The following is a 57,455-nucleotide window of genomic DNA, read 5'->3' as shown; positions in this document are numbered from 1 at the left end:
CGGTTTCCTGACCTGCGCGTTTCTCGATGACAGCCCGGTTCTGCGCGGTGCGACCTTGGACGGGGTTCCGGTTCTCGGCCACGTGACGCGCGAGGCACTGATCCGCAAGTTCAACGTCGATCGCGTCGTTCTCGCCGACCCGCTCCTGCCCACGCCGCGCAAGGCCGCGCTGGCGCGAGACCTCTCGGCCCTCGGACTGCGCTGCGAGGCATTGCCGGATTTCGCGCTTCTGGTCGGTGGCGCCGATCTCGCCGCGCGGCTGCAGCCGGTGCGCTCCGAACGGTGGCTTGGTCGCTCAGAGATCACGGAAGACGATCCGCCCGACGCGGAGTTCTACCGCGGCAAAACCATGCTCATCTCGGGGGCGGGCGGTTCCATCGGGGCGGAGCTTTGCCACCAGATACTCGCCTGTCGTCCGGCGAAACTGGTCCTTCTCGAGCTATCGGAAACGGCGCTCTTCACAATTCTCTCCGACCTGAGCCCGCTGGCGGAGCGCGCGGGCACCGAACTTGTCACGCGGCTCGGTTCTGCAGCGGATGCGGCGCTGGTGCATGAGATATTCGCGCGCGAAACGATCGACGTCGTATTCCACGCCGCCGCCTACAAACATGTCGTTCTGGTCGAGCAGAATCCCTTCTCGGGATGCGCGAATAACGTCGCCGCCACGGTCTGTCTCGCGCGCGCCGCCCGCGCCGCGAAAGTTGCGCGTTTCGTGCTGATTTCGAGCGACAAGGCGATCGCGCCCCGCTCGGTCATGGGGGCGTCTAAACGAATGGCCGAATTGGTCGTGCAGGATCTTGCGCGCCGTGCGGGCGCGACCGTCTTCTCCATCGTGCGCTTCGGGAATGTGCTCGGCTCATCCGGGTCGGTCGTGCCGATATTCGAGCGACAGATCGCGCAGGGCGGGCCGATCACGCTCACCGATCCCGACGCCACGCGCTACTTCATGACGATCGCCGAGGCCGCGCGGCTTGTGCTGATCGCAGGGCGTTGGGACGGCGCAGGACGGGTCTATGCACTCGACATGGGCGCGCCGATCCGGATCGGCGATCTCGCCCGGCAGATGGTCGAAGCGCGCGGGTTGCGCCTTCGCGGACCGGACTGTCCAGAAGGCGATATCGAGCTTTTGCCTATCGGCCTGCGCCCGGGCGAGAAATTGCATGAAGCTCCGGTGACCGGCGCGCGTAGCCAAGCGACCGCACATCCGAAGATTCGAGATGTCCCCGTCCCCCATCTCTCGAGACGCGAGACCGCCATGTTTCTGCGCTATCTCGACGCTGCCTTGGGGCAGCGTTGCGCGGCGCGGCTGGATGAGATCATCTCGCGTCTGCAACGGTTGGAGGGCGACGACCCTGCTTCGCCTGTCGTTCAGGTGCCCGGAGGGCCTGACGCTGATATTCAAAAAGCGCAGAATTTCGAGATCACGCCTCGCAGGCGAAGCGGAGCAATGGCAAGCCAGGTCACGCGCGCGATGAAGGAAAGTCGGAGCTTCGCCCCGACGGAAAAGCGCAAGACCTCGCTTCCAACTCAGCTGCCGATGCCGCGCGCCCCGGCCGGGGGCCAGACCGTGTCAGCCGAAGGGATCGCTTGGATAGCCGACGGCGCTTAGATAGAGGCCCTGCGGCGGACAGACCGGACCGCATGCGGCGCGGTCGCGGGCGGCGAGCGCTTCGGCGACGCGCTCGGCCGGCCAGGAGCCAGCACCGACCCGCTCCAGCGTGCCGACGATCGAACGGACCTGATTGTGCAGGAAGCTGCGAGCGCGCAAATGAAACCGCACCTCGCGCCCATGCAGAATGTCATGTTCTTCGATCCGGATCTCGTCGAGCGTTTTGACCGGCGATTTCGATTGGCACATGGTCGAACGAAACGTCGTGAAATCATGGTGCCCGATCAGATGCGACGCGCCTTCGCGCATCGCCTCCACGTCCAGCGGGTTCTGCACGCGCCAGACCAGACCGCGGTCATGGGTCGTCGGCGCACGACGTTGCACGAGCCGGAACAGGTAGCGCCGCTCCTGCGCCGAGAACCGGGCGTGGAACTCGTCGTCGACCCGGGCACAGGCGAGTATCGCCACCGGCGCGGGGCGGAGATGATAATTCAGCGCTTCCGAAAGTCGGAACGGGTCCCAGTCCTTCTTCAGATCGGCATGGGCCACCTGCCCGGTCGCATGTACGCCCGCATCGGTGCGTCCCGCCGCGGCGATCGTGTGGGGGCCGGGTTCGAGCTTCGCCAAAGCGTCCTCGATCGCGCCTTGTACCGAAGGCTGATCGGCCTGACGTTGCCACCCGGCAAAGGGGCCCCCGTCATATTCGATTTTCAAGGCGTATCTGGGCATGGATCGCCCATAGCCCGAGTGCGCTGCGTTCCGCAATCCCTTCGCGCGCCCCTTCTTGCAACCTGGGAGTTCGGCGGACGGCACCGCTTTCCAGACCCGCGGCGGGGTTGCCGCCTTGGGACGAAGTTTCCGATTCACTGTATCATTCGGTCGCATTCCTCGCATGTCGGTTGACTCGAGAGCGCCGTAGCCCCTTCCCCAGTTTCTTCGTGCGCCCCGCGCGGAGAGAAGCCGTTGCGGCGAGGCCAGACATCTCAGCACGGTGCGAGGCCGCTTGCCCTTGTCGTGGCCCGGAGCTACCGATTGTCGGTCGGGCAGGGAAGGGCGCGGAAATGAGTTTGACGATCATGGCGGCGGTGCTGGGCGCGGCCTTTCTGCACGCCCTGTGGAACGCGCTGATCCGGCTTGGTGGCTCGAAAATCCGTGCGATGGTGATGCTGTCGATTGCCGAGGCGGTGATCGGCCTGGCGGTCGCCCTGTCGCGACCGCTGCCGGACAGTGCCGCGCTGGGCTGGATCCTCGCCGCGGGCGTCATCCATTTCGGCTACAAGTTCTTCCTCGCCCATGCCTATGAGCAGGGCGACTTGAGCCGGGTCTATCCGATTGCGCGTGGAACCGCGCCGATGATGGTGGCGGTCGTCTCCGCCGCCTTGGCGATCGACGCGATGAGCGGGCTCGAATATGCCGGGATCGCGGTGCTGGGCCTCGGCATCGCCTTGATGGCGCGCGGCGTGTTCACCGATGGCGAGAGTCGCCGTCTGCTGCCCTACGCGATGGGCTCGGCACTCGCGACCGCGACCTACACGCTGGTCGACGGGATGGGCGCGCGCATATCGGGCGAGCCGGTGGGCTACGTCGGGTGGATCATGGTGTTGGGTGGCGTGCTCTTCGCCTCAGGTATGCTGGCGCAGCGCGGCACCGCGATGCTGCGCGCCGTGCCGCGCGAATGGGGAATCGCGACGCTCGGGGCTGCGGCGTCTTACGGGGCTTACGCGATCTCGATCTGGGCGATGACCCGCGCGCCGATCGCGCTGGTCGCGACCCTGCGCGAGACCTCGATCCTGTTCGCGGTGCTGATCGGTTGGCTCGTATTCGGCGAGAAGATGCGGGTTACGAAGGCGCTTGCCGCGCTGCTGATCGTCTCGGGCGTGGTGCTGACGCGGGTCTGAGTGCTTAGAACCGCGGCCGACCGTCGGCGTCGCAGCTTGCGGGCATGGCCTCGTCCGAAGATCGCGCCACGAGGTGCCCGTCCGTGATCTGCAGCGGCGTGAAGGGCGGCTCCTGGATCGCGGGTTGAATCTGGCGCACCACGTAACAGCCCCCGAAGCTCTCGGTCTTTCCGTCACGCGTCCGGGCGGTCACCGTCACCGCGAGAGTCGTGTAGATAGAGCCGGCCGCGCCTTCCGACGTCATGGGGCCGACCGTGACCGAGGCCTCCGCCGTGTCGGCGTAGCCTCTCGCGAAATCCGCATAATCGCCATCCTCTTCCGGATCGGCGTAATAGCCCCAGGCGCGGGCGTATTGATGCAGCGAGATCGCGTTATAGAGCGAGCGGACCAGCGCAGCGGGGGTGGAACGGTCGTCGAGATAGCGCGGCGCGGCGATGGCCGACTGCGCCGAGAACACGACGGCAATGAGCGCGAAAGTGTGACGCATGAGGCCTCCTGAAAACTGTTGCCGCGGACCGCCGGAGCGGCCGTCGCAGGTCAACGCCGTTCAGGGACGATTTGTTGCACGATGCCGACGAGCAGCAGGTAGAACGAGGTCACGACCAGCCCCCAATGCGCCCAGCTCGCCGGGTCGAAATCGACCCATGCGGCCCAGCCCGCGAAGAAGGTCCACAGAAGCGCCACAGGCAGAGAGACAACGCGCCAGCGCTTCGTGCGCACGGGGTGGATGAATTTCAGCGGCAGGAACATCGCGATGGCAAGCGCCACGACCACCACGAGGATCGTCCAATAGCCGGGCTTCAGCGCGAACAGCACCAGCACCAGCATGTTCCACGCGCCCGGAAAACCCTGAAACGAGTTGTCCTTCGTCTTCATCCGGGTGTCGGAGAAATAGACCACGCTGCCATAGGTGATCGCGATGATCGCGAGCCAGCCGGTCCATCCCGGCAGCAGGCTCGACTGGAACAGCGCGAAGGCAGGGATGAAGACATAGGTCAGGTAGTCGATGATCAGGTCCATCAGGACGCCGTCATAGAGCGGAAAATTCGCCTTCACATCGTAGCGCCGCGCGAGCGGACCATCGATCCCGTCGACGAAGAACGCGGTGACGAGCCAAAGGAACATCATCGACCATTGGCCTTCCGCGGCCGCGAGAAGCGCGAGCATCGACAACACCGCACCGGTGGCGGTCAGAAGGTGGACGAAAAGGGCTTTGATGCGGATATCCATTTGTCCGTGATGCCGGATTTGCGACGCAGGGGCAAGCGAACTTCAGGCGCGCGGATGGCTCTTGTCGTAGATTTCCATAAGTCGCGCCGCGTCGACGGCAGTGTAGATCTGGGTGGTGCCGAGGCTCGCATGGCCCAGCAGTTCCTGAATGGCGCGCAGATCGCCGCCAGCGGCCAGCAAATGCGTGGCAAAGCTGTGGCGCATCGCATGCGGCGTCGCGGTCGAAGGCAGGCCAAGCGACATGCGCGCCCGCTCCATCGCCTTGGAAATCATCCGCGGATTGAGCGGCTTTCCGCGTGCGCCGTAGAACAAGGGGGCGTCCGGCTCGGCCGGGTAGGGGCACAGGCGTATGTATTCGGCCACCGCCTCGCGGGCGGCGGGGACGACCGGGACCAGCCGTTCTTTGTCGCCCTTGCCCCGGATGCGCAGCACCTCGGGCAGCGGGTGGGCGTCGGCGCGCAGCGCGAGCGCCTCGGATATCCGCAGCCCGCAGCCATAAAGCAGCGTCAGCACGGCGGCATCGCGCGCGGCGATCCACGGCTCCATCGCTTGCGTGTCGACCTGTTCGATCATCTCGGCGGCGGCGTCTTCGTTCAGCGGTCGCGGCAGCTTGCGTTGATATTTCGGGCTGCGGGTCGAGAGGATATGGCTCGCGTCGAACCCGTCGCGATCGGCGAGCCAGCGGATGAAGCTTTTGACCGAGGACAGAGCGCGGGCGAGCGAGCGCGACGAGACCTCGCGCGACCGCTCATGCGCCATCCATGCCCGCATGTCGGAAGGGCCGAGCTGCGCGATCCGGGCGGTGCCGAGGCTCTCGCCATGATGATTTTGCACAAATCCCAGGAAGCCCGCCACGTCGCGCCGATAGGCGGTGATCGTATGCTCGGACGCGTCGCGTAAACCGCGCAGATGGCTCAGCCACTCGGCGAGCGCGTCTTGCAGCCCTGCGGACGGCTCCGCCATCAATCCAGCCAGCGGCGCATCGTGCGTTCGAATACGCCTGCGAAGAAGGCCAGAAGATCGGTGCCCTGCGAGGGTTTGAACTGATGCGGATCCTCGGCGGCCATGACCAGCATGCCCGGCAGCCGGCCCTCGCCCAGATCGAGCTGCATCAGCGCCTCGGAGCGCACCCAGTTCGCGGCCTCGCCGAAGATCGCCTCGGAGCCGGGAACGGTCTGGCGCAGCACGACCTGTCGAGGCTGTCCGCCGCGCCCGCCGCGCATGTATTCGGTGATGAAGCCGGGTTCGGCGACGCAAAGCACCTCGCCCAGCTGGCGAAGCGCCGGGTCGTCCTCGTTCTGGTGGCTCTCGAGCACCAGACGCACCGCATCGACGCGCAGGATCTCGGCCACTTCGGAAGCCAAATTCGACAGGAAGGACTGAAAGTCATGCGGGTCGAGCATCCGCAGAACCGCGCGGTGAATCTGGTTGGTACCTGCGAGGTTCTCATAGGCGGCGGCGATGACAGACCGGTGGGTGTCTTCCAGCCGGTCGAGCCGCGCCTCCAGCCGGGACATGGCCGCGCCGCGCAGATCGACGATATTGCCGCCCATCGCCGCTTCGTTCGCGGCGATCAGCGCCCGCATCAGGTCGCGGTCCTCGAGAATCACGTCAGGGTCGGAAATGATCTTGTCGCGGAGTTGCTCCACGAGGGCCGGTTCGGTCATGCCTGTCTCGTCGCTCATCGATGCGTCATTTTTTCCGAGCATACACGATGCGCATCGCGACGCAGTCCAAAAATCGGCCCCCGCGACGAAAAAGGCCCGCCGGATAGGCGGGCCTGTGCCGTTTCGGACTCACGCCGGAAGATCAGATCTTCTGGCCGGTCGCTTCCCAATCCTTGAGGAACTGGGCCAGACCCTTGTCGGTCAGCGGATGGTTCGCCATCGACTTGATAACCGCCGGCGGGGCGGTGATCACGTCGGCGCCGATGCGCGCGGCGTCGCTGATGTGGTTCACCGAGCGGATCGAGGCGGCGAGGATCTGGGTCGAGAAATCGTAGTTGTCATAGACCGTGCGGATGTCTTCGATCAGATCCATCCCGTCGAGGTTGATGTCGTCGAGGCGGCCGATGAAGGGCGAGATGAAGGTCGCGCCCGCCTTCGCGGCGAGGATCGCCTGCGCGGTCGAGAAGCACAGCGTGACATTGACCATGTGGCCTTCGGATGCGAAAGCCTTGCAAGCGGTCAGGCCGTCCCAGGTCAGCGGCACCTTGATCGCGATATTGGGGGCGATCTTGGCGAGCTTCATACCTTCTTCGATCATGTCCTTGGCTTCGGTGGCCACGACTTCGGCCGAGACCGGCCCGTGGACCATGTCGCAGATTTCCTTGGTGACTTCGAGAATGTTGCGGCCCGATTTCAGGATCAGCGACGGGTTGGTGGTCACGCCATCGACCATACCCAGATCGTTGAGTTCCTTGATCGCGGCGGTGTCAGCGGTATCGACGAAGAATTTCATGGCAGCTCTCCTTGGCGGCAGTCGCGAGCGTGTTAGCGCAAAAGCGGCGAGGGTGAAAGAGGTCGCAACGCCAGAGGGGCTCAGCCCCGCGGCTTCGCCGCTCCCGGGAATATTTAGTGCAGTTGGAAGGCATGGCGATGTCTGAACCCGGTTGGTTCGAAGAGGGCGCGCGGGTCGCGGTGCTGACAGCGGAGCCGATCGGGCGGCCGCTCGATTACCGCGCGCCGGAGGGCGGCTGCTACAACGGCGCTTTCGTCGAGGTGCCGCTGGGGCCGCGCAAGGTGCTGGGTGTGGTCTGGGGGCCAGGAGAGGGCGGCTTCGACGCGGCCAAGCTGCGCGCGGTGAACCGGGTCTTCGACGTGCCGCCGATGCGCGACGAACTGCGCGTCTTTCTGGAGCGGATGGCGGAGTACACGATGACGCCCCTGCCGCAGGTTTTGCGCCTCGCGACGCGGGCGCCGGGCTTGGGCGATCCGCCGGGGATGCGCAAAATCTACCGCTTGGGCGATCGTGAGCCGTCGCGGATGACCGATGCGCGGGCGCGGGTGCTCGAGGTGCTGGAAGAGCATGGCGGCGCGGGGTTTTACCTGAGCGAGTTGGCGCATCTGGCGGGGGTGACGACGCAGGTGGTGAAAGGGCTGGTGAAGACCGGTGCGCTGATCGAGGCGGAGGTCCCGCGCGATCAGCCCTTCCCGCGGCTCGATCCGGCGCGGCCCGGCAAGGCGCTGTCGGAGGCGCAGGCCGCCGCGGCGGAGGCGTTGCGGGCAGGCTCCGGGGCATATTCGACGACGCTGCTTAAGGGCGTGACCGGATCGGGCAAGACGGAGGTCTATCTCGAGGCCGTCGCGGAATGTCTGCGCAAGGGGCGGCAGGCCTTGGTGCTGTTGCCCGAGATCGCTCTGAGTTCCGAGTTCCTTTCGCGGGTCGAGGCGCGGTTCGGCGCGCGCCCCGGCGAGTGGCATTCCGGCGTCACGCAGAGCGAGCGGCGCAGGCTGTGGAAGGCCTGCGGCGCGGGCGAGGTGCAGCTTGTCGTCGGCGCGCGCTCGGCGCTGTTCCTGCCGTTTCGCGATCTGGGGCTGATCGTCGTCGATGAGGAGCATGACAGCTCCTACAAGCAGGAGGAGGGCGTTCTCTATAATGCGCGCGACATGGCGGTGCTGCGCGCCTCGGGTTGTTCGGCGCAGGTGGTGCTGGCCTCGGCGACGCCTAGTCTCGAGACATGGGCGAACGCGGAGGCGGGGAAGTATCAGCGGCTTGATCTGGGCGCACGGTTCGGCACGGCGGAACTGCCCGAGATGGGCACGATCGACATGCGTGACGAGGCGATCGAGAGCGCGCATTGGATCGGGCCGACGCTGGTGAAGGAGGTGCTGGCGCGGGTGGCCGAGGGGCAGCAGGCGATGCTGTTTCTCAACCGTCGCGGCTATGCGCCGGTCACGATCTGTCGGGCCTGCGGGCATCAGATTGGCTGCGATCATTGCGACGCGCGGATGGTCGAGCACCGTTTCCTGAAGCGCCTCGTCTGCCACCAATGCGGCGAGACGAAGCCGATCCCGGTGAAATGCCCGAGCTGCGAAGTGGAAGGGAAGCTCGCGCCGGTCGGGCCGGGGGTCGAGCGGCTGGCCGAGGAGGTTGCGGAGCGCTTCCCCGACGCGCGCCTGGCGGTGCTGTCTTCTGACCTGTTCGGTTCAGCCCGCGCGCTGAAGGAGAAGATCGCCGAGATCGCACAGGGCGAGGCGGATATCATCATCGGCACCCAGATCGTGGCGAAGGGGCATAACTTCCCACGGCTGACCTTGGTGGGCGTGATCGACGCCGATCTGGGCCTGCAGGGCTCGGACCTGCGCGCGGCGGAGAAGACATTCCAACTGATGCGGCAGGTGGCGGGCCGGGCGGGCCGCGCCGAGGAGAAGGGCGCGGCGCTGTTGCAGACCTATCAGCCCGAGCACCCGGTGATCCGGGCGATTCTGGGCGGCGACGAGGAGGCGTTCTGGGCGCAGGAGGCGGCCGCGCGGCAGGCCCAGGGCGTACCGCCTTACGGGCGGATGGCCGGGATCATCCTGTCGGGGCCGGATCTGCAGCCGCTTTTCGAGATCGGCAATCACCTGGCGCGCAACGACGCCGCGCTGCGCCGGATCGGCGCGCAGGTCTTCGGGCCCGCGCCTGCGCCGATCGCGCGGGTGCGCGGGCGGCATCGGGTGCGGATGCTGGTGAAGGCAGAGAAAAGCGCGCCGCTGCAGGGCGCCCTCAAGGCTTGGCTCAAGGGGCTGAAGCTGCCGACGAATGCGCGGCTCGCAGTCGATATCGATCCGCAGAGCTTCCTTTGAGAGCGCCTAGCGGCTGCCTCTGCCCTTCGCCGGTGGTTTCTGGAAGCTCCGTCACTGACTTCGTTAGCGGTTCGCTCCGGGAACCCATAACACATCATCCTTGCCATCGTCATTCGCGATCCGGGCTGCGACGAAGAACCAGTCGGACAGGCGGTTTAGATATTTCACTGCCCATTCGTTGACGCCTTCGATCGCGGCGAGGGACACGGCTTCGCGCTCGGCACGACGCGCGACGGTGCGCGACATGTGAAGGTGCGCCGCGAGCGCTGTGCCGCCCGGCAGGATGAAGCTGCGCAGCGGCTCGAGCTTCTTGTTCATCGCGTCGATCTCGGTCTCGAGCCGGGTCACCTGGGACTCGACCATGCGCAGGACCGGGTAGCCCGCCTCGTCGTCATGTTCCATGTCCGGGCGCGCCAGATCGGCGCCAAGATCGAAGAGGTCGTTCTGGATCACGGAAAGCTGCTTTTGCAGCGCCTTGTCGGCATGCAGGCGCGCGATACCCACGGTCGCGTTCAGCTCGTCCACCGTGCCATAGGCGGTCACGCGCGCGGAATGTTTGGCAACGCGCACCCCGTTCGAGAGCGCGGTTTCCCCGGCGTCGCCGGTGCGCGTGTAGATGCGATTGAGAACGACCATCAGCCACCCTTTCTGAGATAAACGAACAACAGGATCAGCGCGATCGCGACCGCCTGGGCGGCAATGCGCAACCGCATAAGCTTGTTGGCATGTTTTTTGTTGAAATCGCCCCCGCGTCCGAAGCCCGCGATGCCGATCATCAAGATCACCAGAACCGCCAGACTTGCCACGGCGACGATGTAGAATAACGGGTCGTTGCGCATGTAGTCTCTCTCCCTCTGGGCTCAAGACATAGCTGGAGATCACGAAAATGCGAAAGGATTTTCAGCCCTTGGCCAGCACCCAGTCGAGCATCCGGTCCGGCAGGAAGCGGCGCACGACACTGATCGTCTTCGTGGGCGTGGTGATCTTGTAGCGCGGCTTCGGGTTTGGGGCCTCGAGCGCCTTGAGGATCGCCTTCGTCACCTCGGAGGGCGGCAGTTCGAACGTGTCGGGCTTTCCGCGGCCTTGGTAGAGACGCTTTAGCAAGCTGCCCTCGTATTGCGCGCGGCGGGCGGAGTTCTCCCAATCCACCCATTTCTCGAAAGGCGGGATCGAATTGACCCGGATTTTCGAGGTGATAGGGCCCGGCTGGATCAGCACGATCTTGATGTCCGTATCTGCCATCTCGAGCCGCATCACGTCGGTCAGCCCTTCCAGCGCGAATTTCGTCGAGGCGTAGGCTGCGCGCCATTTCAGACCGACGAAGCCCAGCACCGAGGAGCATTGCAGGATGCGTCCTTCGCCGTTGTCGCCCTGTGCGCGCATCACCTTGATCGCGCGGGTCGTCAGGTCGTGCAGGCCAAACAGGTTGGTCTCGAAAATCTCGCGCAGCGCGCCGGGCGGAATGTCCTCGGCAGCGCCGGGGCAGGCGAAGGCGGCGTTGTTGTAGAGCGCATCAAGCCGGCCATGCCCGCGCGCGAGCGCCTCGTTGAAGCCAGCCTCGATGCTTTCGGGATCGGCCACGTCGAGTTGGAACGAGACCAAGCCCTCGGAGCGAAGACGTTCGCAATCCTCTTCGCGGCGGCAGGTGGCGAAGACTTTCCAGCCCGCGGCCTTCAGCCCGTGGGCCGCGTCGTAGCCGATGCCCGAGGAGCATCCGGTGATCAGAATCGTCTTGGCCATGCGCGCGCCTTCCCTCTGATCCGGCGAGGCAAAGAAAAACCCGCCGGAGATATGCCTCCGGCGGGAATATTTTGACCCGGGTGGAAAAACAAGAATTTAGCGGTGCACCGCCTGTGAAAGCTCAGTTCGCCGGGCGCAGATATTTCTTCGAGACCCAGCCTTCGGTGCCGCCGCCTTCGATCTTCACATGCGCCCAACCGCCGCTCTCGGCCACAACGAGCACTTGATCGCCTTTGCGGACGCTGTCGATCGCGGCATTGCTGGTCGAGGGGCCCGAGCGCACGTTGAGGGCATTGGCCGAGACGCTCCAGAGCGTGCCGCCGTCGACTTCCGGCGCAGCGGTCTTGCGATGTTCCGGCGAGGGTTTGAGCTCAGGGCCCGGCATCCGCGTGTTCGGCGTGATGCGCGTGATCAGCGACGCCTTCTCGACTCTCGGCGTATCGGTCGGCGATGTGGCGGCCGCCTTCGCGACAATTTGAGGCGCTTCGCTGGCCGAAAGTTCTTGACTGTCGGTCGCGGCGCGTGACACCTGTACCGTGTCATTTGACGTAGCCGCAGAGGCCTGTTCGACGTCCCCGGGGACGTCGCGACCGGCGATGGCCATAACGGCGTAAATACCCGCCAAAGTGGTCAGCAACAACTTACCCATGTTCAACCCCCTGATTCCGAATTGGCAGCTGGGGAATCATTGAAATGTTAACACGATTCCGCCTGCTCTACGTCGGTGAAATTCCGCCGACGGGGGAAAAGTTCCTTGGAAATTCTTATTCCTGCTTTTCCCGCTGGACCGGGATCGGGCTCGGCTTTAGTAAATCGGCATGAGCAGTGACGAAGAAAATCCCCTCTCCACCAGTTCCGAACCGCTGAGCCGCGCGATTGGCGAGCGCTATCTGACCTATGCGCTCTCGACGATCATGCACCGGGCGCTGCCCGATGCGCGCGACGGGTTGAAGCCGGTGCATCGGCGCATCCTCTTCGCGATGCGCGAACTGAAGCTGTCGCCCACCGGCGGCTTTCGGAAATCCGCGAAGATCTCGGGTGACGTGATGGGGAACTACCACCCCCATGGCGACGCCGCGATCTACGACGCGATGGCGCGTCTCGCGCAGGATTTCGCGATGCGCTACAAGCTCGTCGACGGGCAGGGCAACTTCGGCAATATCGACGGCGATAACCCGGCAGCCTCGCGTTACACCGAGGCACGTCTGGCCTCACCGTCCGAGTCGCTTCTGGAAGGTCTGGCCGAGAACGCGGTCGATTACCGCCCGAACTACGACGGCACGCTGACCGAGCCGGTCGTGCTGCCCGCCGCCTTTCCGAACCTGCTGGCCAATGGCGCGAGCGGCATCGCGGTCGGCATGGCGACGAACATCCCCCCGCATAACCTCGGCGAGTTGGTCGAGGCGCTCTTGGAGATGATCAAGCGCCCCGCCATCACTGATGACGAGCTGGTCGAGCATATCCCCGGCCCCGACTTCCCGACCGGCGGCGTGCTGGTCGAGCCGCCCGAGAATATCCGCGACGCCTATCGCACCGGGCGCGGTGCGTTCCGTCTGCGGGCGCGCTGGGAGAAAGAGGATCTCGGCCGCGGTCAGTGGCAGATCGTCGTCACCGAGATTCCGTATCAGGTGCAGAAATCGAAGCTGATCGAGCGTCTGGCCGAGGTCATCCAGACCCGCAAAGTGCCCGCGCTGGCCGATGTGCGCGACGAGAGCGCCGACGATATCCGCATCGTGCTGGAGCCGAAATCGCGCACCGTCGAGCCCGAGATGCTGATGGGGATGCTGTTCAAGAACTCCGATCTGGAGGTCCGCTTCTCGCTCAACATGAACGTGCTGATCGACGGGCGGGTGCCGAAGGTCTGCTCGCTCAAGGAGGTGCTGCGCGCCTTCCTCGATCACCGGCGCGAGGTGCTGCTGCGCCGTTCGCAGCATCGGATGGACAAGATCGACGCGCGTCTGGAAGTGCTCGAAGGCTACATTATCGCCTTCCTGAACCTCGACCGGGTGATCGAGATCATTCGCTACGAGGACGAACCCAAAGCGATGCTGATGGCCGAGTTCGAACTGTCGGACGTGCAGGCCGAAGCGATCCTAAACATGCGTCTGCGCAGTCTGCGCAAGCTCGAGGAGATGGAGCTCAAGCGCGAGCGTGATGCACTGATCGAAGAGCGCTCGGGACTGGAAGACCTTCTCGCCTCCGAAAAGCTGCAATGGAAGACGATCGGCGGTGAGCTGAAAGAGATCGACAAGAAATTCGGCCGCAACGCCGAGGGCGGCGCGCGACGCACCGGCTTCGCCGAGGCTGGTGAGGTCGAGGAAGTGCCGATCGAGGCGATGATCGAACGCGAACCGATTACCGTGATCCTGTCGAAGATGGGCTGGATCCGGGCGATGAAGGGCCACAACGCGCTCGACGCCGAGGTGAAGTTCAAGGATGGCGACGGGCCGATGTTCGCCATGCATGCCGAGACCACGGACCGGATCGTCGCGATGGGCTCCAACGGGCGCGCCTATACGGTGCTCGGGGCGAATCTGCCCGGCGGGCGCGGCATGGGGGAGCCACTGCGGCTGATGGTCGACCTGCCCAACGAGGCGGAGGTGACGCATCTGCTGCTGCCGAAGGCGGGCGAGAAATACCTGCTGGCTTCCTCGGATGGCGACGGGTTCGTCTGCCCGGGCGAAGAGCTCGTGGCGCAGACCAAATCGGGCAAGCAGGTTCTGAACATGAAGGGGGCGGCGAAAACCACCGTCTGTTCGAAGATCGATGGCGACACGGTCGCCTGCGTCGGTCAGAACCGCAAGCTGCTGGTATTCCCGCTGGAAGAGCTGCCCGAGATGGCGCGCGGCAAAGGCGTCCGTTTGCAGAAATACAAGGATGGTGGGCTGAGCGACGCGAAGACCTTCACCTTGGCCGATGGTCTGAGCTGGAAGGATCCGGCGGGCCGCACGCGGACCGAGACCGACCTCGCCGAATGGACCGGCAAGCGCGCCTCGGCGGGCCGCATGGCGCCGCGAGGCTTCCCGCGGGACAACAGGTTCACCTGAGGCATTGCCTGAGGGATCGTCCGGGCAGTCCCGGGCGATCCGGCAGGGGGCGCCGCCCCCTCTTGCCCTGTCGGGCAATTCACCCCCGGGAAATTTTCGCCAAGGCGAAGCATGAGTGTTCGCTCTCGCCTGTCACGCGCGCTTTACCGTCAGCCAGATGCCGCCCTTTGGGCGTGTCGTCAGGATCATCTCCGGTACAGGCTCGCGCCCCGGAACGGCGGTGAAGCGGAACCGGGCGAGGAGCGTGGCGAGGATGATCTGTGCTTCCTGCATCGCGAAGCCCGCGCCGATGCAAATGCGTGGCCCGGCCCCGAAGGGGAGGAAGGCGAAGCGGTCATGCGTCGGATCGGCGAAACGATCCGGGCGGAAGGCATGCGGGTCGTCCCAGAGCGCGTGGTGACGGTGGAGCGCGTAGATCGGCAGCATCACCGTGTCGCCTGCGCGCACCTCGCGCCCCAGAAGCGTGTCGGGTTTGCGCGCCGTGCGCGACAGGAAGCCCGCAGGCGGGTAGAGGCGCAGGCTTTCGTTCACGATCTGCGCGATGAGGGGCATTTTCGGCAGGTCATCGACGGTCGCCGCATGCGCGCCGAGCGCGACCTGCGCCTCGCTGCGGACGGCCTCCTGCACCGCCGGGTCGAAGGCGCAGAGGTAGAGCGCCCAGGCGAGCGTCAGGGCGGTCGTCTCGTGGCCTGCGACAATGAAGGTCAGCAGGTTGTCGCGTAGCTCGGCCGGGCTCATCTCGCGGCCGGTTTCGGGGTCCTGCGCGCCGTCGAGCAGGTCCAGAAGGTCGGGCACCGCCTTCGCCTCGCTCGCGCGCCGGGCCTCGATCGCGCTGTCCGCATGGCGCTTGAGGTCGCGCACGACGCCCGAGGAGATCACCCGATGCGGGCGCGGCACCCAGGCGGGCAGGGCGAAAAGATCCAGAAGCGAGACCTTTGCCGTCTGCGCGATATAGGCGTCGATCGCCCGATGGATCGCGGCGCGGTCGAAGCCCTCGTCGCCCGAGAAGGTCACGTCCGAGATCACCTCGAAGGTCGCGGCCACCATTTCCTGATGCAGGTCCACCGCGCGACCGGTATCGGCGGCGGTGCTGATGCGCGCGGCAGAGGCCTCCGCTGCGGCCCCCATGACGGGGGCGAGCGCCTCCATGTTGCGCGCGGCGAAGACCGGAGAGGCGGCGCGGCGCTGCCAGCGCCATTCGGCCCCTTCGGCGACGAATAGCCCTTCCCCTACGGCAGGGCCGAGAATGAGCTTGGTCACCACCGATTTCGGATAATCCTCGACGCGCGTCTTGAGGATGTGACGCAGGCTGTCAGGGTCCATCACCATATGCCAGCGCGCGCCTGTATTGCCCGAGATGATCGGTGCATGGGTGGCCAGTTCCGGTATTATTTCCAACAGGTTGCGCCGCGCAGCCCGGAAGCTCGCGAGAATCCCCAGCGGGTGCTCGGCAAGCGGTGCGCGGGCGGGAAGGCGGTGGGTGTCGTCTGTCGCAGCGTAATCCATGACGGGATGGTAGTGCGGAGCGGGTCGCTGCCCAAGCGAAACCGCGAACACAGACAGGGGAAACCCTGCATTCCGGGCTTGATTTTTCCCCGCCAGGGCAATAGGTAGCGCGCGATATTGACTCGGGCTCGCTGCTAGCGGCCCCCTAACCAGAGGCGCCCCGCGAGATGGCAAAGGAAAAGTTTGAACGTAACAAACCGCACGTCAACATCGGCACGATTGGCCACGTTGACCACGGCAAGACGACGCTGACGGCTGCGATCACGAAGTATTTCGGTGATTTCCGCGCGTATGACCAGATCGACGGCGCGCCGGAAGAGAAAGCCCGCGGCATCACGATCTCGACCGCGCACGTGGAGTACGAGACCGAGTCGCGTCACTACGCGCACGTCGACTGCCCCGGCCACGCCGACTACGTGAAGAACATGATCACGGGTGCAGCGCAGATGGACGGCGCGATCCTGGTCGTGAACGCAGCTGACGGCCCGATGCCGCAGACGCGCGAGCACATCCTGCTCGGCCGTCAGGTCGGCATCCCGGCGATGGTCGTGTACCTGAACAAGGTTGACCAGGTCGACGACGAGGAGCTGCTCGAGCTCGTGGAAATGGAAGTTCGCGAACTTCTGTCGTCCTACGACTTCCCCGGCGACGATATCCCGATCATCAAGGGTTCGGCTCTGGCCGCGATGGAAGGCCGTGATCCGGAAATCGGCGAGAACTCGATCCGTGCTCTGATGGAAGCTGTCGACAGCTACATCCCGACGCCGGAGCGCGCCGTGGACCAGCCCTTCCTGATGCCGATCGAAGACGTGTTCTCGATCTCGGGCCGTGGTACGGTTGTGACCGGCCGCGTCGAGCGTGGCGTGATCAACGTCGGCGACGAACTGGAAATCGTGGGCATCCGCGACACCTCGAAGACGACCTGCACGGGCGTCGAGATGTTCCGCAAGCTGCTGGACCGTGGTGAAGCTGGCGACAACATCGGCGCGCTGCTGCGCGGCATCGACCGTGACGGCGTCGAGCGTGGTCAGGTTCTGTGCAAGCCGGGTTCGGTGAAGCCGCACACGAAGTTCGAAGCTGAAGCCTACATCCTCACCAAAGAGGAAGGTGGCCGTCACACCCCGTTCTTCGCGAACTATCGTCCGCAGTTCTACTTCCGCACGACGGACGTGACCGGCACCGTGACGCTGCCCGAGGGCACCGAGATGGTGATGCCGGGCGACAACCTGAAGTTCGAAGTCGAACTGATCGCTCCGATCGCGATGGAAGACGGTCTGCGCTTCGCAATCCGCGAAGGCGGCCGTACCGTCGGCGCCGGCGTGGTGTCGAAAATCATCGAGTGATCTTCGGATCATTTGGACTTGCGAAGGGCCGCCCGCTTGGGCGGCCCTTTTGCTTTGCGTGAAAGACGCGGTGCCGGTGGTCGCAATCGCGGGTGTCTCGCGCTAGATCTTCTGCGCATTGGGGGCGTGGGAGGATGCAAGACATGGTGGAGACGAACGGTGCGCGGGAGCGGCGCTGGGACGTAGACGGGCTACGGATCGCCGGGCTCGAATGGGGCTCCGAGGAGGGGCTGCCGGTCTTGGCGCTGCATGGTTGGATGGATCATGCAGCGAGCTTTGCCGAGCTCGCGCCGCGGCTGAATGGCTGCCATGTCGTCGCGCTCGATTTGAGCGGGCAGGGGCTGAGCGGGCATCGCGCGGCCCATGCGAGCTACAATATCTGGGACGACTTGCCGCAGATCCTGCGGGTGCTCGACGCTCTGGGTTGGGAGGAGTGCGTGCTGCTGGGCCATTCGCGGGGTGCCAATATCGCGGCGCTGTTGGCGGCAGCGATGCCGGAGCGGGTGCGAGGTTTCATCGCGCTCGATTCGCTGGCCCCCGAGCCGGTGGCGCAGGACTTCGTCACAACCCTGCGCGCCTATCTGACCGAGGTGCCAACGCAGGCGGCGCGGCCTCCACGCAGTTTCCCGACGCGCGAAGCCTATATCGCGCGCCGCGCGGGGCAGGGCAACGCGCGCGCGGTGGCCGAGGCGCTGGCGAAGCGTGCGCTGGAAGAAGGCTCCGAGGGCTGGCATCTGCGCGGCGACCGGCGGCTGTTCGCGAGCTCTGCAGCGAAACTCGATCGCGACGATGTGGAGGCGGTGCTGCGGGCGATCCGGGCACCGGTGCTCAATATCTGGGCTGCGGACGGGATCCGGGCGCGGCGCGAGGGCACGGCGGAGTTGGCGCGATGGGGGGCCGAGCTGATCGCCGATTATGAGAGCGTGGAGATCGCAGGCGATCACCATTTCCACCTCGACCCTGACGCGGCGGAGCAGATCGCGAAGGCGATGACGGAGTGGCGCGCGCGCAAGCTGTGACCGGACGGCTGGCGCGGACCCGTCGCTTGCGCTAGACTGGACGAGCACGCAATGGAGGCGCCGATGGACAAGACCCTTTTCTGATCCCGTTTCCCTGAAACTCTGATCGAGAGAGGTCTCTCCATGTCTGCCCATCCGCTGCCGCGGCGCTTTCCTGCGCCCGATACCCGCAATCCTGTCCTGCTGCCCGATGGCATGCCGCATGAACCCACCGTGTTCCTGCAGGCGGTGATCGATCATCCCAATATCGAGGTCGGGCGCTATGCTTATTACAGCCCTCTCGTTCCCGTGCCGGACGCGGCGGCGGAGCTGGCGCCGTATCTGTTTCCCGGCTGCCCCGAGCGGCTGGTGATCGGCCCCTTCGCGCAGATCGCGCATGGGGTGCGCTTCATCACCGCCTCGGCCAATCATCCGATGGGCGGGATCACCACCTACCCGTTCCGAATCTTCGATATGGAGACGGCGGGGAAATATCTTGAGGAGAACGCCGCGACAGGGGACACTGTCATCGGGCCGGATGTCTGGCTTGGCTTCAACGCGATGGTGATGCCCGGCGTGAAGATCGGCGCGGGGGCGATCGCGGCGGCGGGCTCGGTTGTGGCGCAGGACGTGCCGCCCTTTGCCATCGTTGCTGGCAATCCGGCGCGGGTGGTGCGGTTCCGGTTCAGCCCGGGGGAGGTCGCGCGGCTGCTCGATCTCGCATGGTGGGATTGGCCCGTGGAAGCGATCCGCGCCGCGCTTCCGGCACTGGAAGCAGGCGATGTCGCCGCACTGGCCAGACACGCACCCTAAGCGAGAGGCTTGCCGCTGCGCGCAACGACGCTAGGCTCTGGGCAACGCTACGATTTCGCCCGGAGCCCGGATGACCAACAGCCCGATCCTCTTCTCGCATATCCTCTCGGGCGCGCCCGATCCTGACGGGCCTGCCGATATCGTCGAGGCGCTACGGGACGAACGGCTCGCCTGGGCGCATCTGGACGGGACGCACCCGCGGGCGCAGCGCTGGATTCGCGAGGAGCTGGATTACCTCGACCCGCAGGCGGTGGAGGCGTTGCTAGATGTCGATACGCGCCCGCGCATGAGCCAGATCGGCGAGGGGCTTCTGGTGATCCTGCGCGCGATCAACTTCAACGAGGGCGAAGATCCCGAGGATATGGTCTCGCTGCGGATGTATCTCGACCGGCAGCGCATCCTGACGATCTCGCGCAAGCGCGTGCGCGCGATCGAGCACATGAACGCAGCGATCCGCGACGGCCAAGGGCCCAGCGACGCGGGCAGCTTCCTCGTGCAACTCACCGAGGATATCGTCGGCAATATCGGAGTGTTCCAAAGCGAATTGGACGAACGCGCCGAAACGCTAGAGGATCAGGTCTATGGCGGGCACGCCGATCACATGCGCCGCGACGTTCTCGACCTGCGGCTGCAGGTGATCGCGGCGCGGCGTTACCTCGCGCCGCAACGCGAAGCCCTGATCCGTCTGACGCAGGCGGAGAGCCCGATCATCGACGAGGTCACGCGGCGCGAGATCGAGGAAGAAGCGTTGAAGATGACGCGGATTTCGGAAGATATGGACGAGCTGCGCGATCAGGCGCAGGTGCTCCGCGAGGAACTCTCGAGCCAGCTGTCGGATCGGGTGAACCGCAACACCTTCGTGCTGTCGGTGGTCTCCACGATCTTCCTGCCGCTCGGGTTTCTCACCGGACTTTTCGGGGTCAACATCGGCGGGATGCCGGGGCTGAATTCCGACAATGCGTTCAATTATCTGGTGATCGTCTGCGTGGTGATCGTCGCCGTGCAGTTGATGGTCATGGGCCTCCTGCGCCTCTATTCGAAGCGCAGGAAGCGGTAATTCACGCGGTCAGGCGGCGTCGCGCATGTGGCGACCTTCCTGCACCTCCTCGATGATCTTTGCGACGAAATCGTCGAGATCCTTCGGGTTGCGCGAGGTGACGACGCCATTGTCGGAAACCACGGATTCGTTGACCCATTCGCCACCGGCGTTTTCGACATCGGTGCGCACCGAGTGATACGAGGTCATCTTGCGCCCCTTGGCGATACCGGTTTCGATCAGAAGCCAAGGTGCGTGGCAGACCGCGGCTACAACCTTCCCCTGGTCATAGAAATTGCGCAGCAGGTCCAGCGCGCTTTTCTCGACACGAAGAAGGTCGGGGTTGATCTGACCGCCGGGTAGAACGATCGCATCGTAATTCGACGCGTCGACATCGGAGATCTTGCGCTGCACCGAAACGGTTTCGCCCCAGTCGGTTTCGTCCCAACCGCAGATATCTTCGCCGTCGAGCGAGGCGATGTCGATCTGCGCGCCTGCTTCGATCAGCTTGTCGCGCGGAACGGTCAATTCGGCCTGCTCGAAACCATCGGTGGCCATGATCAGAATGCGGGCTTCGGTAATCTTTGGCATATGCTTTCCTTTCCAGAGGCGCAGCTTGCGCGGGTTCGGAGGAAAAACGATCTGTGCTCGGCTTGCGTTCCACGGCGATTTCTTCGGCGGGGAAATGCGAGATCGATGGAAAGGTACTTGATTTCGGTCGCGCGAGACTTTAGCACCCACGCCACGGCCTAGGGGTATAGCTCAGTTGGTAGAGCATCGGTCTCCAAAACCGAGGGTCGCGGGTTCGAGTCCCTCTGCCCCTGCCAGCCGTTTCCTGAAAATTTACGTTCGTTCGCGTAACGTTCCGAAAGATGGCGTCACCTGACGCCGATTTCGGACGCTATCGCGAGGAATCGTTGTGCTGGGCAGAATTTTCCGGGTCTTTCATCGATATGCCGACGCGAATCTCCGAATCTCTCGGACTGTGGGCGGTTTAGGCGCGCGCGCGGAAGCTTGGGGCCTGCATGTCACGCGATATGAGTATAGCGGAAACCGTCTTCGGCTGGAGGGGCGAATCGCCGCTCCGGAGCTGGTCTTGCGGTTGGACAGCGTGACGCAACGATGCGCCCTTGAACCCGACGCTTCAGGGGTGGCGAAATTCGCCTTCGATCTGCCGTTTTGGCCCGGTCGGGTAGAACTGGCCATTCCCGGTAAAGGAGCCGAAGGGCACGGAAACGAAAGCTGGACCTTGCCGTCGATCGGACGCCTTCGTCTCACTTTCGGGCAGCTGCGTATTGCGCCGATATTTCTTTGGCGGCTCGCCTCTCATGCCGGCGACATCTGGCGATGGCGAAGCCGCGGCGACAGTTCCGCGGGGATGAGGGTGAAGTCGGCACTGGGGTTTGTGGCGCAATCGCGAGGTGCGCTTCTACCGTCCGACTTGTTGCGCACCGGACCGCCTGACGAACCGCCGGCTTCCCCCGCGATCGTGATTGTCTTGCCAGTTTTCAACGCGCGGAATCTGCTGCGCGAGACGCTCGATCGCATCGTTCGGCATACGGATCTCGATTGGCACATGATCGTGGTCGAAGATCGCTCGACCGATCCCGAGATGCGGCCGTTTTTGCGTGATTGGTGTAAGGCCAAAGCCAACGTGACGCTTCTGGAAAATGCAGCGAATCTGGGCTTCGTCGCCTCCGTCAATCGCGGGTATGAGGAGGTCCTGAATCGCTTCCCAGACCGTCCCGTGGTCTTGCTGAATTCGGATGTCTTCGTGCCTGCAGGCTGGGCGTCGCGGCTTGTGGAGCCGCTCACCGACCCTGAGGTGGCAAGCGTGACGCCAATGTCGAATGACGCGCAGATATTGTCGGTGCCGATGCCTGGTACGCGGAGCGATCTGCCGCCCGGGGCCGTCGATCAGATCGATGCCATCGCCGCGAAGTTGGAACCTTCGCAAGCGCGCGCCGATCTGCCCACCGGGATCGGTTTTTGCATGGCGCTCGCACCCCGCTTTCTTTCCCAACTCCCGTGCTTCGATCCGGGGTTCGGGCGCGGCTACGGAGAGGAGACGGATTGGTGCCAAAGGGTACGGCGGCTCGGGGGGCGCCATGTCGGGATAAGCTCGCTTTTCGTCGAGCATCGGGGCAGTGCCTCCTTCGGTCCGTCGGCGCGCCAGAAACTGGTGGAACGCCATCACGCGAAGATCGAGCGGCGCTATCCGAGCTATCCGCGGGCGGTCGATCGGTTTCTTAGCCGCGACCCGCTGGCAGCTCCTCGTTTTGTGCTTGCCTTGGCGCGTGCGGGCGCATTGCAGGCCGCGCCGCTCAAAATCTGGCTCGGGCATTCCCTTGGTGGCGGCGCCGAGATTCGGCTGCGTGAGGAAATCGCCGCGGAGCTTCGCGCCGGGCGGCGCGGCATCGTTCTGCGTGTCGGCGGTACGGCTCGTTGGTCCATCGAGCTTCACGACCCGCTCGGCCTATGCATCACAGAGACGGCGGATCGGGCAGCGATCCTTTCTCTGCTGCAGGTCCTTCCAGAACGCCACGTAATCTATTCCTGCGGCGTCGGTCATTCGGCGCCGCTCGAAATCCCAGAGCTGTTAGTCGATCTGTCCCGAGGGCACCAACTCGACATTCTTTTCCACGACTATTTCCCTCTCAGTGAGGCATACACCCTCCTGGAAGAGGGGCCCAGTCTGCGCGACATCCCGGTGCGTATCGATCTGCGCCCCGGATTCCGAAAGCGGCCTCGCGCGCATTCAAGCGGCGACCGATCGGAATGGGAAGCTGCATGGGGTGCCGCAATGACCGCGGCGACGCGCTTGCGCGTTTTCTCGCACAGTTCCGCTGGCATCGTTGCGTCGGTTCGCCCCGACCTTGCGGATAAGATAGACTGCAAGCCGCATGACAGGAGGCGACCTGCACCTCTGACCTATCCGCATCACAGGCACCTGGCGAACTCCGGCACCTCCTCGAATGCTGACAGATCTGCGCAGCCCGTTATTGGCGTGCTTGGCCATATCGGCCTGCACAAGGGAGCCTCGGTCGTGGAAGCCGTAGGCGATGCGTGCATCGCTGACGGGCGCGCGCGGCTCGTGCTACTGGGGACTCTCGATCCGCGGTTTCATCTCGACGCGCCGAACCACATCCATGGGCCGTTCGAGCGGTCTGACTTGCCGATACTGGTTGCGCATCACGGAATCGATCGGTGGTTTATCCCGTCGCTCTGGCCGGAGACCTTTTCGTTCACGACGCACGAGGCCCTCGGCACCGGCCTGCCGGTGACCTGTTTCGATCTCGGCGCACAGGCTGAGGCGGTCAGGGCTGCGGGCAGACAGGGATGCGTTTTGCCACTGCCACGGTATCCATCGGATGTCGACATGGGTCGCCTGCTCGGACAGCCCGACTGCGAAAGGTGGGTGGCATGACATTCGAGGACAGTGTCGCCGTCTTCCACGTCGGCGCTCCGAAATGCGGCAGTTCGGCCCTTCAATCGGCATGGAGCGTACGCCCGGACAGGGCGTCACGCACCGGACATCGCGTGCGCTATATCGGCGCGGCGAAGGTCAGGGGATTGGTGATGCCGCTGCGCGGCAGGGCCGTGTCACATGCCGCGGCGCTTTCTCCTTACGGATATGTCTCGATGCCAGATCCGGGTCGCGAGGTCGGGGCAAGACCCTTCGCCGCTTTCTTCCAGAGAGAAATGGCGCGCGCCCACAGCTGCGGCTACATCCCGTTTTTCTCGAATGAGGGATGGATTCGGCGCCCCGAAATTTTTGCGTCGCTGCTCGCCGACCTTGGCCATCCGCCCGTCACCGTGTTGGCCTTCCTGCGGCCGCCTTTGACATGGATGAATGCGGCGTTCTGGCAGTGGGGCGTCTGGAGCCGTCCCTGCTTTGACGATTGGCTGCGCGCCTGGCGGTGTCCTTATAGCTTCGGTGCCGATCTCGCGGCTTGGGTGCGTATTCCCAATGTTCGCTTGCAGGTCGCCCCAGCAGGGCATGACGCGGTCGCTTGCACCGATGCTCTCTTTCAAACATCGAGCCAGCCGTCCCGGCAGCGTCACAGAACTGGCAGCGCGGCGCAGATTGGTTTCCTACTGCGCAATCGGCGCTTCCGCCCAGATACCCATCGCGCCGAAATCGAGTTCCTGTTGCAGAGGCGTTTGGCGGCGGGGCCTATGCTTCGCCGCGCGTGGGCAATCGCGCCGCATCATGTGGAGACGCTGCAGGAGATCGCGCAGACCCAGCGCCAAAAGCTCGAGCGCGTGTTACCCGCTACCCAGGCGGAGGCCATACGCGACGATCCGTTCTGGGCTTCACCCTATCCCTATCATCCCGAAATAGAGAAAGGTCCTGCACAGCTAGACGATCTCGACGAATTGCGCGTCTTTGCGGGGCGGCTCCTCTCTGGGTCATGGCCAGCGGACGCAACGCTTGGAGAACTCGATCGGTTGATCGCAAAGCGTCTCGATACCCTTCTGCACAAGGACCGTTGTGGTCGATGGCGCGCCGCGCTGTTCGGTGCGCCTTCGCGCCGATCCGCAACGCTCACCTTGCGAGGAGATCCCGGTAACGCGTCCTGAGCGCCAGAAGGCCGATGGCCAGCGCCACGAGTGATACGCCGATGACCCAAGGCGCGGAAAGATGATCGGGCTCGTAGGTCGGGAAGATCCCGTGCCTCAGATAGCCGATGACATGTACGAGCGGGTTGAACCACAGGACGTCTGCGGCCCACGTCGGCAGGTGATCGGTGAGGAAAAACACACCTGATATCAAGAACATAGGTCGCATCAGAATCGACCATATCTGCTGCCAGACAGGGATGCGCAGGAAGAGAAAACAGTTAAGCGTTCCGATGCCGAAGGACAACAGCACGGCAAGACTCGCCGCCTCGAATATCCGCAGCGGATCAGGGCTCGCGCGGGAGTCGAAGATCAGCAGGCAGCCCTGAAGAACTAGGTAAGAGACGATGAGTTTCGTGAGTGCATTCAAAACAAGTCGCGCGATGAGTGCATCGAGAAAGCTCACCGTCGGATAGGCCAGAAGGGCGCGCGAGTAGGTGAGCGCGTTGGCGACTTTCGATTGGACCTCCGAAAACAGCATGAAGGGCAGTAGCCCTGTCGCATAGAAAAGCGCGAAACTGGCTCCGAGCGGCGGAGCATGGAAGGTCAACGAAAAGAAAAGAGTGAGCAAGGCGATGCCGCCGACCGGCTCGAGGAGAGCCCAGAGATAGCCCCCCGGCGAGCGGCCGTAGCTGGCGGACATCTCGCGCAAGATGAGCGCGCCGATCGCACGAAGAGCCGGGAAGGACCGGTTGGGGGGACTGGGCGCATGTGAGAAAAACATTTCGAGCCTCGTTTACCGGTTTTCAATTCGGATCGTGTTCGCTGGGATCCGATGCGATCAATAGTGGAGCCAATTGTGAAACACGCGGTTAACGAGCCTGCGCGGGCCGCGCCCGTTCTCGCGGCGGGGGCGGGGTTGCGCGACGTCTCCCAGCCGCTACGAACAGTGCCGAGCGCTTACGCCCCGCCTGCCCGCAAGGCGCGTTGGCGGCGGCGCCATCATGCGGTGGGGTTGAGCTTCGTGGCGCTGGTGGTCGCGCCGGTCCTGGCCGCTGCCTGTTTTCTTTACGCGCAGGCTGCAGATCAGTTCGTCTCCCGCGTCGGCTTTACGGTTCAGCGCAAGGAGGCCGGCCCGGCATTCGATATTTTCGGCGGGCTATCCAGCCTGTCGGGGGCGTCTTCGGACGATACGGATATTCTGTATGAGTTTATTCAAAGCCCCAGCCTTGTCGCCGAGATCGACGATGCGCTCGATCTGAGAGCGATTTGGTCGCGCAAGCGATCAGATCCGGTGTTCGGGCTGTCGACCGACGCCAATCTGGAGGATCTTGTCGCCTATTGGCGGCGCATGGTCCATGTGCGGCACGGCGCGGGTGCCGGGCTGCTCGACATCGAGGTGCGGGCTTTCGACCCGGTCTCGGCGCAGCGGATCGCGCAGACCTTGATGGCCCGCAGCTCGACGATGATTAATCGGCTCAGCAACGCGGCGCGCGAAGACGCGATCCGCCATGCGCGCGGCGAGTTGCGGCGCGCGGAGGGGCGACTGAAGGCGGCGCGCATGGCACTCACCACCTTCCGCAATCGCCATCAACTGATCAGCCCGGAGATGGATTTGCAAAGCCAAGCTGGGGTTCTGGGATCGCTGCTCGAGCAGCAGGCGCATGTGATGATCGAGAGCGATCTACTACGCGGCACCGTGCGCAGCGGTACGGATCCGCGGTTGAAGCAGGCCGAGCGGCGGCTGGCGGTGATCGAGAAACGGATCGTGGCGGAACGGCGCAAGCTTGGCATCGAGGGCGGCACGAAGGACGAAGCCTATGCAAGCATCGTGGGCGAATTCGAGCGGCTCATGACGGAGCGCGAATTCGCAGAGCGTGCCTATGCGGCAACGCGTGCGAGCTTTGAGGCGGCGGAGGCCGAGGCGCGCCGCAAGAGCCGTTTTCTCGCGACATTCATGGCGCCGACCCTCGCTGAGAGCGCCGAATATCCACGCCGCGAAACGCTTCTTGCGCTGATCGCGGGCAGCTTGATTTTGCTTTGGGCGATTGGCGTGCTGGCGGGCTATGCGATCCGGGACCGTCGGTAACGGCGATGATCCGGCTGCAAAATCTCGGCAAGAGCTTCCGCGTTCCTGGTGGCGAGAAAATCGTGGCGCTCGATATCTGCGCGAGCTTTCCCAGCGGGCGATCCGTCGCACTGCTGGGGCGCAACGGGGCGGGGAAATCAACGCTTCTGCAAATGATAGCGGGGACCGCACGGCCCGATCGGGGCCGGGTGATCACGCGGGGCAGCGTCTCTTTTCCTGTCGGCTTCGCAGGGTCGTTTCACAATGACCTGACAGGCGCGCAGAATTGCCGCTTCATCGCGAGGATCTACGGGGTGGATACGGACGAGATGGTGGCCTTCGTGGAGGAGACTGCAGAGCTCGGGCTGCATTTCCGAATGCCGCTGCGCAGCTATTCTTCCGGGATGCGCGCGCGATTGGCCTTTGCGGCGTCGATGGCGATCAGTTTTGACACCTATCTCGTCGACGAGATCACGGCGGTCGGCGATGCGGCGTTTCGCGAGAAGAGCGCAGCCCTGTTTCGCGACCGGCTGAAAGAAGCCGGAGCGATTGTGGTCAGCCACTCAATGAACCAGTTGCACGAGATTTGCGATTGCGGCGCGGTGCTCGAGCGTGGACGGCTTGAGTTTTTCGACGATCTCAATGCCGCGATTGCCTGCCACGAACGCAATATGCTTTGAGTTGGGCGATGGCAGTCGTTGAATTCTATTAAAATATTGAGAAAAAACCATTTTCGGGCCGCTTTCCCTCCGCGCTCTGAGCCCAGCCGCGCCTCATGCTTGAGACAAGGAGAACGTTGAAAGCGGAGGTGGCTATGCCTCAATTGACGCCGGTCGCGACCGTAACGAATGGTGCGAAAAATTTCATGACGTCGGTCACCGACCTGCTTCTCGTGCAGGGTGAGACGGGGCCGACGCTTTACTCGATTTCCAATGCGTCAGGCGGCATCGCGCAGCTTCCGCTGACCGCGCGGCTGAATTCGAGCGATCTGGCTTATCTGAGCGAAAGTGCGGGACTGGATGCAGCCGGGACGCTGACCGAGATCTCGATCGACGGCAGTCCTGCCTTGATGGCGACCGGTTCGGCATCGGGCGCGTTTCAAGCGGTCTGGCTAAACCAGAATGACGGTGGAATCAGCGATGTGTTTACGCTGCCGGGGGCGGTTGCGCCGGGTGCAGTGCTTGCGATCGCGCCGCTGCACCTCGACGCGCAGAGCTTTTTCGTCGGCGCCCTGTCGCATGGGAGCGGGCTGCATGTCTGGCAGATGGGTGCCGGAGGCCGGATGACAGAGATCGCGCAGGGCACTGCGGGCGCCGCTTGGTCAGCGAATGATGTCCATACTCTCGGCACGGTCGAGATCGACGGGGCGCAATACGTTCTGGCCGCCTCGGCTACGGATAATTCGCTGACCACGCTCGCGCTCGATACGCAGGGACAGCTGAAGATCGCCAGTCAGATCGATGCGCGCGACGGCCTCTTCATCAACACCCCTAATTCGATCGAGACGGTCCATGTGGGCGGTCAGGCTTATGCGCTTCTGGGAGCGGCGGGCACAAGCTCGATCTCTGTCGTGGCGCTCGGTCCGGGCGGGCGGATGGAGGTCACCGATCAGATCAATGACGACCTCGGCACGCGGTTCGAGGGCGTCACGACGCTCGAAACCGTTACGATGGCCGATCAGGTCTATGTGCTGGCCGGAGGCGCCGATGACGGGGTCAGCCTGCTTACGCTGCTGCCTGGCGGCAAACTGGTCCAGATCGGGACCTTGGCGGACGAGATCGAAACCGCGCTGACCGATCCGGCTGCGGCGGCGATGATCGCGGATGCGACCGGACTCGATATTTTCGTGGCGGGCGACGTGTCAGCGAGCGCGAGCGATCAGGGAATGGGGATCAGCCATATCAAGGTGGAGTTGGGCCCTGCCGGTCTGGCGCTGAAGCTTGGCGATGGCGGCGAAACCGTGAAAGGTGGGGCGGGAAACGATCAGATTTCCGGCGGCGCAGGCGATGACGAAATCCACGGTGGGGCAGGGGCGGACATCCTGCAAGACGGCGGCGGTGTGGATACGCTTTGGGGGGGCGAAGGGGGGGACGTCTTCGTGCTCGATGCGGATGGGCGCACGGATTTCATCATGGATTACGAGCCCGGCATCGATCGGCTCGACCTCTCGAGCATGGCCTGGTTCTACACCAAGGAGGCTTTGGACATTACCCCGACCGCGACGGGGGCGGATATTCGGATCGGCGACGAACGTGTGATCGTGAATACCGCGAATGGCTCAAGCCTGAGCGCCGCGGATTTCGAAACCTCGGAGCTGCGCGATCTGTGGCATTCCGCGATCAACCCGCTCGAGGTCGGCGATATCCACAAAGAAGGTACAGCGCAGGGCGATATCATAGATGGGCGCGGCGGGGACGATCTGCTGGTCGGCAATGACGGGGCGGATATCCTGCAAGGCATGGGCGGGGATGACCTGCTAAATGGCGGACGGATCGATCGCAGCTACGATCCGTTCGCGGCACAGGTGTTCCGGGTCTATCAGGCGACGCTTGACCGGGCGCCCGATGGAAACGGTCTGAACTATTGGACGGACCTTCTGTCGAGTGGCGCGATCGATCTGCAGGAAGTCGCGGACCGATTCATCAACTCGCCGGAATTTCAGTCGAACTACGCGCAGACGAGCGACGCGGAGTTTCTGACGCTGCTTTACCAGAACGTGCTGGATCGAAACCCCGATAGCGGGGGGCTGAGCTATTGGCTCGACCAGCTCGATCGGGGGGAACGAAGCCGGGAGGAGGTTGTCTTGGGATTTTCGGAAAGCCCGGAATTTCGGAAAGCCACGGAAATCGACACGCTTCTCCTGAGCCAGGCCAGCACTCAGACGGATTTCACCGACGACGTGTTTCGCCTGTATCAGGCGACGCTCGGGCGCGAGCCGAATCTCGGCGGGATGATGTATTGGAGCGAGATGCAGGCCGACGGAATGGAGTTTCTCGACGTGGTCTCGGGCTTCGTCAACTCGCCGGAATTCACCGCAACTTACGGCAGTCTCGACGATGCCGGTTTCGTCTCGCTGCTCTATCAGAATGTCTTTGGGCGGGCGCCGGATAGCGAAGGGCTGACATGGTGGGTCGATCAACTCGACAGCGGGGGCTACACTCGCGAGAAGGTCGTCGCCGCCTTCGCGCAAAGCCCCGAGATGATAACCCAGACGGCGCAGTCGCAGATCGATTGGTTCCGTTCCTTCGGCTTCGAGGATCAACTCGATGGCGGCGACGGGTACAACCTGCTCCAGGGTGGCGTGATGGCGGATCAGTTCGTGTTCCGCGCTGATGAAGACGGGCATCACGTCATCATCGATATCGAACCCTGGGATCAGCTGAGCTTCGAGGGGTTCAACTACAGCTCTGCCGCAGAGGCCCGCCACCATATGGTCGAGACCGGCTCCGGCGTGACGTTCTCGGATCAGGGCGTCACGGTCGAGTTCATCGACACCGATCTCGGCCTGTTCTCCGACGGGATGTTCGACCTCTCGGGCTAGGTGAGTTCCGTTCGTAGTGCGGCGAGGTAGCTTGCGACAAGGCTCTCTGCGCGCTCGGGCGTCGCGGCTTCGGCGTAGCAGCGGCATTCAGGAGCGTTGCCAGAGGGCCGCAGATGGACGATCTCGCCCGAGGGGAAGGTTAGGCGCAGACCGTCGGTCTGGTCGATCCGCTCGGCCGGGTCGAAATCGCTGAAGAATTCCGTCCGTGCGACGGGATCGGCCGCGAGGCGATCAATGAAGGCGCGCGAGCGGTCGGTCGAGACTTCGGCGACCCGGTCGGCTGCGGTGAAGCGCGCGGGCAGCTGGGCGACAAGTCCGCTGAGGCCGGTGCCGGCCTTTTTCGCTGCGACCAGCGGAGCGACGATCGGTAGCAGACAATCGCGCGTTGCGAGCGGCGCGATCTGCCCGACAGGGCCCGTTGCGGTGAAGCCCAGAAGGAAGCCGCCATTGGGCTCATAGCCTACGACCTTCGCGGCTGGATCGGCAGTGCGCGCGGCCCCCATCGCGGCGATCACGAAGGGCGATCCGATCTTAGTGCGATGAATGCTGTCGAATTCTGGCATCGCGTCGACCATCGTATTGGCGGAGACCGGGGTGCAGAGGATTTTCGCCCCGAGAAGCCGCGCGGTCAGCGCCCCCAGCACGTCGCCGGGGATCAGCGTGCCGGTCTCGTCGGTCAACATCGGGCGGTCGGCATCGCCATCGGTCGAGATCACCGCATCCAGCCGTTGCTCGGTGCACCAGCCTTGCAACGTTTCGCGAGTCTCGGGGGCGACCGCCTCGGTGTCGACGGGGATGAACTCGTCCGATCGGGCGAGCGGAACAGCGGTCGCGCCCATCGCCTCGATCGCGGTGACCAGGATGTCGCGAGCGACGGAGCTGTGTTGATAGACGCCGATGCGCAGGCCCTCGAGAGCCTCCGAGCCGAAGGCGTCGACATAGCGGGCGATGTAGTGCGCCGCGGTATCTGCCCCGGGGATTTCGGAGCCGCACTTCTCGGTCACGGGATGGTCCTGACCGAGCCGGTCGAGGATGGCGGCCTCGTCCTCTTTCGCGATCTCGCCATGCGGGACGTAGAATTTCAGCCCGTTGCGATCGGCGGGGATGTGGCTGCCGGTGACCATGATCGCGGCGTTGCCCGCCCCCATCGATGCGAGCGCGAGCGCGGGGGTAGGGAGCGCGCCCTCGCGGATCGCGGTGAGTCCGGCGTCGCGGATTGCGGCGATGACGGTCTCGGCGATCGCTGGGGAGGAAGGGCGCAAGTCCCAGCCCACATGGACGGCTCCGCCCTGCGGGCAGGCAGACAGGAACGCGCGGGTGTAATCGGTGACCAGCGCGTCGGTCAGTTCGGTGACAAGGCCGCGCAGCCCGCTGGTGCCAAATTTCGGTGCCATAAGTCCTCGATTGTCGCGCCGTTGCAATCGCGTCGACCCTAGGGGGAGGGGGGGGGACAGGCAAGCACCGTGCGCCGCTCTCAGATACAGTTAACGCCAGATTCCTATCGTCGGTCCCATCGCAACCATCGCAGGAAATCCCGATGCCCGATCAGACCGCCAATCTCGCGCTGCCGCTCATCCTTGGCAGCCAGGCCCAGAAACACGTCACCCATAACGAGGCGCTGCAACGGCTCGATACGCTTGTGCAGCTTGCGGTGATTTCGCGCAGTGTAAGCGAACCTCCGACCGGTCCATCCGAGGGGGCGAGGTATCTCGTGCCAGCCGGTGCGCTGGGCGCATGGGCGGGGCACGACGGCGCGCTTGCGATCTTCTCGACCGGGGCTTGGCAATTTCTGAGCCCGCGTGAGGGCTGGCGCGCTTTCGTGCTGGATGAGGCGGTGGAACTGGTCTTCGCAGCAGGCGCCTGGGACGTGCCGCCGTTGCCGGAGTTGAGCCAACTCGACGGTGTCGGGATCATGACTGGCTATGATGCGGTGAACCGGTTTTCGGTTGCTGCCGAGGCTACGCTGCTGAGCCATGCCGGGGCGGGTCATCAGCTCAAGCTGAACAAGGCAGCGGCGGCGGAGACGGCGAGCCTGCTGTTCCAGTCGAACTGGTCTGGCCGGGCCGAAATGGGACTGGCGGGCAGCGACGACTTCGCGATCAAGGCGAGTGCGGATGGCGCGACATGGTTCGAGGGTCTGCGCATCGACGCGGCCACCGGGCGCGCGACGATGTCGCAAGGCGCGGTGATCGACGGAGCGCTGACAGGCAGCGGCGTCGTCGGCACGGTCGCGCAGGTCGGCGGCGTATCGACGGGTGCCGTCATCGAGCAGGGCAGCACCGCCTCGGGCGATTACATCCGCTTTGCCGATGGCACGCAGATTTGTTCGGCGCAGCTGAGCCTTAGTTACGTCGCGGATTGGGCGCTCAAGGAGGACTGGGCTTATCCGGCGCAATTCGCGCAGGCGCCCTGTCTGAGTGTCGCGCTCGATGCGGACAGCCTCGCAGCGGGTAGTGCCATTAGTGCGGGTGCGCTCTCCTTCGCGGGAGTCGAGGCCGTCACGAGTTCGGGCGCGCGCGCCGTGGTCTATGCCGCGAATGGCGCGAGTTTCCTCAGCGGTGAGAGTTGCGATCTGAGCGTCACCGCGATCGGGCGATGGGTGTGACGCTTAATCGGCGGGGCGAGCGAGCGGTTTGTGCGTCCCGTCGAGCCGGATGAAAATCTCGGACAGGCGGACACTGTAGCGCGCGGCGATCGCATCGGCGGAGAAATGGCGGCGCACGAAGGCTTCGGCCTGCGCCGCCTTTTTCTTGCGCGCATCCGGGTGGCTGCGCGCCGCTTGTAACTGGGCGACCGCGGCGGCGTGATCGGGCTCGCCCCAGCGCATCCCCGGTTCGACATAGAGATAGTCCTGCGGCGCGACTTCGACCTCGGTCGCAGGCACAAGCCACGCGGTCTCTTCGTTGCAGAATTCCAGATTGCCGGAATAACCCGTGCATAGGACCGGCACGCCAAGCACCATCGCCTCGAGCATACCGAACCCCCAGCCCTCGGAGCGATGCAGCGACACGTAGAGGTCCGCACCGGTCATCAGCTCCAGCACTTCCGCGTGATCGAGCGTCTCGTCGAGCAAAGAGATGCGCGGGTCCGCCGCCAGGAGCCGCTCGATTTCGGACCAAAGCATGGCTTGCGCCGGATCGCAGATACGGCCGCGATTCTGCGTCTTGATCAGTAGGCGCACCTCCGCATCCTCGGCAAAGGCCGAGCGGAAGGCGTGGATCGTGCCGAGCGGGTTCTTCCGTTGTACGAACGAGAAACTGTCGAAACTGGCGAGGCAGACAAAGCATTGCTCGGGCCAATCGTTGCGTCGGCGCAGGGCGCTGCGCGCGTGGCCCCGGTCGATGGCGGGCGGTTCAGGATAGCACATCCCGACATTCACCACCGGCTTATCGGTCGCCTTGCGGTAAATTTCGGCGCAATATTCCGAGGGCACCCAGACCTCGTCGATCAGATCGAGGGCGAGGCGATGGCAGGCAGGGGCGCGGGTCAATTCCCAGTGCATATAGGCGATATTGTAGGCGTCGGAATAACAGTCGGCGTCGAAGGAGAAGGCCGGGGGGATCGCGTCTGCATTCAGGTGCAGGAGGTTGATCCGCGCGGGGCGGGATACGGCGGTCTTGGCTCCGCCTTGCGCTGGCGTCGGATTGTCGCGCGCGCTTTCCACCGCGTTGAGCGTGACGTCGCAGCGGGACAAAATGTCATGCGAGAGCCGCGTCGATTGGCCCAGTCCGGAGGCTTTCGCGAAGGGGCCGAGGACTTGAACATCGACCGGGGCGCCCTTCGGGGCAGGGCGGGTGGCAGCCGAGAGACGATGGCCGCCGGGTGCGCGCAGGAACGCCATGCTGTCGAGGTCGAACCCATTCTCGCGCAGCGCCGCTGCATAGTGCGCGCGGGTGATCGGCGGGCCGGGATGCAGCCGCGCGCAGACATCCGAGAGGCGACCGCCTTCGAGAAGCATCTTCGTTTCACTTCGACGCAGGAACAGCAGGATCTCGGGCCGTTCGGCCGCGAGGATCATCGCGAGCACATGCAGCATCCGGCGGTGGCGCTCGATTTTCGGCGAAAACTGCGCGAGCGGCGGGATGGCCTCGCGCAGGGCCAGAAGGCCGCGGGTCATCGGCCAGGGGCCGGGGGTTTCCGACTGGGACAAAGACTCGATCAGGCTGTCGGGGAGGAGGCAATCGGCGATGCCGAGCGACGGGGCCCCGCGAAGTGCCCATGCGGTCGTGGTGTCGCGATCGTCCCCGGTCTTCCCGAGGATATGCATCGCTCGGCTCGGGCCGCCGGGGTGGATCTCCGTATTGAGCCAGTCGATCGCGGCGCGACTCAGCGGGATTTGTTGTGCCGGGTGCTGCGCGGCGTGGCTCTCAAGATACCAGCGGAGAATGTTCGATGCCGCCCTGTCGCTGCCATCGAGAGGAAGCTGCTTCGCCATCCCCGCACGATGGCGCGCGTAGTCGATGTAGGAAAAGAGCAGTGCGGGCAGCGCCTCTTCCCCCGCGCGCGAGGTGAAAAGCGGGTGCTGCGCGCTCAGATGGGGAGTGCGGGGCCGCTCTGTCCCGGCGGAGCGTAGCGTGACGATCGGGCCAAGCATATGACGCCGCAGAGCGTCTCTCTCTTTCGGACACGGTGCCGCATCGGGGTCGAAGCGCAGCGAGGCGATCGGGCCGCCGCCGGGAAGGTGCAGGCTGATCGCACCGCCTGCGGCGTCCTTCATCGCCGGCGAGAGAGGGAGCGCGAAGCCGTGGTTGCCCGCGCCGATGCCTGCCTGCACAAGATCGGCGCGAGACATTGCCGCGCGCCCCGACCCGAGCCGCCCGGCGTTACAGTGGATCTCGATATCGAGCGAGGCGCTGTCGCCTGTCTTCGCGAGCCAACCAATCACCCTTCCGTTCTCGAGCCGCTCGAGCGCGCCGCGATAGCCGCGCAGGCGGTGGAGGAACGAGACGGCGGTCGGGGGCGGGGCGAAAGTCGACATGCCAAAATTGTCTTCGAGAAAAGTCAATTTTTGATGGATAAGCCCCTGTCCATCGCCGGCGATAATCGCAACAATCCGCGCCACCCGGAAATTGGCGGGTGACGCGGCCGGCGTCATTACGGCTGCACCATCAATTGTTCGGCCAGCGCCGCGGCGGAGCTGTCCCGCGCCGCGGCGATTTCAGTCAGGCTTTGCGTCACGGTGGCGCCCAGTTTGGCGGCGGCATCCGTTCCCGAGATTCCCAGCACCGGGGCGGCCTCGGACAGCGGTGCGTCGAACAGCGCTTGGGCGATCGCGAATTGCGGCGGACCCCGGCGCGCGCCGTTCTCCGGCCCGATGACGGAGGGAAGCGCGAAGGCGAGTGCCGCGACGAGGGAGAGGGCAAGCGCCAGCGCCATCGGCGCGCGCTTCAGGTAGCAGCTCATCGGTCGCCAGTTCTTCCAGATGTGCAGTCCGAAAGGCACGATCAAAACCATCGAGAGCCATTCGTGCATCCCGTGAAACCACGCGCTGCCCCAATGGAAGAAAAGGGCGATTCCCGAAACCAGCGATACGAGAAAAAGACCGGTGATGAGCGGTGTGGCGTAGCGGTTGAGGATGGCGGGCATTGAAGGCTCCTGTGAAACTGCGACCGCGTGCGTTTGCGGACATCAACTTCCACGCGGGGCGAGCAAATTTCCGTCCTCAAAGCCGCCTTGCAGCCCGCGCATGACGCTTGCGCGGGGGCAGGAAGGCGCAACAGCCTTGAAATCCGCGAGGGGAGCAAGTATCTGGCGGCAGTTGCGCCGAAAGCGGCGCGGTTTTTTCGGCTCAAGGGCGCCGCATTGGGCGCGTAAGGAACGACGACGATGGCAAACCCACTCCAGTTTCTCCAGCAGGTGCGCTCGGAAGCGGGCAAGGTGGCTTGGCCGAGCCGCCGCGAAGTTCTGCTGACGACCGGCATGGTGCTGGCGATGGCGGCACTGACGGCAATCTTCTTCTCGCTGGTGGACTGGGTGATCCGTCTCGGCGTGACGCAGGTGATCGGGAGCTGATAGGCCCCCGGGCGCTCGCCGCCAGACCTAATTCGCAGTTGCGGCGAGGAAGTGATCGCGCTCCAGCCTTACGCTCTTGAAATCACAGGGCTCCGGCGGTAAAGGGGCGGGACTTTCCCAGAGGCGGCGTGCATCGATTCGCGTGGTGCGCGCTGTTTTTTATTCTGGGAAGCGCGGGTAATCCCGTGAAATAACAGGAATTTTCGGCGCCCCGGCGTCGGCGGCAAGAGGCAAAGAATCGGCATGGCGAAGCGTTGGTATTCGGTAAGCGTTCTCTCGAACTTCGAGAAGAAAGTGGCCGAGCAAATCCGTCAGGCCGTGATCGATCAAGGTCTGGAAGACCAGATCGAAGAGGTTCTGGTGCCGACCGAAGAAGTGATCGAGGTGCGTCGCGGCAAGAAAGTGACCTCCGAACGTCGCTTCATGCCGGGCTACGTGCTGGTGCGGATGGAGATGACCGACAAGGGTTATCACCTGATCAACTCGACGAACCGGGTCACCGGGTTCCTCGGGCCGCAGGGTCGGCCGATGCCGATGGGCGATGCGGAAGTGAACCGCATCCTCAGCCGTGTCGACGAATCGGGTGAGCAGGCGGCACCGCGCAGTCTCATCACCTTCGAGGTCGGCGAGAACGTGAATGTGACCGACGGGCCCTTCGAGGGCTTCTCGGGCATGGTCGAGGAAGTGGACGAGGCGGCGAGCCGCCTGAAAGTCACCGTCTCGATCTTCGGCCGGCCGACGCCGGTCGAACTGGAATACACGCAGGTGCAGAAAACCGCCTGAGTGGGAGCCGTGGGAGGCGAGGGGCCCTGCGCGACAGGGAGGTCCGGACCGAACCACTAAACTTCGCGACCCCCTAGGGGCGTGACAGTGATAAGGAGAGGGCCACATGGCCAAGAAAGTTGTTGGGCAGCTCAAGCTGCAAATTCCGGCAGGCGGCGCGAACCCGTCCCCGCCGGTCGGTCCGGCGCTGGGTCAGCGCGGGATCAACATCATGGAATTCTGCAAGGCGTTCAACGCCAAGACGCAGGAAATGGACAAGCAGGCGAAGATCCCGACGATCATCACCTACTACGCCGACAAGTCGTTCACCTTCGAGATCAAGCAGCCCACGGCTAGCTTCATGATCAAGCAGGCGGCCGGTCTCAAGCCGGTCGGCAAGCGTAACCGTCCGAAGGGTTCGGAAGCTCCGGGCCGCGTCACCGCCGCGACCATCACCGCCGCACAGGTGCGTGAGATCGCCGAAGCGAAGATGAAGGACCTGAACGCCAACGACATCGAAGGCGCGATGAACATCATCCTCGGCTCCGCGAAGTCGATCGGCATCGAGGTGAAAGGCTAAGTCATGGCAAAGCTCGGTAAACGCACCAAAGCCGCCCGCGAAGCCTTCGCCGGCAAGTCGAACGTCTCCGTCGAGGAAGCCGTTTCGCTGATCAAGTCGAACGCGAACGCGAAATTCGACGAGACCCTCGAGATCGCGATGAACCTCGGTGTTGACCCCCGTCACGCCGACCAGATGGTTCGTGGCGTCGTCGCTCTGCCGAACGGCACCGGCAAGACCGTCCGCGTGGCTGTCTTCGCTCGTGGCGCGAAAGCGGATGAGGCCAAGGAAGCCGGTGCCGATATCGTCGGCGCCGAGGACCTGATGGAAACCATTCAGGGCGGCACGATCGAATTCGATCGCTGCATCGCGACCCCGGACATGATGCCGATCGTCGGCCGTCTGGGTAAGGTCCTGGGCCCGCGCAACCTGATGCCGAACCCGAAGGTCGGCACCGTGACGATGGACGTGAAAGCGGCTGTCGAAGCGGCGAAAGGTGGCCAGGTTCAGTTCAAGGTCGAAAAGGCCGGCGTCATTCATGGCGGCATCGGCAAGGTCTCCTTCTCGGAGGAGCAACTGGCCGAAAACATCCGCGCCTTCGTGGATGCCGTGACCAAAGCCAAGCCCGCCGGCGCCAAGGGCACCTACATGAAGAAGGTGTCCCTGAGCTCGACGATGGGCCCGGGCGTCGCAGTCGACATCACGTCGGCGACCGGCAACTAAGAGAATTCCACCGGGGGAAACCTCGGTGGGTGGTGGGGCGGCGGCCTGAAGTCTCCGCCCTGACCTGTCCGAGACGGAGGGTGCCAGATCCCGCAAGGTGACGGCTTAATTTCCTTCCTGAGATGGGGATCGAGACCAATTCCGGGTTTGGGCCTTCGGGCCGATCTCGGGCGATCTGGCCTCGGGCCCTTCGGACCCGACCCCGGGAAACCGGGACAATGAGAGCCGGGGGGAAACCCCCATACTTGGAGTGTAACTGTGGATAGAGCCCAAAAAGAGAAAGTGGTCGAGGAACTCGGCCAGATCTTCGCAAGCTCTGGCGTCGTAGTGGTTGCTCACTACGAAGGCATGACGGTTGCTAACATGCAGGACCTCCGCGCACGCATGCGTGAAGCGGGTGGTTCGGTTCGTGTTGCCAAGAACAAGCTCGCCAAGATCGCCCTTGAAGGTCAGCCCTGCGAAAGCATCGCTGAATACCTGACGGGCATGACCGTGCTTTCCTATTCCGAGGACCCTGTCGCTGCGGCGAAAGTGGTCGTCAACTATGCCAAAGAGAACGAGAAGCTCTCGATCCTCGGCGGCGCAATGGGAGACTCGGCACTCGACATCGCTGGTGTCAAAGCTGTCGCTGACATGCCGTCGCGTGAAGAGCTCATCGCTCAGATCGTGTCGCAGATCGGCGCACCCGCTTCGAACATCGCCGGTGCCGTTGGCGCGCCTGCTTCGAACATCGCGAGCATCCTTTCCACCATCGAGGAAAAGGCTGCGTAAGCAATCGACTTGTCCCGTAGCGGCTTGAAACCGCGACGTTGGAAACCCAAATCTAGGAACTGAAAAATGGCTGATCTGAAAAAACTCGCCGAAGAAATCGTGGGTCTGACCCTCCTGGAAGCCCAGGAACTGAAAACCATCCTGAAAGACGAATACGGCATCGAGCCGGCTGCTGGTGGCGCCGTCATGATGGCTGGTCCGGCTGCTGGTGGCGAAGAAGCTGCTGAAGAGAAAGACGAATTTGACGTCGTTCTCGTCGAAGCTGGCGCTCAGAAGATCAACGTGATCAAAGAAGTCCGTGGCATCACCGGCCTGGGCCTGAAAGAAGCCAAAGAGCTCGTTGAAGCTGGCGGCAAGGTCAAGGAAGGCGCTGCGAAAGCGGAAGCCGAAGAGATCAAGAAAAAGCTCGAAGACGCTGGCGCGAAAGTCGAGCTCAAGTAAGCGAGCCGGATGCGTCCGCATCCGATCTGAAAAATGGGCTGGGTCCGGGGTTTTCCCGGGCCCAGCCGAACCTGTCTCGGAGAGGGCTTTGGCGCCCTGAAGCCCTCTCCAAGGCGGTGTTCGCGGTTCGGGAGCCTTCCGGTGGGACGGAAGGCAGGTATGGAACCGCCCCCCCTTCATTCGCCTTGCGGCGTGCAATGGGCCCCGACATTGCATGTGCCGCGAAGAGACGAAAGGTCACGCAGAGCATGGCTCAAGCTTACGTTGGTCAGAAACGCATCCGTCGCTATTACGGCAAAATCCACGAAGTCCTCGAAATGCCGAACCTCATCGAGGTTCAGAAATCCTCCTACGATCTGTTCCTGCGCTCCGGCGAAGTGGATCAGCCCACCGATGGCGAGGGTATCCAGGGCGTTTTCCAGTCGGTCTTCCCGATCAAGGATTTCAACGACAACGCCATCCTGGAGTTCGTGAAATACGAGCTCGAAAAACCGAAATACGATGTCGACGAGTGCCAGGCTCGCGACATGACCTATTCGGCGCCGCTCAAGGTGACCCTGCGCCTCATCGTGTTCGATGTGGACGAGGAAACAGGCGCGCGCTCGGTCAAGGACATCAAGGAACAAGACGTATTCATGGGGGATATGCCCCTCATGACCAAGAACGGTACGTTCATCGTGAACGGCACCGAGCGGGTCATCGTGAGCCAGATGCACCGCTCGCCGGGCGTTTTCTTCGACCATGACCGCGGCAAGACCCACTCCTCGGGCAAGCTGCTGTTCGCCTGCCGCATCATTCCCTATCGCGGCTCGTGGCTGGACTTCGAATTCGACGCCAAGGACCTCGTGTTCGCGCGTATCGACCGCCGCCGGAAACTGCCGGTGACGACGCTGCTTTATGCGCTGGGGCTCGACCAGGAAGGCATCATGGATGCCTATTACGAGACCGTCACCTACACCGCGAAGGGCAAGTCGGGCTGGGTCACCAAGTTCTTCCCCGACCGCGTGCGCGGCACCCGTCCGACCTTCGATCTCGTCGACGCGGCGTCGGGCGAAGTGATCCTGAAGGCGGGCGACAAGGCGACCCCGCGCATGGTCAAGAAATGGCGTGACGACAACTCGGTTCCCGAGCTGCTCGTGCCGTTCGATCACATCATGGGCCGTTTCTGCGCCAAGGACATCATCAACGAGGATACCGGCTTCATCTACATCGAAGCCGGCGACGAGCTGACGGCGGAATACGACAAGAACGGGGAACTCTCGGGCGGTTCGATCAAGACCCTGATCGACAACGGCATCACCGAAATCCCGGTGCTCGACATCGATAACGTCAATGTCGGTCCCTACATCCGCAACACCATGGCGTCGGACAAGAACATGAACCGGGAAACCGCGCTCATGGATATCTACCGCGTCATGCGTCCGGGCGAACCGCCGACCGTCGAGGCCGCGGAAACCCTGTTCAACAGCCTGTTCTTCGACTCCGAGCGCTACGACCTTTCGGCCGTGGGCCGCGTCAAGATGAACATGCGTCTCGACCTCGATGCGCCGGACACCCAGCGCACGCTGCGCCGCGAAGACATCATCGCCTGCATCAAGGGCCTGGTGGAGCTGCGCGACGGCAAGGGCGAGATCGACGACATCGACCACCTCGGCAACCGCCGTGTGCGTTCGGTCGGCGAACTGATGGAAAACCAGTATCGCGTCGGCCTGCTGCGTATGGAGCGCGCCATCAAGGAGCGTATGTCCTCGGTCGAGATCGACACGGTCATGCCGCAGGATCTGATCAACGCGAAACCGGCCGCGGCCGCGGTGCGTGAATTCTTCGGTTCCTCGCAGCTGTCGCAGTTCATGGACCAAACCAACCCGCTGTCGGAAGTCACGCACAAGCGTCGTCTGTCGGCGCTCGGTCCGGGCGGTCTGACCCGTGAGCGTGCCGGCTTCGAGGTGCGCGACGTTCACCCGACCCACTACGGTCGGATGTGTCCGATCGAGACGCCGGAAGGTCAGAACATCGGCCTGATCAACTCGCTGGCCACCTTCGCCCGCGTGAACAAGTACGGCTTCATCGAAACCCCGTACCGCAAGGTCACCGACGGTCAGGTCACCGACGAGGTGGTCTACATGTCCGCGACCGAGGAAATGCGTCACACCGTGGCGCAGGCGAACGCGACTCTCGATGAGAACGGCAAGTTCATCAACGATCTCGTCTCGACCCGCCAGTCGGGCGAATACGCGCTCAACCCGCCGGAAATGGTGGACCTGATCGACGTGTCGCCGAAGCAGCTGGTCTCGGTCGGTGCAGCGCTCATCCCGTTCCTCGAAAACGACGACGCCAACCGCGCTCTTATGGGGGCGAACATGCAACGTCAGGCCGTGCCGCTTCTGCGCTCGGAAGCTCCCTATGTCGGCACCGGCATGGAAGCGACCGTCGCACGCGACTCCGGCGCTGCGATCATGGCGAACCGCGGCGGCATCATCGACCAGGTCGATGCGCAGCGTATCGTTATCCGCGTGACCGACGATCTCGAAGCGGGCGATGTGGGCGTGGACATCTATCGTCTGCGCAAGTTCAAGCGTTCGAACCAGTCCTCGACCATCAACCAGCGTCCGATCGTGAAAGTGGGCGACCGGGTGGTGAAGGGGCAGATCGTCGCTGACGGTCCGTCGACCGACATGGGCGAACTGGCTATCGGTCGCAACGTGGTCGTCGCCTTCATGCCGTGGAACGGCTATAACTACGAAGACTCGATCCTGATCTCCGAGCGGATCCACCGCGACGACGTGTTCACCTCGATCCATATCGACGAATACGAAGTGGCGGCGCGCGATACCAAGCTCGGCCCGGAAGAGATCACCCGCGATATCCCGAACGTCGGCGAGGAAGCCCTGCGCAACCTCGACGAGGCCGGTATCGTCTATATCGGCGCCGAAGTGGGGCCGGGTGACATTCTCGTCGGTAAGATCACGCCGAAGGGCGAAAGCCCGATGACGCCGGAAGAGAAACTCCTCCGCGCCATCTTCGGCGAGAAGGCATCGGACGTGCGCGACACCTCGCTGCGTCTGCCGCCGGGGGCTTACGGCACGATCGTGGAAGTCCGCGTCTTCAACCGTCACGGCGTCGACAAGGACGAGCGTGCGCTGCAGATCGAGCGTGAGGAAGTCGAGCGTCTGGCCCGTGACCGGGACGACGAGCTCGCCATTCTCGAGCGCAACATCTACGCGCGTCTCAAGACCCTGATCACCGGCAAGACCGCCGTGAAGGGGCCGAAAGGCGTCAAGGCTGGTTCGACCATCGACGAAGAACTGCTGGGCACCCTGTCGAAGGGCCAGTGGTGGCAGCTCGCGCTCGAAGACGAGGGCGACGCCAAGGAAGTCGAAGCCCTCAACGACCAGTTCGAGGCGCAGAAGCGCGCGCTCGACCTGCGCTTCGAGGACAAGGTCGAGAAGGTCCGTCAGGGCGACGATCTGCCTCCGGGCGTGATGAAGATGGTCAAGGTCTTCGTGGCTGTGAAGCGCAAGCTTCAGGCTGGCGACAAGATGGCTGGCCGTCACGGCAACAAGGGCGTTGTGTCGAAAGTCGTTCCGATGGAAGACATGCCGTTCCTCGCCGATGGCACCCCTGTCGATCTCGTGCTGAACCCGCTGGGCGTGCCGTCGCGCATGAACGTCGGTCAGATTCTCGAGACGCACATGGGCTGGGCTTCGCGCGGTCTGGGCAACCAGATCGACGAGGCGCTGAAAGCCTATCGTCGTAACGGCGACCTGACCCCGGTTCGCGAAGCGATGAAGATCGGCTATGGCGACGAGACCTACGGTGAGATCATCGAAGGTATGGATGACGAAGCGTTCATCGAGAGCGCCGAAGCCGTCCGCACCGGCGTTCCGATCGCGACCCCGGTCTTCGACGGCGCCAAGGAGGCCGACATCAACGACGCGCTCAAGCGTGCGGGCTTCAACGAATCCGGTCAGTCGATCGTGTTCGATGGCCGCACCGGCGAGCAGTTCGCGCGGCAGGTCACGGTGGGTGTGAAGTACTTCCTGAAGCTTCACCACCTCGTCGATGACAAGATGCATGCCCGTTCGACCGGTCCGTACTCGCTCGTCACGCAGCAGCCGCTGGGTGGTAAGGCGCAGTTCGGCGGTCAGCGTCTCGGGGAGATGGAGGTCTGGGCTCTGGAAGCTTACGGCGCCGCCTACACCCTGCAGGAGATGCTGACGGTGAAGTCGGATGACGTGGCAGGCCGGACGAAGGTCTACGAGTCGATCGTCAAAGGCGAGGACAACTTCGAAGCCGGCGTGCCGGAGTCGTTCAACGTTCTCGTCAAAGAGGTCCGGGGCCTCGGCCTCAACATGGAACTCCTGGACGCGGAGGATGAGGAGTGAGGGCTTCGGCCCTCCTCTAAGCCCTTCCGCCCTCATTCAAGGATTTACAGATGAACCAGGAACTGACCCAAAACCCGTTCAACCCGCTCGCGCAGCCGAAGGCGTTTGACGAGATCAAGATCTCGCTCGCCTCGCCGGAGCGGATCCTGAGCTGGTCCTTCGGTGAAATCAAAAAGCCGGAAACCATCAACTACCGTACGTTCAAGCCCGAGCGTGACGGTCTGTTCTGCGCGCGCATCTTTGGCCCGATCAAGGATTACGAATGCCTGTGCGGCAAATATAAGCGCATGAAGTATCGCGGCGTCGTCTGCGAGAAATGCGGCGTCGAAGTCACCCTCCAGAAAGTGCGCCGCGAGCGTATGGGCCACATCGAACTGGCCTCGCCGGTCGCTCACATCTGGTTCCTCAAGTCGCTGCCTTCGCGCATCGGCCTGATGTTGGACATGACGCTGCGCGACCTCGAGCGTATCCTCTACTTCGAAAACTTCGTGGTGATCGAGCCGGGTCTGACCGACCTGCAATACGGTCAGCTGATGTCCGAAGAAGAGTATCTCGACGCGCAGGACACCTATGGCGCGGATGCTTTCACCGCCAATATCGGCGCGGAAGCGATCCGTGAAATGCTCGCTGGCATCGATCTCGAAGCCACGGCCGAGCAGCTCCGCGAGGAGCTGAAGGAAGCCACCGGCGAGCTGAAGCCGAAGAAGATCATCAAGCGTCTGAAGATCGTCGAGTCGTTCCTCGAGTCGGGCAACCGTCCCGAGTGGATGGTGCTGACCGTGCTTCCGGTGATCCCGCCGGAACTGCGTCCGCTCGTCCCGCTCGACGGTGGCCGTTTCGCGACTTCGGATCTCAACGATCTCTATCGTCGCGTGATCAACCGGAACAACCGTCTGAAGCGTCTGATCGAACTGCGTGCGCCCGACATCATCGTGCGCAACGAAAAGCGGATGCTGCAGGAATCGGTCGATGCGCTGTTCGACAACGGCCGTCGCGGCCGCGTCATCACGGGCACCAACAAGCGCCCGCTGAAGTCGCTCTCGGACATGCTGAAAGGTAAGCAGGGTCGCTTCCGTCAGAACCTTCTGGGTAAGCGCGTCGACTTCTCGGGTCGTTCGGTCATCGTGACCGGCCCGGAACTCAAGCTGCACCAGTGCGGTCTGCCCAAGAAGATGGCGCTCGAACTCTTCAAGCCCTTCATCTACTCGCGCCTCGAGGCCAAAGGCCTGTCGAGCACCGTGAAGCAGGCGAAGAAGCTGGTCGAGAAAGAGCGTCCCGAAGTGTGGGATATCCTCGACGAGGTCATCCGCGAGCACCCGGTGCTGCTGAACCGTGCGCCGACGCTGCACCGTCTGGGTATCCAGGCGTTCGAACCGATGCTGATCGAAGGCAAGGCGATCCAGCTGCACCCGCTCGTCTGCTCGGCGTTCAACGCTGACTTCGACGGTGACCAGATGGCCGTCCACGTCCCGCTCTCGCTGGAAGCCCAGCTGGAAGCGCGCGTGCTGATGATGTCGACGAACAACGTTCTGTCGCCCGCCAACGGCGCGCCGATCATCGTTCCTTCGCAGGATATGATTCTGGGTCTCTACTACGTGACCATGGAACGCGAAGGCATGAAGGGCGAAGGCATGTCCTTCTCCTCGGTCGAGGAAGTGGAGCACGCGCTCAATTCGGGCGAAGTGCATCTGCACGCCAAGATCACCGCGCGGATCAAGCAGATCGACGAAACAGGTAACGAGGTCTACCAGCGTTTCGAGACCACGCCCGGCCGGGTGCGCCTCGGCGCGCTGCTGCCGCTGAACGCGAAAGCTCCGTTCGAGCTGGTGAACCGTCTTCTGCGTAAGAAAGACGTGCAGAACACGATCGACACCGTCTACCGCTATTGCGGTCAGAAAGAGTCGGTCATCTTCTGCGACCAGATCATGGGCATGGGCTTCAAGGAAGCGTTCAAGGCGGGCATCTCGTTCGGCAAGGACGACATGGTTATCCCGGACAACAAGTGGGACATCGTCGAAACCGTCCGCGACCAGGTCAAGGACTTCGAACAGCAATACATGGACGGTCTGATCACCCAGGGTGAGAAGTACAACAAGGTCGTCGATGCGTGGTCGAAGTGTAACGACAAGGTCACCGACGCGATGATGAACACCATCTCGGCGCCGAAATACGACGAGAACGGTGCCGAGCAGGAACCGAACTCGGTCTACATGATGGCCCACTCGGGTGCGCGTGGCTCGGTGACGCAGATGAAGCAGCTGGGCGGGATGCGTGGCCTCATGGCCAAGCCGAACGGCGAGATCATCGAGACGCCGATCATCTCGAACTTCAAGGAAGGTCTGACCGTTCTTGAATACTTCAACTCGACCCACGGCGCCCGTAAGGGTCTGTCGGATACCGCACTGAAGACGGCGAACTCGGGGTACCTGACCCGTCGTCTGGTGGACGTCGCTCAGGACTGCATCGTGCGTACGCATGATTGCGGCACAGACCGCGCGATCACCGCGTCGGCGGCTGTGAACGACGGCGAAGTCGTCGCTCCGATCTCGGAGCGCGTGCTGGGCCGTGTCGCAGCGGATGACGTGACGGTTCCGGGCGAGGACGAAGTGATCGTCCGCGCCGGCGAGCTGATCGACGAGCGCAAGGCCGACGCGATCGAGCAAGCGGGCGTCCAATCCGTCCGTATCCGCTCGGCGCTGACCTGTGAGGCCGAAGAGGGCGTTTGCGCGCTCTGCTACGGTCGCGACCTCGCACGCGGTACGCTGGTGAACCAGGGCGAAGCGGTGGGCATCATCGCCGCGCAGTCCATCGGTGAACCCGGTACGCAGCTGACGATGCGGACCTTCCACTTGGGCGGTGTTGCTCAGGGTGGCTCGCAGTCGTTCCTCGAGGCCAGCCAAGAGGGCAAGATCGAGTTCCGCAACGCCAACATCATCCTCAACGAGATGGACGAGCAGATCGTCATGGGCCGGAACATGCAGATCGTGATCGTGAACGATCAGGGTGACGAGCTTGCCTCGCACAAGATCGGCTACGGCACCAAGGTCTTCGTGAAGGATGGCGAAACGGTCAAGCGCGGCGACAAGCTGATCGAATGGGATCCCTACACCCTGCCGATCATCGCCGAGAAGCCTGGTAAGGTGCGCTTCGTGGACCTCATCTCGGGTATCTCCGTTCGCGAGGATACCGACGATGCGACCGGCATGACCCAGAAGATCGTGTCCGACTGGCGCGCTGCGCCCAAGGGCAACGATCTGAAGCCGGAAGTTCTGATCCTCGGCGAGGATGGTGAACCGGTCCGCAACGAAGCGGGCAACCCGGTGACCTATACCATGTCGGTGGACGCGATCCTCTCGGTGGAAGACGGTCAGGACGTGAAGGCGGGCGACGTCGTTGCGCGTATTCCGCGCGAAGGCGCGAAGACGAAGGACATCACCGGCGGTCTGCCGCGTGTGGCCGAACTCTTCGAGGCACGCCGTCCCAAGGATCACGCGATCATCGCCGAAATCGATGGCTATGTGCGCTTCGGCAAGGACTACAAGAACAAGCGTCGGATCGCGATCGATCCGCGTGACGAGGGTCTGGAGCCGGCAGAGTACATGGTGCCGAAAGGCAAGCACATCCCGGTGCAGGAAGGCGACTTCGTGCAGAAGGGTGACTACATCATGGACGGCAACCCGGCGCCGCACGACATCCTGCGCATCATGGGGATCGAGGCTCTGGCCGACTACCTCATCAACGAGGTGCAGGACGTCTATCGACTGCAGGGCGTGAAGATCAACGACAAGCACATCGAGGTGATCGTTCGCCAGATGCTGCAGAAGATCGAGATCCTCGACTCCGGCGATACGACGCTCCTCAAGGGCGAACATGTCGACAAGGTCGAGTTCGACGAGGAGAACGACAAGGTCGCGGCCCGTGGTGGGCGTCCGGCGCATGGCGAACCCGTGCTGCTCGGCATCACCAAGGCGTCGCTGCAGACCCGGTCGTTCATCTCGGCGGCGTCCTTCCAGGAGACGACCCGCGTCCTCACCGAAGCCTCGGTGCAGGGCAAGCGCGACAAGCTCGTGGGCCTCAAGGAGAACGTCATCGTCGGCCGTCTGATCCCGGCGGGTACCGGTGGCGCGACCACCAAGGTCCGCAAGATCGCGACCGAGCGCGACTCCAAGGTCATCCAGCAGCGTCAGGCCGAGGCGGAAGCCGCGGCAGCGCTGGCGGCTCCGACCGAGGAAGAAGCCGATTTCGGTCCGGTCGAGACGCCCGAAAGCCGCGATTGATCCAACTCCGGTTGGAGACGATATGACACACCCCCGCGCGATCGCTCGCGCGGGGGTTTTTCTTTGCGCGAACCCGATCCGTGGGGCAGTGTAACGTCGAAAGGCGAAAGCCTGTTTGCCGGAGGAGGGACCCCGATGATCCGCTTTGTCACCCCGTTTGCGCTGAGCGCGTTGATCGCGTTGCCTGCTTTCGCAGGAGCCTATCAGGATGCGGAGGCCCAGCTGCGCAAGGCCTATGGGGACTATCGTGCGGCGTTGTTCCTGTCGAACCAGGGCAAGCAGCCGGAAACCAAGGCCGCGCTCGATCGCTTCGTCGGAGAGTGGCAGACCCTGTCGGCCGAGTGGACCGCTTCGCCGCCGCCGCAATATGCCGATGACGCGGTGCTCGGCGCGACCTTCGACAAGGTCGGCGAACTGGCCGCGAAGGCCAAGGAAGAGGTCGCCGCCGGCAAGTTGCCCGAGGCGCATGAGACCCTCGAAGGGGTGCGTGAGAGCATCGGCGATCTGCACCTGCGCAACGGTGTCGTCGGCTTCTCGGACCGGATGAATGCCTATCACGCGGAAATGGAAAAAGTGCTCGCCCGCGATTACGTCGGGATGGGCGGCGAGGGCGCGCGCCAGTTGATCGCGGATGCCTCGCTTCTGAGCTACCTCGCGGCGCAGGTCGTCAAGCATCCGGCGCCGGAGGCCGACGCCGATATGAGCTATCAAAAACTCGTGGACGGCTTCGCGGTCTCCGTCGCGTTTTTCTATGATGCGGCGATGGCGGGCGACATGGAGCGCGCGATGGAGATGCGAAACGCCCTCAAAGCGAGCTACGCGCAGCTTTTCGCGAAATTCGGCTGATCGGCCACAGGGGGGCGGCTGTCCCGGCATGATCCGTTTACAAGACCGGGTCGCAGGTCTAATAGAGCCGCACCTTCGGCGCTACCGTGGCGCAGCGACAAAAGAGTTCTGGCACCCATGCCCGAGATTTCCATCGTCATCCCGGCAAAGAACGAGGCGCCCAACATCGCGGGGCTCCTCGATGAGATCGACGCCGCCTGCGCGCCGGTCTGCGACTACGAGGTGATCGTGGTCGATGACGGCTCGGATGACGGGATGGACCAGATTCTGCGCGAGCGCATGGAGACCCATCCGAACCTGCGTCTGCTGCAGCATTTGAACGCCGCCGGTCAGCGGGCCTCGGGCGGTCAGAGCGCGGGCGTGCATTCGGGCGTTCGGGCCGCGAAGGGCCACATCATCTGCACGCTCGATGGTGACGGTCAGAACCCGCCGTCGGAACTGCCTGCGCTGATGGCGCCGCTGCGCGCCGAGGGCTCCGAGATGATCGGGCTGGTCGCGGGGCAACGCGTCGGGCGGCAGGACACGATGTCGAAGAAGCTGGCGTCCAAGCTCGCGAACAAGATCCGCAGCGCGATCCTCAAGGATGGAACCCGCGACACCGGTTGCGGCCTCAAGGCGTTCCGGCGCGAGGCGTTCCTGGCGCTGCCCTATTTCGACCATATGCATCGCTACCTCCCCGCGCTGTTCTCGCGCGATGGGTGGCAGGTGGCCCATGTCGACGTGGCCCACCGCTCGCGCGGCGGCGGCAGCTCGAATTACAACAATCTGCAGCGCGGTCTTGTCGGCATCGTCGACCTGATGGGCGTTGCGTGGCTTCTCCGCCGGCGCAAGAAAGCGCAGCCCGGAGAAGTGGCGCGCGAGGAGTGACGCCGATGGACTGGCTGATGGATATGCTTCACGTGGAAAGCATAGTCGAGCTGTGGTGGGTCCTGTTCGGCCTGCTTGCGCAGCTGATGTTCACCGGGCGGTTTCTCGTCCAGTGGATTGCCTCCGAGCGCAAGGGCGAATCCGTAGTGCCCATTTCGTTCTGGTATTTCTCGGTCGCGGGCGGTGCGATGCTGCTGACCTATGCGCTCTATCGCAGAGACCCGGTTTTCGTTCTCGGCCAGTCGCTCGGGGTGTTCATCTACGGGCGCAATCTGTGGCTGATCTATGCCAAGCGTCGGCGCGAAGCTTGATCGCGGGGCGGATCGGGACGGCTGGTTCCTCCCGACCCTGATCGTCGTCGCCGCGGCCACTGCGCTGCGGCTCGTATTCCTGGCGTTCAACAAAACCGATCTCTTCGTCGACGAGGCGCAATACTGGCTTTGGGGCCAGCATCTCGACTTCGGCTATTATTCCAAGCCGCCGCTGATCGGCTGGCTGCTTCGGGCGGTGACCGATCTGGCGGGCTCCGATGCGCCGTTCTGGGTGCGGATGCCGGGCGCCATTCTGCACGGAGTCACGGCGCTGGTACTTGGCGCCTTGGGAGCCCGGATCGCATCGCGTCGGGTCGCGATCTGGTCGGCTGCGGTCTATGTGACGCTGCCCTTCGTCGCGCTCGGCTCGGTGCTGATCTCGACCGATACGGTGATGGCGCCCTTCTACGCTTTGAGCTTGCTGTTCCTGCATCGCGCGGGCGGGAGCCGCCATTGGTCGGACGCGCTGGCCGCGGGGCTGACGGCAGGGCTGGCCTTCATGGCGAAATACGCCGCAATCTACCTGATGCCCGGTCTGGCGCTGGCCGCACTTGTCGCGCCGGCATGGCGGATCGGCTGGCGCAATACGGTGATTGCGGCGCTGGCGTTCGGGCTCGTGATCGCGCCGAACGTGGTCTGGAACCTCACCCATGGCCTGACCACGGTCTCGCATACGATGGACAATGTTGGCTGGGTCCGCGAAGGGGCCGAGCTGAATTTCGGCTCGATGGTCGAGTTCGTCGCCTCGCAATTCGCCGTCTTCGGGCCGGTGACGATGGTGGCATTGCTGATCGGCTATGCGAGTTGGGGCGACCCGGCGAAGCGCGGGCTGGCGATGCTCTCGGTGCCGCCGCTGGTCGCGGTGACGCTCGAGGCGCTCTTGGACCGGGCCTATGCCAATTGGGCGGTCGCCGCCTATTTCGCCGGAACCGTTCTGGCGGCGATGGTTCTGCGCGACATCTGGCGCTGGATTGCGATCCTGATCAACGGTCTGATCGCGCTGTCGATCCCGCTGCTGACCGTCCTCGCACCCTATCCGCAAAAAGACGGCGCGCCGCTCCTGAAGCGGTGGTTGGGGCAGGCCGATCTGAGCCGCCAGATCCTGACGCTCGCGAAAGAGGCCGGTGTTCCGGTGTATGCCAGCAATCGCGCAATCCTCGCCGATCTGTTCTATACGGGGCAGGGCGCGGGCGTGACCGTCTACGCACCGAGGCCCGTCGTGCGGGCCGACAGCTATTACGAGCAGATGTGGCCCTTGCCACAGGACTACAAAGGTCGCCTACTTCTGATCGCCAACAGCCCGCCCGATTGCGGCAGCGGCCCGGTCTCGCCGGCGGCGCAGCTCGACGCGACGGGGACTTGGGCCGATAAGGGGTATGCGGCTTATCTGGTGGAGGCGCGCTGTGTCCGTTCCGAAAATTGATATGAGCTTTGCCGTCCGGCTGCTGCTGGCGGCGTGGATCGGAGGCTTCCTGCTGTTCCGCCTGGTGCCGGAACTCGATCTGGGCACCGCCGGGCTGTTCTACCGGGCAGGGGAGGGGTTCACGGTCATCACCAACCCGCTCTGGGAATGGCTGCGCCAGCGGATCTGGGATATCTCCATCGTGCTGTTCGTCGTCTCGCTCGTGGCGTGGCCATGGGCGGGGTTGCGCCATCGCACGGTGCTGCGTTTGCCTGCGCGGATCTGGGCCTTCATCTGCCTTCTCTATCTGCTTGGTCCGATCGTCGTCGTGAACGGCGTGCTGAAGGCGAATTCCGGGCGAGCGCGACCTGCGAATGTTGATCTATTCGGCGGCGCGCATCACTTCAGCCTGCCGGGCACCTTCACCGATCAATGCTCGCGGAACTGCTCGTTCGTGTCGGGCGAGGTCGCGGCGGCAGTTGCGCTGGGGCTGCTGATATGGCTCGGCGCAGAGCTGTGGCGGGCGCACCTGCCACGCTGGGGCGTGCTCTATCTGCGCGCAGTCGGCGTCTTCGTCGCGGTCTTCATCATCGTGCAGCGGATCGGCACCGGACGGCACTTTCTGTCCGACACCTATTTCGCCGGACTGGTCAGCCTTACGGTGGCCTGGCTGCTCTGGGGAATCCTCTTCGCAGGGTGGGGCGCGCGGCTTGTGGCGCAAGTGCGCGGCGAGGCCCGGCGCGAGAGTTGACAACCCAGACGACTCCCCCTATACGCCGCGCTACCTGACGGGTGAAGTCTGCCCGAAGGGTCGCCGATTTCTAGTGGTCATGATCCGGGCCTTCGCCCCGATCCTCTGGAATTCAACGCATTCGCCGCGGTCCTCGGGCCGGGGAGGAATGCGATTTGGCGTTTTCGCGAATCCGCGCGGAAACGCGTCGAGAAGTGGCGCCTCCGGAAACGGGGCGAGTATTGACAGCAGAACGGGGAACCGAATGCCGACGATCCAACAGCTGATCCGCAAACCGCGGCAGCCCAAGGTGAAGCGCTCTAAGTCGCAGCACCTCCAAGAATGCCCGCAAAAGCGTGGCGTGTGCACGCGCGTCTACACCACGACGCCGAAGAAACCGAACTCCGCTATGCGTAAGGTCGCCAAGGTGCGCCTGACGAATGGCTTCGAGGTCATCTCCTACATCCCGGGCGAGAAGCACAACCTCCAGGAGCACTCCGTTGTGCTCATCCGTGGCGGCCGTGTGAAAGACCTTCCGGGCGTTCGTTACCACATCCTGCGCGGTGTGCTCGATACGCAAGGTGTTAAAGACCGTCGTCAACGCCGTTCGAAATACGGCGCGAAGCGTCCGAAGTAAGGAGATCTCGAGATGTCTCGTCGTCACGCCGCTGAGAAGCGCGAAGTCCTGCCCGACGCCAAATATGGCGATCGCGTGCTGACCAAATTCATGAACAACCTGATGATCGACGGTAAGAAGTCCGCCGCCGAGAAAATCGTCTACAACGCGCTCAACCGCGTTGAGGGCAAGCTCAAGCGTGAGCCCATCGAGGTGTTCCACGAAGCCCTCGACAACGTGAAGCCTTCGGTCGAAGTGCGTTCGCGTCGTGTGGGTGGTGCCACCTATCAGGTTCCGGTCGAGGTGCGCCCGACCCGCCGCGAAGCGCTGGCCATCCGCTGGCTCATCGCTGCCGCCAAGTCCCGCAACGAGAACACCATGGAAGAGCGCCTCGCCGGCGAACTCCTCGATGCCGTGAACTCGCGTGGTTCCGCGGTCAAGAAGCGCGAAGACACCCACAAGATGGCCGACGCGAACAAAGCGTTCAGCCATTATCGCTGGTAATAACGGAAGGACGCCACCATGGCTCGCGAATATCCCCTAAAGCGTTATCGCAACTTCGGGATCATGGCGCATATCGACGCTGGTAAAACCACGACGACCGAGCGCATCCTGTTCTACACCGGCAAGTCGCACAAGATCGGCGAAGTGCACGACGGTGCTGCTACCATGGACTGGATGGAGCAAGAGGCCGAGCGCGGCATCACCATCACCTCGGCAGCTACCACGACTTTCTGGCAGTGGCAGGAAGATCCGACCGCCGAAGGTACGGATGATACGAAGTTCCGTATGAACATCATCGACACCCCCGGCCACGTCGACTTCACCATCGAGGTGGAGCGTTCGCTGGCCGTGCTCGACGGCGCTGTCGCGCTGCTCGACGGGAACGCCGGTGTTGAGCCGCAGACCGAGACCGTGTGGCGTCAGGCTGACCGCTACAAGGTTCCGCGCCTCGTCTTCGTCAACAAGATGGACAAGATCGGCGCGGACTTCTTCAATTGCGTGAAGATGATCAAGGACCGCACCGGTGCGACTCCGGTTCCGGTGAACTTCCCGATCGGTGCCGAAGATCAACTCGAAGGCATCGTCGACCTGGTCACCATGGAAGAGTGGGTCTGGAAAGGCGAAGATCTGGGCGCTGCCTGGGTGCGTCAGCCGATCCGTGACGATCTGAAGGCGACCGCGGACGAATGGCGTTCGCACCTCATCGAGAACGCCGTCGAGCAAGACGACGACGCGATGATGGCCTATCTCGAAGGCGAAGAGCCCGATATCCCGACGCTGCGCAACCTGATCCGCAAGGGCACGCTGTCGCTGTCCTTCGTTCCGGTTCTCGGTGGTTCGGCCTTCAAGAACAAGGGTGTCCAGCCGCTGCTCAACGCCGTGGTCGACTTCCTGCCCTCGCCGCTCGACGTGCCCGCCTACATGGGCTTCTCGCCGGACGACGAGACGGAAACCCGCAACATCGCACGTCATGCCTCGGACGAAGAGCCCCTGTCGGGTCTCGCGTTCAAGATCATGAACGACCCCTTCGTGGGTTCGCTCACCTTCACGCGCCTCTACTCGGGCACGCTGAAGAAGGGCGACTCGATCCTGAACTCGACCAAAGGTCGTAAAGAGCGCATCGGTCGTATGATGATGATGCACTCGAACAACCGGACCGAGATCGAAGAAGCCTATGCGGGCGACATCATCGCGCTGGCCGGTCTGAAAGAGACCACCACCGGTGACACGCTGTGCGACCCGAACAACCAGGTCGTTCTCGAAACGATGACCTTCCCCGATCCGGTGATCGAGATCGCCGTGGAGCCGAAGTCGAAAGCCGACCAGGAAAAGATGGGCCTCGCCCTTCAGCGCCTGGCAGCCGAAGACCCGTCCTTCCGCGTCGAAACCGACCTCGAGTCGGGCCAGACCATCATGAAGGGCATGGGCGAACTTCACCTCGACATCCTGGTCGACCGCATGAAGCGCGAGTTCAAGGTCGAGGCGAATATCGGTGCGCCGCAGGTGGCCTATCGCGAGACGATCAGCCACGCGACCGAGATCGACTACACGCACAAGAAGCAGACCGGCGGTACCGGTCAGTTCGCGCGCGTCAAGCTCGAGATCTCGCCGACCGAGCCGGGCGAAGGTTATTCGTTCGAGAGCCGCATCGTTGGTGGTGCTGTTCCGAAGGAATACATCCCGGGCGTCGAAAAGGGCATCAAGTCGGTCATGGACTCCGGTCCGCTGGCAGGCTTCCCGGTGATCGACTTCAAGGTTGCGCTGGTTGACGGTGCATTCCACGACGTCGACTCCTCGGTGCTCGCCTTCGAAATCGCGTCGCGTGCCGCGATGCGTGAAGGTCTGCGCAAGGCTGGCGCGAAGCTGCTCGAGCCGATGATGAAAGTCGAAGTGGTGACCCCGGAAGAATATACCGGTGGCATCATTGGCGACCTGACCTCGCGTCGGGGCCAGGTGCAAGGCCAGGACACCCGCGGCAACGCGGTCGTCGTGAACGCCTTCGTGCCGCTCGCCAACATGTTCGGCTACATCAACAACCTGCGTTCGATGTCCTCGGGCCGTGCGGTCTTCACGATGCTCTTCAGCCATTACGAAGCCGTGCCGCAGAACATCTCGGACGAGATTCAGAAGAAATACGCGTAAGGGACGCGCGCCGGGGAGGCCCGGCGCCTTTCCCACCCAACGCACTGACAGGAGGCCATCATGGCAAAGGAAAAGTTTGAACGTAACAAACCGCACGTCAACATCGGCACGATTGGCCACGTTGACCACGGCAAGACGACGCTGACGGCTGCGATCACGAAGTATTTCGGTGATTTCCGCGCGTATGACCAGATCGACGGCGCGCCGGAAGAGAAAGCCCGCGGCATCACGATCTCGACCGCGCACGTGGAGTACGAGACCGAGTCGCGTCACTACGCGCACGTCGACTGCCCCGGCCACGCCGACTACGTGAAGAACATGATCACGGGTGCAGCGCAGATGGACGGCGCGATCCTGGTCGTGAACGCAGCTGACGGCCCGATGCCGCAGACGCGCGAGCACATCCTGCTCGGCCGTCAGGTCGGCATCCCGGCGATGGTCGTGTACCTGAACAAGGTTGACCAGGTCGACGACGAGGAGCTGCTCGAGCTCGTGGAAATGGAAGTTCGCGAACTTCTGTCGTCCTACGACTTCCCCGGCGACGATATCCCGATCATCAAGGGTTCGGCTCTGGCCGCGATGGAAGGCCGTGATCCGGAAATCGGCGAGAACTCGATCCGTGCTCTGATGGAAGCTGTCGACAGCTACATCCCGACGCCGGAGCGCGCCGTGGACCAGCCCTTCCTGATGCCGATCGAAGACGTGTTCTCGATCTCGGGCCGTGGTACGGTTGTGACCGGCCGCGTCGAGCGTGGCGTGATCAACGTCGGCGACGAACTGGAAATCGTGGGCATCCGCGACACCTCGAAGACGACCTGCACGGGCGTCGAGATGTTCCGCAAGCTGCTGGACCGTGGTGAAGCTGGCGACAACATCGGCGCGCTGCTGCGCGGCATCGACCGTGACGGCGTCGAGCGTGGTCAGGTTCTGTGCAAGCCGGGTTCGGTGAAGCCGCACACGAAGTTCGAAGCTGAAGCCTACATCCTCACCAAAGAGGAAGGTGGCCGTCACACCCCGTTCTTCGCGAACTATCGTCCGCAGTTCTACTTCCGCACGACGGACGTGACCGGCACCGTGACGCTGCCCGAGGGCACCGAGATGGTGATGCCGGGCGACAACCTGAAGTTCGAAGTCGAACTGATCGCTCCGATCGCGATGGAAGACGGTCTGCGCTTCGCAATCCGCGAAGGCGGCCGCACCGTCGGCGCCGGCGTGGTGTCGAAAATCATCGAGTGATCGGTGATTTCGGGGCCCTCTCCGGGGCCCCGAAAACGACAGTTGGAAAGAATCTGAATGGTGCGCCGAAAGGCGCGCCATTCGCTCTTGACAGACTCAGGGTGACGCCATAGAGGACGCGCCTGATCTGCCAAGATTTATAGGTTCGATGCAGGCGCTACATTCGGTGCCGTCTGCCTCTCAACCTTCACGCCATGCGAAGAGGCATGACATATGACCGGCCAAAATATCCGCATCCGGCTCAAGGCGTTCGATTACCGCGTGCTGGACGCCAGCACCCAGGAAATCGTGAACACCGCGAAGCGCACGGGTGCCCAGGTTCGCGGGCCCATCCCGCTCCCGAACAAGATCGAGAAATTCACGGTTCTGCGTGGTCCGCACATCGACAAGAAGTCGCGCGACCAGTGGGAAATCCGGACGCATAAGCGTCTTCTCGACATCGTCGATCCGACCCCCCAGACCGTGGACGCGCTGATGAAGCTCGACCTCGCAGCGGGCGTCGACGTCGAGATCAAGGTGTAAGGAGGGCATTATGCTGCGGACTGGTGTTATCGCCAAGAAGCTGGGCATGACCCGGCTCTTCCTTGAGGACGGCAAGCAGGTTCCTGTGACCGTTCTCCAACTCGACAAGCTTCAGGTGGTGGCTCAGCGCACTTCCGAGACCGACGGCTACACGGCCGTTCAGCTCGGCG

At 63.6% G+C, this 57,455-nt stretch carries 49 protein-coding genes and 1 tRNA gene (2 of these 50 running past the window's edge); 34 read left to right on the top strand and 16 right to left on the bottom strand.

Going from position 1 to position 57,455, the window contains the following annotated elements:
- Window positions 1-1,609: the 3' portion of a polysaccharide biosynthesis protein gene (locus DEM26_RS02990; RefSeq protein WP_109171652.1), read on the top strand. Its footprint begins 509 nt before the window's first position; 1,609 of the gene's 2,118 nt are visible here — the last part of the coding sequence; the start codon falls outside the window, past its left edge; it ends in the stop codon at window positions 1,607-1,609.
- Here DEM26_RS02990 and truA read toward each other — a convergent pair.
- Window positions 1,571-2,338, bottom strand: a complete 768-nt coding sequence (truA, locus tag DEM26_RS02985) for a tRNA pseudouridine(38-40) synthase TruA (RefSeq protein WP_109171651.1) — start codon at window positions 2,336-2,338, stop codon at window positions 1,571-1,573. The genes DEM26_RS02990 and truA overlap by 39 nt on opposite strands.
- A 332-nt stretch (window positions 2,339-2,670) precedes the next feature.
- On the opposite strand from truA, the gene DEM26_RS02980 reads away from it, so the two are divergent.
- Complete coding sequence (locus tag DEM26_RS02980) at window positions 2,671-3,507, top strand: DMT family transporter (RefSeq protein ID WP_075773798.1); 837 nt, start codon at window positions 2,671-2,673, stop codon at window positions 3,505-3,507.
- 4 nt (window positions 3,508-3,511) lie between these two features.
- Here the strand turns inward: DEM26_RS02980 and DEM26_RS02975 are convergent, their stop codons facing one another.
- The 5 genes from DEM26_RS02975 to fsa form a co-directional block, all read right to left on the bottom strand.
- On the bottom strand, window positions 3,512-3,994 hold the full coding sequence (locus tag DEM26_RS02975) for a hypothetical protein (RefSeq protein ID WP_109171650.1): 483 nt from the start codon (window positions 3,992-3,994) through the stop codon (window positions 3,512-3,514).
- A gap of 50 nt (window positions 3,995-4,044) precedes the next feature.
- On the bottom strand, window positions 4,045-4,737 hold the full coding sequence (locus tag DEM26_RS02970) for a CDP-alcohol phosphatidyltransferase family protein (protein WP_088719445.1): 693 nt from the start codon (window positions 4,735-4,737) through the stop codon (window positions 4,045-4,047).
- A gap of 42 nt (window positions 4,738-4,779) precedes the next feature.
- A complete protein-coding gene (locus DEM26_RS02965; RefSeq protein WP_109171649.1) occupies window positions 4,780-5,700 on the bottom strand; it encodes a tyrosine recombinase XerC in 921 nt (306 codons plus the stop codon).
- The gene (locus DEM26_RS02960; RefSeq protein ID WP_075774302.1) at window positions 5,700-6,404 is read right to left on the bottom strand and encodes a DUF484 family protein; all 705 of its coding nucleotides are present in this window, start codon (window positions 6,402-6,404) and stop codon (window positions 5,700-5,702) included. Before DEM26_RS02960 ends, DEM26_RS02965 begins: the two co-directional genes overlap by 1 nt.
- 142 nt (window positions 6,405-6,546) lie before the next feature.
- Window positions 6,547-7,197, bottom strand: a complete 651-nt coding sequence (fsa, locus tag DEM26_RS02955; RefSeq protein ID WP_088719447.1) for a fructose-6-phosphate aldolase — start codon at window positions 7,195-7,197, stop codon at window positions 6,547-6,549.
- 137 nt (window positions 7,198-7,334) lie between these two features.
- Between fsa and DEM26_RS02950 the strand changes: the two genes are divergently transcribed.
- Window positions 7,335-9,524, top strand: coding sequence for a primosomal protein N' (locus tag DEM26_RS02950; protein WP_088722618.1), 2,190 nt, complete (start codon window positions 7,335-7,337; stop codon window positions 9,522-9,524).
- 63 nt (window positions 9,525-9,587) lie between these two features.
- On the opposite strand, the gene DEM26_RS02945 is transcribed toward DEM26_RS02950, so the two are convergent.
- From DEM26_RS02945 to DEM26_RS02930, 4 genes are all read right to left on the bottom strand, one after another.
- Window positions 9,588-10,160, bottom strand: a complete 573-nt coding sequence (locus DEM26_RS02945) for a cob(I)yrinic acid a,c-diamide adenosyltransferase (protein ID WP_088719448.1) — start codon at window positions 10,158-10,160, stop codon at window positions 9,588-9,590.
- Window positions 10,160-10,363, bottom strand: a complete 204-nt coding sequence (locus tag DEM26_RS02940) for a twin transmembrane helix small protein (RefSeq protein ID WP_075773805.1) — start codon at window positions 10,361-10,363, stop codon at window positions 10,160-10,162. The genes DEM26_RS02945 and DEM26_RS02940 overlap by 1 nt, the downstream gene beginning before the upstream one ends.
- A gap of 61 nt (window positions 10,364-10,424) precedes the next feature.
- Complete coding sequence (locus DEM26_RS02935) at window positions 10,425-11,264, bottom strand: SDR family NAD(P)-dependent oxidoreductase (protein ID WP_088722223.1); 840 nt, start codon at window positions 11,262-11,264, stop codon at window positions 10,425-10,427.
- Between the two features lie 121 nt (window positions 11,265-11,385).
- Window positions 11,386-11,913 (bottom strand): SH3 domain-containing protein, encoded by a 528-nt coding sequence (locus tag DEM26_RS02930; protein WP_109171648.1) that lies wholly within the window; start codon window positions 11,911-11,913, stop codon window positions 11,386-11,388.
- Window positions 11,914-12,082: 169 nt separating this feature from the next.
- Here DEM26_RS02930 and parC point away from each other — a divergent pair, with 169 nt between their 5' ends.
- Window positions 12,083-14,311, top strand: a complete 2,229-nt coding sequence (parC, locus tag DEM26_RS02925) for a DNA topoisomerase IV subunit A (protein ID WP_075773808.1) — start codon at window positions 12,083-12,085, stop codon at window positions 14,309-14,311.
- Between the two features lie 132 nt (window positions 14,312-14,443).
- On the opposite strand, the gene DEM26_RS02920 is transcribed toward parC, so the two are convergent.
- Window positions 14,444-15,817, bottom strand: coding sequence for a cytochrome P450 (locus tag DEM26_RS02920; RefSeq protein ID WP_109171647.1), 1,374 nt, complete (start codon window positions 15,815-15,817; stop codon window positions 14,444-14,446).
- A 167-nt stretch (window positions 15,818-15,984) separates the two neighbouring features.
- On the opposite strand from DEM26_RS02920, the gene tuf (DEM26_RS02915) reads away from it, so the two are divergent.
- The 4 genes from tuf (DEM26_RS02915) (at window position 15,985) to DEM26_RS02900 (ending at window position 20,028) form a co-directional block, all read left to right on the top strand.
- The gene (gene tuf / locus DEM26_RS02915) at window positions 15,985-17,160 is read left to right on the top strand and encodes an elongation factor Tu (protein ID WP_077701325.1); all 1,176 of its coding nucleotides are present in this window, start codon (window positions 15,985-15,987) and stop codon (window positions 17,158-17,160) included.
- A gap of 143 nt (window positions 17,161-17,303) precedes the next feature.
- On the top strand, window positions 17,304-18,179 hold the full coding sequence (locus tag DEM26_RS02910) for an alpha/beta fold hydrolase (RefSeq protein WP_109171646.1): 876 nt from the start codon (window positions 17,304-17,306) through the stop codon (window positions 18,177-18,179).
- Window positions 18,180-18,302: 123 nt separating this feature from the next.
- Window positions 18,303-18,971, top strand: a complete 669-nt coding sequence (locus tag DEM26_RS02905; protein WP_109171645.1) for a CatB-related O-acetyltransferase — start codon at window positions 18,303-18,305, stop codon at window positions 18,969-18,971.
- A 70-nt stretch (window positions 18,972-19,041) separates the two neighbouring features.
- The gene (locus DEM26_RS02900; RefSeq protein WP_088734707.1) at window positions 19,042-20,028 is read left to right on the top strand and encodes a zinc transporter ZntB; all 987 of its coding nucleotides are present in this window, start codon (window positions 19,042-19,044) and stop codon (window positions 20,026-20,028) included.
- 9 nt (window positions 20,029-20,037) lie between these two features.
- On the opposite strand, the gene DEM26_RS02895 is transcribed toward DEM26_RS02900, so the two are convergent.
- A complete protein-coding gene (locus tag DEM26_RS02895) occupies window positions 20,038-20,598 on the bottom strand; it encodes a type 1 glutamine amidotransferase domain-containing protein (protein ID WP_088719454.1) in 561 nt (186 codons plus the stop codon).
- Between the two features lie 160 nt (window positions 20,599-20,758).
- On the opposite strand from DEM26_RS02895, the gene DEM26_RS02890 reads away from it, so the two are divergent.
- From DEM26_RS02890 to DEM26_RS02880, 3 genes are all read left to right on the top strand, one after another.
- Window positions 20,759-20,834 (top strand) — tRNA-Trp (locus DEM26_RS02890).
- A gap of 269 nt (window positions 20,835-21,103) precedes the next feature.
- On the top strand, window positions 21,104-23,434 hold the full coding sequence (locus DEM26_RS02885; protein WP_146194425.1) for a glycosyltransferase: 2,331 nt from the start codon (window positions 21,104-21,106) through the stop codon (window positions 23,432-23,434).
- Window positions 23,431-24,591 carry a hypothetical protein gene (locus tag DEM26_RS02880; protein WP_109171643.1) on the top strand — a complete coding sequence of 387 codons (1,161 nt, stop codon included), beginning with the start codon at window positions 23,431-23,433 and terminating at the stop codon, window positions 24,589-24,591. Before DEM26_RS02885 ends, DEM26_RS02880 begins: the two co-directional genes overlap by 4 nt.
- Here DEM26_RS02880 and DEM26_RS02875 read toward each other — a convergent pair.
- The gene (locus DEM26_RS02875) at window positions 24,557-25,354 is read right to left on the bottom strand and encodes an ABC transporter permease (protein ID WP_088725384.1); all 798 of its coding nucleotides are present in this window, start codon (window positions 25,352-25,354) and stop codon (window positions 24,557-24,559) included. The genes DEM26_RS02880 and DEM26_RS02875 overlap by 35 nt on opposite strands.
- Window positions 25,355-25,429: 75 nt before the next feature.
- On the opposite strand from DEM26_RS02875, the gene DEM26_RS02870 reads away from it, so the two are divergent.
- The 3 genes from DEM26_RS02870 (at window position 25,430) to DEM26_RS02860 (ending at window position 30,179) form a co-directional block, all read left to right on the top strand.
- Window positions 25,430-26,659 carry a hypothetical protein gene (locus tag DEM26_RS02870; RefSeq protein ID WP_146194424.1) on the top strand — a complete coding sequence of 410 codons (1,230 nt, stop codon included), beginning with the start codon at window positions 25,430-25,432 and terminating at the stop codon, window positions 26,657-26,659.
- Between the two features lie 5 nt (window positions 26,660-26,664).
- A complete protein-coding gene (locus tag DEM26_RS02865) occupies window positions 26,665-27,318 on the top strand; it encodes an ABC transporter ATP-binding protein (protein WP_109171642.1) in 654 nt (217 codons plus the stop codon).
- 134 nt (window positions 27,319-27,452) lie between these two features.
- On the top strand, window positions 27,453-30,179 hold the full coding sequence (locus DEM26_RS02860) for a DUF4214 domain-containing protein (protein ID WP_109171641.1): 2,727 nt from the start codon (window positions 27,453-27,455) through the stop codon (window positions 30,177-30,179).
- Here the strand turns inward: DEM26_RS02860 and DEM26_RS02855 are convergent.
- Window positions 30,176-31,573, bottom strand: coding sequence for a phosphomannomutase (locus tag DEM26_RS02855; RefSeq protein ID WP_109171640.1), 1,398 nt, complete (start codon window positions 31,571-31,573; stop codon window positions 30,176-30,178). The genes DEM26_RS02860 and DEM26_RS02855 overlap by 4 nt on opposite strands.
- 143 nt (window positions 31,574-31,716) lie before the next feature.
- On the opposite strand from DEM26_RS02855, the gene DEM26_RS02850 reads away from it, so the two are divergent.
- The gene (locus DEM26_RS02850) at window positions 31,717-32,784 is read left to right on the top strand and encodes a DUF2793 domain-containing protein (RefSeq protein ID WP_109171639.1); all 1,068 of its coding nucleotides are present in this window, start codon (window positions 31,717-31,719) and stop codon (window positions 32,782-32,784) included.
- A 3-nt stretch (window positions 32,785-32,787) separates the two neighbouring features.
- On the opposite strand, the gene DEM26_RS02845 is transcribed toward DEM26_RS02850, so the two are convergent.
- The gene (locus DEM26_RS02845) at window positions 32,788-35,157 is read right to left on the bottom strand and encodes a glycosyltransferase (protein WP_158275073.1); all 2,370 of its coding nucleotides are present in this window, start codon (window positions 35,155-35,157) and stop codon (window positions 32,788-32,790) included.
- A gap of 116 nt (window positions 35,158-35,273) precedes the next feature.
- Window positions 35,274-35,765, bottom strand: a complete 492-nt coding sequence (locus DEM26_RS02840) for a DUF4405 domain-containing protein (RefSeq protein WP_109171637.1) — start codon at window positions 35,763-35,765, stop codon at window positions 35,274-35,276.
- Between the two features lie 240 nt (window positions 35,766-36,005).
- Here DEM26_RS02840 and secE point away from each other — a divergent pair, with 240 nt between their 5' ends.
- From secE to rplC, 19 genes are all read left to right on the top strand, one after another.
- The gene (secE, locus tag DEM26_RS02835) at window positions 36,006-36,191 is read left to right on the top strand and encodes a preprotein translocase subunit SecE (RefSeq protein ID WP_075773824.1); all 186 of its coding nucleotides are present in this window, start codon (window positions 36,006-36,008) and stop codon (window positions 36,189-36,191) included.
- A gap of 243 nt (window positions 36,192-36,434) precedes the next feature.
- Window positions 36,435-36,974 carry a transcription termination/antitermination protein NusG gene (nusG, locus tag DEM26_RS02830; RefSeq protein WP_075773825.1) on the top strand — a complete coding sequence of 180 codons (540 nt, stop codon included), beginning with the start codon at window positions 36,435-36,437 and terminating at the stop codon, window positions 36,972-36,974.
- Between the two features lie 106 nt (window positions 36,975-37,080).
- Window positions 37,081-37,533: a 50S ribosomal protein L11 gene (gene rplK / locus DEM26_RS02825; protein ID WP_075773826.1), complete on the top strand. Its 453-nt coding sequence runs from the start codon at window positions 37,081-37,083 to the stop codon at window positions 37,531-37,533.
- 3 nt (window positions 37,534-37,536) lie between these two features.
- Window positions 37,537-38,235: a 50S ribosomal protein L1 gene (gene rplA, locus DEM26_RS02820; protein ID WP_075773827.1), complete on the top strand. Its 699-nt coding sequence runs from the start codon at window positions 37,537-37,539 to the stop codon at window positions 38,233-38,235.
- Between the two features lie 258 nt (window positions 38,236-38,493).
- A complete protein-coding gene (gene rplJ / locus DEM26_RS02815; RefSeq protein WP_075773828.1) occupies window positions 38,494-39,006 on the top strand; it encodes a 50S ribosomal protein L10 in 513 nt (170 codons plus the stop codon).
- Between the two features lie 66 nt (window positions 39,007-39,072).
- Window positions 39,073-39,447: a 50S ribosomal protein L7/L12 gene (gene rplL / locus DEM26_RS02810; RefSeq protein WP_075773829.1), complete on the top strand. Its 375-nt coding sequence runs from the start codon at window positions 39,073-39,075 to the stop codon at window positions 39,445-39,447.
- Between the two features lie 248 nt (window positions 39,448-39,695).
- A complete protein-coding gene (rpoB, locus tag DEM26_RS02805; protein WP_109171636.1) occupies window positions 39,696-43,832 on the top strand; it encodes a DNA-directed RNA polymerase subunit beta in 4,137 nt (1,378 codons plus the stop codon).
- 50 nt (window positions 43,833-43,882) lie between these two features.
- Window positions 43,883-48,109: a DNA-directed RNA polymerase subunit beta' gene (gene rpoC / locus DEM26_RS02800; RefSeq protein WP_075773831.1), complete on the top strand. Its 4,227-nt coding sequence runs from the start codon at window positions 43,883-43,885 to the stop codon at window positions 48,107-48,109.
- A 135-nt stretch (window positions 48,110-48,244) separates the two neighbouring features.
- A complete protein-coding gene (locus DEM26_RS02795; RefSeq protein ID WP_109171635.1) occupies window positions 48,245-48,955 on the top strand; it encodes a hypothetical protein in 711 nt (236 codons plus the stop codon).
- Window positions 48,956-49,072: 117 nt separating this feature from the next.
- Entirely contained in the window at window positions 49,073-49,822 is a 750-nt protein-coding gene (locus DEM26_RS02790; RefSeq protein ID WP_109171634.1) for a glycosyltransferase family 2 protein, read from the top strand.
- 5 nt (window positions 49,823-49,827) lie between these two features.
- Entirely contained in the window at window positions 49,828-50,133 is a 306-nt protein-coding gene (locus DEM26_RS02785; protein WP_075773834.1) for a lipid-A-disaccharide synthase N-terminal domain-containing protein, read from the top strand.
- On the top strand, window positions 50,108-51,556 hold the full coding sequence (locus tag DEM26_RS02780) for an ArnT family glycosyltransferase (protein WP_109171633.1): 1,449 nt from the start codon (window positions 50,108-50,110) through the stop codon (window positions 51,554-51,556). The genes DEM26_RS02785 and DEM26_RS02780 overlap by 26 nt, the downstream gene beginning before the upstream one ends.
- A 1-nt stretch (window position 51,557) precedes the next feature.
- Window positions 51,558-52,286, top strand: a complete 729-nt coding sequence (locus tag DEM26_RS02775) for a phosphatase PAP2 family protein (RefSeq protein WP_075773835.1) — start codon at window positions 51,558-51,560, stop codon at window positions 52,284-52,286.
- Between the two features lie 244 nt (window positions 52,287-52,530).
- Window positions 52,531-52,902, top strand: coding sequence for a 30S ribosomal protein S12 (gene rpsL / locus DEM26_RS02770; protein WP_038074720.1), 372 nt, complete (start codon window positions 52,531-52,533; stop codon window positions 52,900-52,902).
- Between the two features lie 12 nt (window positions 52,903-52,914).
- A complete protein-coding gene (rpsG, locus tag DEM26_RS02765; protein WP_075773836.1) occupies window positions 52,915-53,385 on the top strand; it encodes a 30S ribosomal protein S7 in 471 nt (156 codons plus the stop codon).
- An 18-nt stretch (window positions 53,386-53,403) separates the two neighbouring features.
- Entirely contained in the window at window positions 53,404-55,527 is a 2,124-nt protein-coding gene (fusA, locus tag DEM26_RS02760) for an elongation factor G (RefSeq protein ID WP_075773837.1), read from the top strand.
- Window positions 55,528-55,587: 60 nt separating this feature from the next.
- Window positions 55,588-56,763, top strand: coding sequence for an elongation factor Tu (tuf, locus tag DEM26_RS02755; RefSeq protein ID WP_077701325.1), 1,176 nt, complete (start codon window positions 55,588-55,590; stop codon window positions 56,761-56,763).
- A gap of 213 nt (window positions 56,764-56,976) precedes the next feature.
- Window positions 56,977-57,285: a 30S ribosomal protein S10 gene (gene rpsJ / locus DEM26_RS02750; RefSeq protein WP_036639457.1), complete on the top strand. Its 309-nt coding sequence runs from the start codon at window positions 56,977-56,979 to the stop codon at window positions 57,283-57,285.
- A gap of 10 nt (window positions 57,286-57,295) precedes the next feature.
- A protein-coding gene (rplC, locus tag DEM26_RS02745; RefSeq protein WP_075773838.1) for a 50S ribosomal protein L3 crosses the window boundary here: on the top strand, window positions 57,296-57,455 show its 5' portion. Its footprint extends 707 nt past the window's final position; 160 of the gene's 867 nt are visible here — the first part of the coding sequence; its start codon is at window positions 57,296-57,298; the stop codon falls past the right edge of the window.

This window comes from Thioclava sp. NG1 (assembly GCF_003122275.1).
GTDB lineage: Bacteria > Pseudomonadota > Alphaproteobacteria > Rhodobacterales > Rhodobacteraceae > Thioclava > Thioclava nitratireducens.
The sequence above is the reverse complement of the archived record's forward strand: the minus strand, read 5'-3'. Positions and strand labels throughout refer to the sequence as shown.

Excerpts from the sequence above, each read along its gene's own strand:
- truA (WP_109171651.1), bottom strand. The coding sequence starts at position 2,338 with ATGCCCAGATACGCCTTGAAAATCGAATATGACGGGGGCCCCTTTGCC.
- DEM26_RS02980 (WP_075773798.1), top strand. The coding sequence starts at position 2,671 with ATGAGTTTGACGATCATGGCGGCGGTGCTGGGCGCGGCCTTTCTGCAC.
- DEM26_RS02975 (WP_109171650.1), bottom strand. The coding sequence starts at position 3,994 with ATGCGTCACACTTTCGCGCTCATTGCCGTCGTGTTCTCGGCGCAGTCG.
- DEM26_RS02970 (WP_088719445.1), bottom strand. The coding sequence starts at position 4,737 with ATGGATATCCGCATCAAAGCCCTTTTCGTCCACCTTCTGACCGCCACC.
- DEM26_RS02965 (WP_109171649.1), bottom strand. The coding sequence starts at position 5,700 with ATGGCGGAGCCGTCCGCAGGGCTGCAAGACGCGCTCGCCGAGTGGCTG.
- DEM26_RS02960 (WP_075774302.1), bottom strand. The coding sequence starts at position 6,404 with ATGACCGAACCGGCCCTCGTGGAGCAACTCCGCGACAAGATCATTTCC.
- fsa (WP_088719447.1), bottom strand. The coding sequence starts at position 7,197 with ATGAAATTCTTCGTCGATACCGCTGACACCGCCGCGATCAAGGAACTC.
- DEM26_RS02950 (WP_088722618.1), top strand. The coding sequence starts at position 7,335 with ATGTCTGAACCCGGTTGGTTCGAAGAGGGCGCGCGGGTCGCGGTGCTG.
- DEM26_RS02945 (WP_088719448.1), bottom strand. The coding sequence starts at position 10,160 with ATGGTCGTTCTCAATCGCATCTACACGCGCACCGGCGACGCCGGGGAA.
- DEM26_RS02940 (WP_075773805.1), bottom strand. The coding sequence starts at position 10,363 with ATGCGCAACGACCCGTTATTCTACATCGTCGCCGTGGCAAGTCTGGCG.
- DEM26_RS02935 (WP_088722223.1), bottom strand. The coding sequence starts at position 11,264 with ATGGCCAAGACGATTCTGATCACCGGATGCTCCTCGGGCATCGGCTAC.
- DEM26_RS02930 (WP_109171648.1), bottom strand. The coding sequence starts at position 11,913 with ATGGGTAAGTTGTTGCTGACCACTTTGGCGGGTATTTACGCCGTTATG.
- parC (WP_075773808.1), top strand. The coding sequence starts at position 12,083 with ATGAGCAGTGACGAAGAAAATCCCCTCTCCACCAGTTCCGAACCGCTG.
- DEM26_RS02920 (WP_109171647.1), bottom strand. The coding sequence starts at position 15,817 with ATGGATTACGCTGCGACAGACGACACCCACCGCCTTCCCGCCCGCGCA.
- tuf (WP_077701325.1), top strand. The coding sequence starts at position 15,985 with ATGGCAAAGGAAAAGTTTGAACGTAACAAACCGCACGTCAACATCGGC.
- DEM26_RS02910 (WP_109171646.1), top strand. The coding sequence starts at position 17,304 with ATGGTGGAGACGAACGGTGCGCGGGAGCGGCGCTGGGACGTAGACGGG.
- DEM26_RS02905 (WP_109171645.1), top strand. The coding sequence starts at position 18,303 with ATGTCTGCCCATCCGCTGCCGCGGCGCTTTCCTGCGCCCGATACCCGC.
- DEM26_RS02900 (WP_088734707.1), top strand. The coding sequence starts at position 19,042 with ATGACCAACAGCCCGATCCTCTTCTCGCATATCCTCTCGGGCGCGCCC.
- DEM26_RS02895 (WP_088719454.1), bottom strand. The coding sequence starts at position 20,598 with ATGCCAAAGATTACCGAAGCCCGCATTCTGATCATGGCCACCGATGGT.
- DEM26_RS02880 (WP_109171643.1), top strand. The coding sequence starts at position 23,431 with ATGACATTCGAGGACAGTGTCGCCGTCTTCCACGTCGGCGCTCCGAAA.
- DEM26_RS02875 (WP_088725384.1), bottom strand. The coding sequence starts at position 25,354 with ATGTTTTTCTCACATGCGCCCAGTCCCCCCAACCGGTCCTTCCCGGCT.
- DEM26_RS02865 (WP_109171642.1), top strand. The coding sequence starts at position 26,665 with ATGATCCGGCTGCAAAATCTCGGCAAGAGCTTCCGCGTTCCTGGTGGC.
- DEM26_RS02860 (WP_109171641.1), top strand. The coding sequence starts at position 27,453 with ATGCCTCAATTGACGCCGGTCGCGACCGTAACGAATGGTGCGAAAAAT.
- DEM26_RS02855 (WP_109171640.1), bottom strand. The coding sequence starts at position 31,573 with ATGGCACCGAAATTTGGCACCAGCGGGCTGCGCGGCCTTGTCACCGAA.
- DEM26_RS02850 (WP_109171639.1), top strand. The coding sequence starts at position 31,717 with ATGCCCGATCAGACCGCCAATCTCGCGCTGCCGCTCATCCTTGGCAGC.
- DEM26_RS02845 (WP_158275073.1), bottom strand. The coding sequence starts at position 35,157 with ATGTCGACTTTCGCCCCGCCCCCGACCGCCGTCTCGTTCCTCCACCGC.
- DEM26_RS02840 (WP_109171637.1), bottom strand. The coding sequence starts at position 35,765 with ATGCCCGCCATCCTCAACCGCTACGCCACACCGCTCATCACCGGTCTT.
- secE (WP_075773824.1), top strand. The coding sequence starts at position 36,006 with ATGGCAAACCCACTCCAGTTTCTCCAGCAGGTGCGCTCGGAAGCGGGC.
- nusG (WP_075773825.1), top strand. The coding sequence starts at position 36,435 with ATGGCGAAGCGTTGGTATTCGGTAAGCGTTCTCTCGAACTTCGAGAAG.
- rplK (WP_075773826.1), top strand. The coding sequence starts at position 37,081 with ATGGCCAAGAAAGTTGTTGGGCAGCTCAAGCTGCAAATTCCGGCAGGC.
- rplA (WP_075773827.1), top strand. The coding sequence starts at position 37,537 with ATGGCAAAGCTCGGTAAACGCACCAAAGCCGCCCGCGAAGCCTTCGCC.
- rplL (WP_075773829.1), top strand. The coding sequence starts at position 39,073 with ATGGCTGATCTGAAAAAACTCGCCGAAGAAATCGTGGGTCTGACCCTC.
- rpoB (WP_109171636.1), top strand. The coding sequence starts at position 39,696 with ATGGCTCAAGCTTACGTTGGTCAGAAACGCATCCGTCGCTATTACGGC.
- rpoC (WP_075773831.1), top strand. The coding sequence starts at position 43,883 with ATGAACCAGGAACTGACCCAAAACCCGTTCAACCCGCTCGCGCAGCCG.
- DEM26_RS02795 (WP_109171635.1), top strand. The coding sequence starts at position 48,245 with ATGATCCGCTTTGTCACCCCGTTTGCGCTGAGCGCGTTGATCGCGTTG.
- DEM26_RS02790 (WP_109171634.1), top strand. The coding sequence starts at position 49,073 with ATGCCCGAGATTTCCATCGTCATCCCGGCAAAGAACGAGGCGCCCAAC.
- DEM26_RS02785 (WP_075773834.1), top strand. The coding sequence starts at position 49,828 with ATGGACTGGCTGATGGATATGCTTCACGTGGAAAGCATAGTCGAGCTG.
- DEM26_RS02780 (WP_109171633.1), top strand. The coding sequence starts at position 50,108 with ATGCCAAGCGTCGGCGCGAAGCTTGATCGCGGGGCGGATCGGGACGGC.
- DEM26_RS02775 (WP_075773835.1), top strand. The coding sequence starts at position 51,558 with ATGAGCTTTGCCGTCCGGCTGCTGCTGGCGGCGTGGATCGGAGGCTTC.
- rpsL (WP_038074720.1), top strand. The coding sequence starts at position 52,531 with ATGCCGACGATCCAACAGCTGATCCGCAAACCGCGGCAGCCCAAGGTG.
- rpsG (WP_075773836.1), top strand. The coding sequence starts at position 52,915 with ATGTCTCGTCGTCACGCCGCTGAGAAGCGCGAAGTCCTGCCCGACGCC.
- fusA (WP_075773837.1), top strand. The coding sequence starts at position 53,404 with ATGGCTCGCGAATATCCCCTAAAGCGTTATCGCAACTTCGGGATCATG.
- tuf (WP_077701325.1), top strand. The coding sequence starts at position 55,588 with ATGGCAAAGGAAAAGTTTGAACGTAACAAACCGCACGTCAACATCGGC.
- rpsJ (WP_036639457.1), top strand. The coding sequence starts at position 56,977 with ATGACCGGCCAAAATATCCGCATCCGGCTCAAGGCGTTCGATTACCGC.